General features: G+C 62.0%; 55 protein-coding genes, 1 tRNA gene and 2 pseudogenes (2 of these 58 cut by a window edge). 42 read left to right on the forward strand and 16 right to left on the reverse strand.

The window, feature by feature from the left end; all coding sequences use genetic code 11:
- A protein-coding gene (gene hisB / locus NKH29_RS06105) for an imidazoleglycerol-phosphate dehydratase HisB (RefSeq protein WP_352717183.1) crosses the window boundary here: on the reverse strand, positions 1-242 show its beginning. Its footprint begins 358 nt before the window's first position; only the first 242 of its 600 coding nucleotides appear in the window; its start codon is at positions 240-242; the stop codon falls past the left edge of the window.
- Between the two features lie 225 nt (positions 243-467).
- On the opposite strand from hisB, the gene hslV reads away from it, so the two are divergent.
- The 9 genes from hslV (at position 468) to NKH29_RS06150 (ending at position 8,000) form a co-directional block, all read left to right on the forward strand.
- Positions 468-1,019: an ATP-dependent protease subunit HslV gene (gene hslV, locus NKH29_RS06110; RefSeq protein WP_023718260.1), complete on the forward strand. Its 552-nt coding sequence runs from the start codon at positions 468-470 to the stop codon at positions 1,017-1,019.
- Positions 1,009-1,551, forward strand: a complete 543-nt coding sequence (locus NKH29_RS06115) for a GNAT family N-acetyltransferase (protein ID WP_352999207.1) — start codon at positions 1,009-1,011, stop codon at positions 1,549-1,551. Before hslV ends, NKH29_RS06115 begins: the two co-directional genes overlap by 11 nt.
- Before the next feature lie 4 nt (positions 1,552-1,555).
- Positions 1,556-2,152: a DUF2585 domain-containing protein gene (locus NKH29_RS06120; protein WP_023718258.1), complete on the forward strand. Its 597-nt coding sequence runs from the start codon at positions 1,556-1,558 to the stop codon at positions 2,150-2,152.
- A 4-nt stretch (positions 2,153-2,156) separates the two neighbouring features.
- The gene (gene hslU / locus NKH29_RS06125) at positions 2,157-3,470 is read left to right on the forward strand and encodes an ATP-dependent protease ATPase subunit HslU (protein WP_023718257.1); all 1,314 of its coding nucleotides are present in this window, start codon (positions 2,157-2,159) and stop codon (positions 3,468-3,470) included.
- Between the two features lie 184 nt (positions 3,471-3,654).
- Positions 3,655-4,614 carry a DUF1402 family protein gene (locus NKH29_RS06130; RefSeq protein WP_352999209.1) on the forward strand — a complete coding sequence of 320 codons (960 nt, stop codon included), beginning with the start codon at positions 3,655-3,657 and terminating at the stop codon, positions 4,612-4,614.
- A gap of 374 nt (positions 4,615-4,988) precedes the next feature.
- Complete coding sequence (locus NKH29_RS06135) at positions 4,989-5,948, forward strand: AraC family transcriptional regulator (RefSeq protein WP_352547999.1); 960 nt, start codon at positions 4,989-4,991, stop codon at positions 5,946-5,948.
- Positions 5,949-6,134: 186 nt separating this feature from the next.
- Entirely contained in the window at positions 6,135-6,500 is a 366-nt protein-coding gene (locus NKH29_RS06140) for a putative quinol monooxygenase (RefSeq protein ID WP_023718254.1), read from the forward strand.
- Entirely contained in the window at positions 6,497-7,240 is a 744-nt protein-coding gene (locus tag NKH29_RS06145; protein WP_352999211.1) for an SDR family oxidoreductase, read from the forward strand. The genes NKH29_RS06140 and NKH29_RS06145 overlap by 4 nt, the downstream gene beginning before the upstream one ends.
- A gap of 112 nt (positions 7,241-7,352) precedes the next feature.
- Positions 7,353-8,000, forward strand: a complete 648-nt coding sequence (locus NKH29_RS06150) for a DUF1579 family protein (protein WP_352495258.1) — start codon at positions 7,353-7,355, stop codon at positions 7,998-8,000.
- A gap of 313 nt (positions 8,001-8,313) precedes the next feature.
- On the opposite strand, the gene NKH29_RS06155 is transcribed toward NKH29_RS06150, so the two are convergent.
- The 4 genes from NKH29_RS06155 to NKH29_RS06170 form a co-directional block, all read right to left on the reverse strand.
- The gene (locus NKH29_RS06155) at positions 8,314-8,523 is read right to left on the reverse strand and encodes a YjiS-like domain-containing protein (RefSeq protein WP_352495259.1); all 210 of its coding nucleotides are present in this window, start codon (positions 8,521-8,523) and stop codon (positions 8,314-8,316) included.
- A gap of 388 nt (positions 8,524-8,911) precedes the next feature.
- On the reverse strand, positions 8,912-10,141 hold the full coding sequence (locus NKH29_RS06160; protein WP_023718251.1) for an NAD(P)/FAD-dependent oxidoreductase: 1,230 nt from the start codon (positions 10,139-10,141) through the stop codon (positions 8,912-8,914).
- 2 nt (positions 10,142-10,143) lie between these two features.
- Positions 10,144-10,458 carry a MocE family 2Fe-2S type ferredoxin gene (locus tag NKH29_RS06165; RefSeq protein ID WP_023718250.1) on the reverse strand — a complete coding sequence of 105 codons (315 nt, stop codon included), beginning with the start codon at positions 10,456-10,458 and terminating at the stop codon, positions 10,144-10,146.
- A 40-nt stretch (positions 10,459-10,498) separates the two neighbouring features.
- Complete coding sequence (locus NKH29_RS06170) at positions 10,499-11,629, reverse strand: fatty acid desaturase family protein (protein WP_051409640.1); 1,131 nt, start codon at positions 11,627-11,629, stop codon at positions 10,499-10,501.
- 135 nt (positions 11,630-11,764) lie between these two features.
- Between NKH29_RS06170 and NKH29_RS06175 the strand changes: the two genes are divergently transcribed.
- The 9 genes from NKH29_RS06175 (at position 11,765) to NKH29_RS06215 (ending at position 20,111) form a co-directional block, all read left to right on the forward strand.
- The gene (locus tag NKH29_RS06175; RefSeq protein ID WP_023718248.1) at positions 11,765-12,796 is read left to right on the forward strand and encodes a LacI family DNA-binding transcriptional regulator; all 1,032 of its coding nucleotides are present in this window, start codon (positions 11,765-11,767) and stop codon (positions 12,794-12,796) included.
- Between the two features lie 309 nt (positions 12,797-13,105).
- Positions 13,106-14,047 (forward strand): sugar ABC transporter substrate-binding protein, encoded by a 942-nt coding sequence (locus tag NKH29_RS06180; protein WP_023718247.1) that lies wholly within the window; start codon positions 13,106-13,108, stop codon positions 14,045-14,047.
- Between the two features lie 114 nt (positions 14,048-14,161).
- Complete coding sequence (locus NKH29_RS06185) at positions 14,162-15,238, forward strand: ABC transporter permease (RefSeq protein ID WP_352495260.1); 1,077 nt, start codon at positions 14,162-14,164, stop codon at positions 15,236-15,238.
- Positions 15,239-15,240: 2 nt separating this feature from the next.
- Positions 15,241-16,008 (forward strand): ATP-binding cassette domain-containing protein, encoded by a 768-nt coding sequence (locus tag NKH29_RS06190; RefSeq protein ID WP_254815918.1) that lies wholly within the window; start codon positions 15,241-15,243, stop codon positions 16,006-16,008.
- 66 nt (positions 16,009-16,074) lie between these two features.
- Positions 16,075-17,073: an inositol 2-dehydrogenase gene (iolG, locus tag NKH29_RS06195; protein ID WP_023718244.1), complete on the forward strand. Its 999-nt coding sequence runs from the start codon at positions 16,075-16,077 to the stop codon at positions 17,071-17,073.
- A 23-nt stretch (positions 17,074-17,096) separates the two neighbouring features.
- The gene (locus NKH29_RS06200; RefSeq protein WP_023718243.1) at positions 17,097-17,891 is read left to right on the forward strand and encodes an SDR family oxidoreductase; all 795 of its coding nucleotides are present in this window, start codon (positions 17,097-17,099) and stop codon (positions 17,889-17,891) included.
- Positions 17,892-18,086: 195 nt separating this feature from the next.
- Positions 18,087-18,353, forward strand: coding sequence for a type II toxin-antitoxin system Phd/YefM family antitoxin (locus tag NKH29_RS06205; RefSeq protein WP_023718242.1), 267 nt, complete (start codon positions 18,087-18,089; stop codon positions 18,351-18,353).
- Positions 18,350-18,772: a type II toxin-antitoxin system VapC family toxin gene (locus NKH29_RS06210; RefSeq protein ID WP_352591239.1), complete on the forward strand. Its 423-nt coding sequence runs from the start codon at positions 18,350-18,352 to the stop codon at positions 18,770-18,772. The genes NKH29_RS06205 and NKH29_RS06210 overlap by 4 nt, the downstream gene beginning before the upstream one ends.
- A gap of 247 nt (positions 18,773-19,019) precedes the next feature.
- Positions 19,020-20,111, forward strand: a complete 1,092-nt coding sequence (locus NKH29_RS06215; RefSeq protein ID WP_023718240.1) for a 3-deoxy-7-phosphoheptulonate synthase — start codon at positions 19,020-19,022, stop codon at positions 20,109-20,111.
- 212 nt (positions 20,112-20,323) lie between these two features.
- Here NKH29_RS06215 and NKH29_RS06220 read toward each other — a convergent pair whose 3' ends face one another.
- The gene (locus tag NKH29_RS06220) at positions 20,324-21,433 is read right to left on the reverse strand and encodes a Gfo/Idh/MocA family protein (protein ID WP_023718239.1); all 1,110 of its coding nucleotides are present in this window, start codon (positions 21,431-21,433) and stop codon (positions 20,324-20,326) included.
- Positions 21,434-21,585: 152 nt separating this feature from the next.
- On the opposite strand from NKH29_RS06220, the gene NKH29_RS06225 reads away from it, so the two are divergent.
- Positions 21,586-22,431: a MurR/RpiR family transcriptional regulator gene (locus NKH29_RS06225; protein WP_352999296.1), complete on the forward strand. Its 846-nt coding sequence runs from the start codon at positions 21,586-21,588 to the stop codon at positions 22,429-22,431.
- Here NKH29_RS06225 and NKH29_RS06230 read toward each other — a convergent pair.
- A complete protein-coding gene (locus NKH29_RS06230; RefSeq protein WP_352999212.1) occupies positions 22,428-23,321 on the reverse strand; it encodes an AraC family transcriptional regulator in 894 nt (297 codons plus the stop codon). The two genes, NKH29_RS06225 and NKH29_RS06230, sit on opposite strands and share 4 nt — an antisense overlap.
- Positions 23,322-23,458: 137 nt before the next feature.
- On the opposite strand from NKH29_RS06230, the gene NKH29_RS06235 reads away from it, so the two are divergent.
- The 9 genes from NKH29_RS06235 to phnN all read left to right on the forward strand — a co-directional run bounded on the left by NKH29_RS06235 (position 23,459) and on the right by phnN (position 32,946).
- The gene (locus NKH29_RS06235) at positions 23,459-24,187 is read left to right on the forward strand and encodes an SDR family NAD(P)-dependent oxidoreductase (RefSeq protein WP_352999213.1); all 729 of its coding nucleotides are present in this window, start codon (positions 23,459-23,461) and stop codon (positions 24,185-24,187) included.
- Between the two features lie 201 nt (positions 24,188-24,388).
- The gene (locus tag NKH29_RS06240; RefSeq protein ID WP_023718235.1) at positions 24,389-26,323 is read left to right on the forward strand and encodes a bifunctional 5-dehydro-2-deoxygluconokinase/5-dehydro-2-deoxyphosphogluconate aldolase; all 1,935 of its coding nucleotides are present in this window, start codon (positions 24,389-24,391) and stop codon (positions 26,321-26,323) included.
- Between the two features lie 35 nt (positions 26,324-26,358).
- A complete protein-coding gene (iolD, locus tag NKH29_RS06245) occupies positions 26,359-28,203 on the forward strand; it encodes a 3D-(3,5/4)-trihydroxycyclohexane-1,2-dione acylhydrolase (decyclizing) (RefSeq protein WP_023718234.1) in 1,845 nt (614 codons plus the stop codon).
- 46 nt (positions 28,204-28,249) lie between these two features.
- The gene (gene iolE, locus NKH29_RS06250; protein ID WP_023718233.1) at positions 28,250-29,167 is read left to right on the forward strand and encodes a myo-inosose-2 dehydratase; all 918 of its coding nucleotides are present in this window, start codon (positions 28,250-28,252) and stop codon (positions 29,165-29,167) included.
- Positions 29,168-29,209: 42 nt separating this feature from the next.
- Entirely contained in the window at positions 29,210-29,428 is a 219-nt protein-coding gene (locus tag NKH29_RS06255) for a DUF3329 domain-containing protein (protein ID WP_023718232.1), read from the forward strand.
- 2 nt (positions 29,429-29,430) lie between these two features.
- The gene (iolB, locus tag NKH29_RS06260; protein ID WP_352484309.1) at positions 29,431-30,240 is read left to right on the forward strand and encodes a 5-deoxy-glucuronate isomerase; all 810 of its coding nucleotides are present in this window, start codon (positions 29,431-29,433) and stop codon (positions 30,238-30,240) included.
- Positions 30,241-30,392: 152 nt separating this feature from the next.
- On the forward strand, positions 30,393-31,100 hold the full coding sequence (locus tag NKH29_RS06265) for a DUF1045 domain-containing protein (RefSeq protein WP_023718230.1): 708 nt from the start codon (positions 30,393-30,395) through the stop codon (positions 31,098-31,100).
- 80 nt (positions 31,101-31,180) lie between these two features.
- Complete coding sequence (locus tag NKH29_RS06270; RefSeq protein WP_352999215.1) at positions 31,181-32,320, forward strand: alpha-D-ribose 1-methylphosphonate 5-triphosphate diphosphatase; 1,140 nt, start codon at positions 31,181-31,183, stop codon at positions 32,318-32,320.
- Positions 32,317-32,946, forward strand: coding sequence for a phosphonate metabolism protein/1,5-bisphosphokinase (PRPP-forming) PhnN (gene phnN, locus NKH29_RS06275; RefSeq protein WP_023718228.1), 630 nt, complete (start codon positions 32,317-32,319; stop codon positions 32,944-32,946). The genes NKH29_RS06270 and phnN overlap by 4 nt, the downstream gene beginning before the upstream one ends.
- A 90-nt stretch (positions 32,947-33,036) precedes the next feature.
- Here the strand turns inward: phnN and NKH29_RS06280 are convergent, their stop codons facing one another.
- The 4 genes from NKH29_RS06280 to NKH29_RS06295 form a co-directional block, all read right to left on the reverse strand.
- Positions 33,037-33,567 (reverse strand): DUF2231 domain-containing protein, encoded by a 531-nt coding sequence (locus tag NKH29_RS06280; RefSeq protein ID WP_023718227.1) that lies wholly within the window; start codon positions 33,565-33,567, stop codon positions 33,037-33,039.
- Between the two features lie 151 nt (positions 33,568-33,718).
- Complete coding sequence (locus NKH29_RS06285) at positions 33,719-34,714, reverse strand: ABC transporter permease (RefSeq protein WP_023718226.1); 996 nt, start codon at positions 34,712-34,714, stop codon at positions 33,719-33,721.
- A gap of 23 nt (positions 34,715-34,737) precedes the next feature.
- Positions 34,738-36,282, reverse strand: coding sequence for a sugar ABC transporter ATP-binding protein (locus NKH29_RS06290; RefSeq protein WP_352846938.1), 1,545 nt, complete (start codon positions 36,280-36,282; stop codon positions 34,738-34,740).
- Positions 36,283-36,395: 113 nt separating this feature from the next.
- On the reverse strand, positions 36,396-37,358 hold the full coding sequence (locus NKH29_RS06295) for a sugar-binding protein (RefSeq protein WP_352484310.1): 963 nt from the start codon (positions 37,356-37,358) through the stop codon (positions 36,396-36,398).
- Between the two features lie 453 nt (positions 37,359-37,811).
- On the opposite strand from NKH29_RS06295, the gene NKH29_RS06300 reads away from it, so the two are divergent.
- Complete coding sequence (locus tag NKH29_RS06300) at positions 37,812-38,918, forward strand: LacI family DNA-binding transcriptional regulator (protein WP_031193752.1); 1,107 nt, start codon at positions 37,812-37,814, stop codon at positions 38,916-38,918.
- A gap of 78 nt (positions 38,919-38,996) precedes the next feature.
- Positions 38,997-40,138, forward strand: a pseudogene (locus NKH29_RS06305) (alpha-hydroxy acid oxidase).
- A gap of 46 nt (positions 40,139-40,184) precedes the next feature.
- Here the strand turns inward: NKH29_RS06305 and NKH29_RS06310 are convergent.
- Together NKH29_RS06310 and NKH29_RS06315 are read right to left on the reverse strand one after the other, a co-directional pair.
- Positions 40,185-40,499 (reverse strand): antibiotic biosynthesis monooxygenase family protein, encoded by a 315-nt coding sequence (locus tag NKH29_RS06310; protein ID WP_352484312.1) that lies wholly within the window; start codon positions 40,497-40,499, stop codon positions 40,185-40,187.
- A gap of 744 nt (positions 40,500-41,243) precedes the next feature.
- Positions 41,244-42,144: pseudogene (locus NKH29_RS06315) on the reverse strand (LysR family transcriptional regulator).
- 394 nt (positions 42,145-42,538) lie between these two features.
- On the opposite strand from NKH29_RS06315, the gene NKH29_RS06320 reads away from it, so the two are divergent.
- The 5 genes from NKH29_RS06320 (at position 42,539) to NKH29_RS06340 (ending at position 46,843) form a co-directional block, all read left to right on the forward strand.
- On the forward strand, positions 42,539-43,654 hold the full coding sequence (locus tag NKH29_RS06320; RefSeq protein WP_352640272.1) for an alpha/beta hydrolase: 1,116 nt from the start codon (positions 42,539-42,541) through the stop codon (positions 43,652-43,654).
- 74 nt (positions 43,655-43,728) lie between these two features.
- Positions 43,729-44,199 (forward strand): cyclophilin-like fold protein, encoded by a 471-nt coding sequence (locus tag NKH29_RS06325; RefSeq protein ID WP_352790302.1) that lies wholly within the window; start codon positions 43,729-43,731, stop codon positions 44,197-44,199.
- Between the two features lie 205 nt (positions 44,200-44,404).
- Positions 44,405-44,764, forward strand: coding sequence for a (R)-mandelonitrile lyase (locus NKH29_RS06330; RefSeq protein WP_352640273.1), 360 nt, complete (start codon positions 44,405-44,407; stop codon positions 44,762-44,764).
- 27 nt (positions 44,765-44,791) lie between these two features.
- Complete coding sequence (locus NKH29_RS06335; protein ID WP_502900404.1) at positions 44,792-45,568, forward strand: carboxymuconolactone decarboxylase family protein; 777 nt, start codon at positions 44,792-44,794, stop codon at positions 45,566-45,568.
- A 60-nt stretch (positions 45,569-45,628) separates the two neighbouring features.
- Positions 45,629-46,843 (forward strand): arabinose transporter, encoded by a 1,215-nt coding sequence (locus NKH29_RS06340; RefSeq protein ID WP_352999217.1) that lies wholly within the window; start codon positions 45,629-45,631, stop codon positions 46,841-46,843.
- A gap of 205 nt (positions 46,844-47,048) precedes the next feature.
- Here NKH29_RS06340 and NKH29_RS06345 read toward each other — a convergent pair.
- Positions 47,049-47,125, reverse strand: a tRNA-Arg gene (locus tag NKH29_RS06345).
- A 325-nt stretch (positions 47,126-47,450) separates the two neighbouring features.
- Positions 47,451-48,938, reverse strand: a complete 1,488-nt coding sequence (locus tag NKH29_RS06350; RefSeq protein ID WP_023718217.1) for a sensor histidine kinase — start codon at positions 48,936-48,938, stop codon at positions 47,451-47,453.
- A gap of 335 nt (positions 48,939-49,273) precedes the next feature.
- On the opposite strand from NKH29_RS06350, the gene rpmH reads away from it, so the two are divergent.
- The 5 genes from rpmH to yihA all read left to right on the forward strand — a co-directional run bounded on the left by rpmH (position 49,274) and on the right by yihA (position 53,049).
- Positions 49,274-49,408 (forward strand): 50S ribosomal protein L34, encoded by a 135-nt coding sequence (gene rpmH, locus NKH29_RS06355; protein ID WP_008833937.1) that lies wholly within the window; start codon positions 49,274-49,276, stop codon positions 49,406-49,408.
- A 23-nt stretch (positions 49,409-49,431) separates the two neighbouring features.
- Positions 49,432-49,785 carry a ribonuclease P protein component gene (gene rnpA, locus NKH29_RS06360; protein WP_352790298.1) on the forward strand — a complete coding sequence of 118 codons (354 nt, stop codon included), beginning with the start codon at positions 49,432-49,434 and terminating at the stop codon, positions 49,783-49,785.
- 13 nt (positions 49,786-49,798) lie between these two features.
- Positions 49,799-51,610, forward strand: coding sequence for a membrane protein insertase YidC (yidC, locus tag NKH29_RS06365; RefSeq protein WP_352790295.1), 1,812 nt, complete (start codon positions 49,799-49,801; stop codon positions 51,608-51,610).
- A 144-nt stretch (positions 51,611-51,754) separates the two neighbouring features.
- Entirely contained in the window at positions 51,755-52,393 is a 639-nt protein-coding gene (locus NKH29_RS06370) for a CatB-related O-acetyltransferase (RefSeq protein WP_352591267.1), read from the forward strand.
- Complete coding sequence (yihA, locus tag NKH29_RS06375) at positions 52,390-53,049, forward strand: ribosome biogenesis GTP-binding protein YihA/YsxC (RefSeq protein ID WP_352472343.1); 660 nt, start codon at positions 52,390-52,392, stop codon at positions 53,047-53,049. Before NKH29_RS06370 ends, yihA begins: the two co-directional genes overlap by 4 nt.
- A gap of 45 nt (positions 53,050-53,094) precedes the next feature.
- Here yihA and NKH29_RS06380 read toward each other — a convergent pair whose 3' ends face one another.
- Entirely contained in the window at positions 53,095-53,820 is a 726-nt protein-coding gene (locus NKH29_RS06380; RefSeq protein ID WP_352999219.1) for a TetR/AcrR family transcriptional regulator, read from the reverse strand.
- Positions 53,821-53,963: 143 nt separating this feature from the next.
- Between NKH29_RS06380 and NKH29_RS06385 the strand changes: the two genes are divergently transcribed.
- Both NKH29_RS06385 and NKH29_RS06390 read left to right on the forward strand, forming a co-directional pair.
- On the forward strand, positions 53,964-55,142 hold the full coding sequence (locus NKH29_RS06385) for an HlyD family secretion protein (protein WP_352999221.1): 1,179 nt from the start codon (positions 53,964-53,966) through the stop codon (positions 55,140-55,142).
- A gap of 67 nt (positions 55,143-55,209) precedes the next feature.
- Positions 55,210-56,631, forward strand: the 5' portion of a protein-coding gene (locus NKH29_RS06390) for a DHA2 family efflux MFS transporter permease subunit (RefSeq protein WP_352999298.1). It continues 132 nt past the right edge of the window; the window shows 1,422 of its 1,554 coding nt (coding positions 1-1,422); its start codon is at positions 55,210-55,212; its stop codon lies beyond the right edge, outside the window.

A 56,631-nucleotide genomic window follows, 5' to 3' on the forward strand; every position in this document is an offset into this window, starting at 1 on the left:
GCCAGCGCCTGCCCAAGCGCGATACCGGTATCCTCGACCGTGTGGTGGTCGTCTATGTGCAGGTCGCCCTTGGCCTTCACCGTCATGTCGATCAGCGAATGGCGCGATAACTGGTCCAGCATATGGTCGAAGAAGCCGACGCCCGTCGAAATGTCGGATTTGCCCGAGCCGTCGACCTGAACCGACACGGAGATGTCGGTTTCCTTGGTCTTGCGGCTTATCTCGGCGGAACGGGGCGCCATGACCTCATCCTTGTCTCAGATTTGCACGATTCAGGCGTTCACATGCCTGAAAACGAAAGCCTTCTAGCAGCATGATCCGGCGATTGCCAGTTACCGCTGCGGAGCACTATCCGGCCCGGTGGATGGCCGGTTTGCAATCGTCCGGCCTATGCATACATATGGCCGATCAAGTCACTCGTAATGCGCCAATCGCCTTGATGGGATCGGTGCTGACCGGAGCAGAAAATGTCTAATGAACTGACCATGCATGCCACGACCATCCTAACCGTGCGCAAGGGCGGCAAAGTGGTGATCGCCGGCGACGGCCAGGTCAGCCTCGGCCAGACCATCATGAAGGGCAACGCCAAGAAGGTGCGCCGCATCGGCAAGGGCGGCAACGTCATTGCCGGCTTCGCCGGCGCCACCGCCGATGCCTTCACGCTGCTGGAGCGGCTCGAAGCCAAGCTCGAACAATATCCCGACCAGCTGACACGCGCCTGCGTCGAGCTCGCCAAGGACTGGCGCACCGACCGCTATTTGCGCCGGCTGGAAGCAATGATGCTGGTGGCCGACAGGTCGGTGTCGCTGGCGCTGACCGGCACCGGCGACGTGCTGGAGCCCGAATTTGGCGTGATGGCCATCGGCTCCGGCGGCAACTACGCGCTGGCCGCGGCCCGCGCCCTGATGGATACCGATAAGGACGCCGAGGAGATCGCCCGCAAGGCGATGCAGATCGCGTCCGACATTTGCGTCTACACCAACAACAGCTTCGTCGTCGAAACCCTCGATGCCGCCTGAGCGGAGCCTCCGCTACGGTTTTCGGCCGGTGACCGAGAGGGACCTGCCGATGATCGCCGGCTGGCTTGCCGAGCCGCATGTCGCCGAATGGTGGAACGACCCAGAGACCGAGATCGCGGAGATCCGCGAGCATATCGACAGCATTTCGGTCGAGCCGCTGATTATCGAGCTCGACGGCAAACCCATCGGCTATTTGCAGAGCTACGATCCGCATCTGGAGGACGGTCATCCCTATAGCGACCAGCCGTTCGGCACGCTCGGCATCGATCTGTCGATCGGCGTGCCGGAGCTTGTCGGGACCGGCCACGGCTCGGCGATCGTCCGGCAGTTCGTCGAGCAGCTTTCCGAGGAAGGTGCGCCGCGCGTCATCATCGACCCGGACCCGGCCAATGCACGGGCTATCCGTGCCTATGAAAAAGCCGGTTTCAGGGCTATCGATCGCAGGAAGTCGGAATATGGCGATGCCGTGCTGATGGCGATTGATGCCCCAGAGGGTGATGCCGAACAGGGTGACGCAGAAGAGGGGCAATAGCAGCATGAGCGTATCCAGCGACAAAACCGTCTCGGCCTACGAAGACAGTTGGCGAATGGGGCTTCTGTTGGTTCTCGGTCTGGTCATATTCCAGGCAGGGGTCCTCTACGGCATGGGGCGGACGCCGATTTGCACCTGCGGCTACGTCAAGCTGTGGCACGGCATCGTGCAGAGCTCCGAGAATTCCCAGCATATCTCCGACTGGTACAGCTTCTCGCACATCATTCACGGCTTCCTGTTCTATGCGCTGGCGTGGTTTCTTTTCCCGCGCTCGCCGATCGGGCTCAGGCTGGCCTTTGCGGTGGTGATAGAGGGCGGCTGGGAGCTGCTCGAGAACAGCCCTTTCATCATCGATCGCTATCGCGCCGGCACGATCTCGCTCGACTATTATGGCGACAGCGTCATCAATTCGGTGTCGGACACGCTGGCCATGGTGCTGGGGTTTGTCATGGCGCGAAGGCTTCCTATATGGGTGATCGTAACCCTCGCCCTCATCTTCGAATTCGGTGTGGGCTATCTCATCCGGGACAATCTGACACTCAACGTGATCATGCTGCTGCATCCGTTCGAGTCCATTCGGCAGTGGCAAAGTGGAATTTAGTGACATGAGCACCTTCTCTCCCCGCGAAATCGTTTCGGAACTCGACCGCTTCATCATCGGCCAGAAAGACGCCAAGCGTGCCGTGGCGATTGCCTTGCGCAACCGCTGGCGCCGCCAGCAGCTCGAGGGCCAGATGCGCGAAGAGGTGATGCCGAAGAACATCCTGATGATCGGCCCGACCGGTGTCGGCAAGACCGAGATTTCTCGCCGCTTGGCGCGCCTTGCCGGTGCGCCTTTCGTCAAGGTCGAAGCCACCAAGTTTACGGAGGTCGGCTATGTCGGCCGCGATGTCGAGCAGATCATCCGCGATCTGGTCGAGATCGCCATCGGGCTGGTGCGCGAGAAGATGCGTGAGGACGTCGAGGCGCGTGCCCACATCAACGCCGAGGAAAGGGTGCTTGAAGCGCTCGTCGGCAAGACGGCGAGTCCGGCCACCCGTGACAGTTTCCGCAAGAAGCTGCGCGACGGCGAGCTTGACGACAAGGAGATCGAGATCGAAGTGGCCGATACCGGCAATGGCGGCATGCCCGGCTTCGAGATCCCCGGCATGCCGGGCGCCAATATCGGCGTGCTCAACATCAACGACATGCTGTCGAAAGCGATGGGCGGCAAGAAAACCAAGATGCGCAAGACGACCGTTAAAGAGTCCTACGGGCTGTTGATCAGCGACGAGTCCGACAAATTGCTCGACCAGGACGAGGTGGTGCGCAGGGCACTCGAATCGACCGAGAATGACGGCATTGTCTTCCTCGACGAGATCGACAAGATCGCCTCGCGCGAAGGCGGCATCGGTGCCGGTGTTTCGCGCGAGGGCGTGCAGCGCGACCTGCTGCCGCTGGTCGAAGGCACCACGGTTGCGACCAAATACGGACCGGTGAAGACCGACCACATCCTGTTCATCGCTTCAGGTGCGTTCCACGTCGCCAAGCCATCCGACTTGCTGCCGGAATTGCAGGGCCGCCTGCCGATCCGTGTCGAGCTGCGGGCGCTGGAGAAGGACGATTTCGTCCGCATCCTCACCGAGACCGAAGCCAGCCTGATCAAGCAGTATATCGCACTGATGAAGACCGAGGGAGTCGACCTGGTCTTCACCGATGACGCGATCGACTCGTTGGCCGGCATCGCTGTTGACCTCAACGCCAGCGTCGAGAACATCGGCGCCAGGCGGCTGCAGACGGTGATGGAACGGGTGCTGGACGAGATCTCCTATGACGCACCGGACCGCAACGGCACCTCCGTGACCGTCGATGCCGCCTATGTGGAGAAGCATGTCGGCGACCTCTCCAGAAACACGGATTTGTCGCGTTTCATCCTGTAGGAGACGCTTCATCCTCAAAGAGGCCGGGGAATTGCTCCCGGTCTCCGCCAAATTCAGCCCGGCATTTCCGATGTGTGGCCAAATGGAAGCATCCGGCGAGCTTTCGTCTCGTCGGGTGCAGGCGTCTCTCGACTCCCGTTGGAGCATTACCTAGTTTGCCCGGCGACTATTTGGGCGGCGGCGCATGAAAAAACTGATCCTCGTCATTCTCGGGCTGACGCTGGCGGCAGCCATGTTCGCCGCGCAAGCGGCAACCATGGTGCCGCCCGGCAACCGCAACACCGAGCAGCCCGACATACCGGGCGCATCCAGCCGGCGCAGCCAGGCGACCAACACCACCTTCCAGGCGAAATACCGCAAAGTGTTTGCGCTGCTCCAGAACGATGCCGAGCTGCGTGGCAAGATCATGCAGGCAGCCGCGGCCTATGGCATCGACCCGATGCATATCGTCGGCGCCATCGTCGGCGAGCACACCTACAATGTCGATGCCTACGACCGGCTGCAGACCTACTACGTCAAGGCGATCTCGTATCTGTCGAGCAAACTCTCCTTCGCCTATGAAGGCGAAGACATCACCGATTTCGTGCAACGGCCGCAATTTGCCAAGTGCGCGGGCAAATCGGACAGTTACGAACTCTGGGAATGCCGCGAGCAGGTGTGGAACCGGTCGTTCCGCGGCAAGACCGTCAACGGCGAGAGCTTTCCCAACGACCGCTTCGGCGCGACTTTCTTCCAGCCCTATTATGCCGGCCAGACTTTTGGTCTTGGCCAGCTCAATCCGCTGACGGCACTGCAGATGAGCGATCTCGTGCACAAGGTTTCCGGCCTGCCGGAGCTCGACGTCGGCGACCCGAACGCGGTCTACAAGACCATCATGGATCCTGACCTGACACTGCCTTATGTCGCGGCAACGATCCGGAAGTCGATCGACGCCTATAAAAGCATTGCCGGCTTCGACATCTCAGGCAATCCCGGCATCACGTCGACCCTCTACAATGTCGGCAATCCGGAACAGCGTGCCTATGCGCTGAAGGCGGAGAACGACAAGCGCCGCGCTGCGGGCGAGCCGGAAAAGCTGCCTGAGGAAAATTACTATGGCTGGCTGGTCAACGACAAATTGCCGGAGCTGAAGGCGCTGTTTTAGCAGTGAAGGTCTGCGGTGGAGCCTGCGCCAGGAAATCGCCTATCTGCTTGAACTCTGTGGCTTCGAACCCGTCGATCTTTTCAAGGGATCGCCCCGGCTGGGGAACAGCTTTTGGGTCGCGCGCGCGATCTGATGGGCAGCAAGGGGCGGATATTGTTGAAAAAAGTCCGGCGCATCCCTAAGCGAACGCCGCCAGCAGAATCCCATTTCCTTTGTCAGATCTCTTGCGGAATCTGGATCCGCAATAGGTCTCCCTTCGGTTGCCCACTAAGAGAGGTAACGGGATGCATAAGCGTATGCGAAGTTGGGGCAAAGGAGTGCAGATGAGTGATCCGCTTAGGTCCATTGATCGGCCCGGTCTAGGGCGTGCAACGATGAGCTACCAGCCGGCCGAGAATGATTTGTTGAGCGAGGTGCTGCGCGATCTACGCCTTGCCCATGCGAGATATGGCCGCAGCGAGTTGACGGCGCCCTGGGGCATCGCCGTGCCGTTCAGGGAGGGCGTACGTTTTCATGCGATGCTCGAGGGTCATTGCTGGATACAAGCCAAGGGCTTGCCGCCGCTGCTGCTCGAAAACGGCGATGTGCTTCTTCTTCCCCACGGAACAGAGCACACTATGTCCGATCGGCCAAAACGGCGAACCTTGCCGCTCGCCGATGTCAAACCCGCGTTGATCGGGAACGGAACTTACGAGTTGAAGTCTGGCGGCGGCGGCGCGCGATCGTTGATCGCATGCTGTACGATCGGCTTTGAGGGCCCGACAGCAAATCCGCTGCTGGAACTGCTACCTTCTGTGATGCACATCCGGCATGCCGAGCATGGCGATACTGACCTACCAAGCCTCATTGCGATGATGGCGCGCGAGGCTGAAGCGCAAAGAATCGGCTCTGCAACGATAATGGCGCGCCTCGCCGATATTGTCATGACGCAAGTAATCAGAACCTGGGTCGAGACATGTTCGGACGACCTGACTGGTTGGCTGGCGGCCGTGCAGGATCCACAAATCGGGTCGGCGCTTGCAAGAATCCATCGCTCCCCTGGGGAAGACTGGCCAGTCGATCGCCTGGCTGCATTGTCCGGGCTGTCGCGATCGAGGTTCTCGCAGCGGTTCAAGAGCCTGTTGTCGGTATCCCCCGCCCGCTATCTCCTGCAATGGAGGCTTCGGCTGGCGGCATCCTGGTTGCGTAACGGATATATGTCGCAGTCACAGATCGCATCGGAGTTGGGATATGACTCCGATGCGTCCTTCAGCAGGGCGTTCAAACGCTTCATGGGTGTCTCACCCGGCGCTATCCGAGATTCAGGGCTGCGTGTGAGCGGAACAGAGTCCTGATCGGGTTCATGCGAGGCTGTTTCGACCAGCCGCAGATACGCTCCTGTTGCGACCGCGTGTAATACGGAAATACGCGCGACAAACGGTCAAATATTCAGTCGTTTCTGCCATAGCAACGCCATACCAGCATCTGCCAATTTCAATGGCCGCAACCACTTCGGTCGGCCGTTCCGGCAGGAGTACCACATGGCGCTGACGTTGCCTGATCTTCCTCGACCAACCGCTGGCGAAGACACGCCCTATTGCGTTATCGCTAAGCATCGCGCCACTCCCGGCCAAGGCTCCGCGCTTGTCGCACGTATGCTTAAAGATCTCCAAGCGACGAGATCGGAAGCCAGCTGTCTTCAATTCCACATCCATCGAGATCGGACCGACCCCGATCTCATCGTTATCTACGAGGTCTGGCGCAGTATCGATGCACTCAAGAGCCACTTCGGCGAAGCCTATGTCCAGAGCTTCGTCGTAGATGCTGGTGAGCTCGAACCGGGCGACATGGAGACGCAGTGGCTGGAGATGCTGAGTCCGTATGCCAGCGGCAGAGATCCAGGATGAACGGTGACGAGCAGCCTCTTTCGAATCAGCGTGTCGTGATCGTCGGCGGGACAAGCGGCATGGGCATGGGCGCGGCCCGCGCAGCCTCTCAAGCAGGCGCCGAGGTCATTGCGCTCGGGCGGCGCCCTTCAGCGAGAATGGCTGTAGAGGAAAGCGTCCACGGTTCGATCACGTTCCAGTCGCTGGACATGACCGATGATACAGCGGTCGAGCAGATGTTCGAAACACTAGGGACGCTCGACCACCTTCTTATCACCGCGACCCCGCCGAGTCCGGGAGGTCCCTTCCTCTCCCAGACGATGGCCGACGCGCGGGCCGTTCTGCACGGCAAGCTCTTGGGCAGTTGGTCTTGCGCGCGGCACGCAGCGCCTAGGATGCCGAAAGGTGGTTCGATCACATTCACGACCGGTGGCTTGGTGACCAAGCCTCGCATGGGCGCATCGATGATGATGGTCCCCTTTGCTGGTCTGGAGGCGCTGACGCGAGCCCTTGCGCTCGAACTCGGTCCGATCCGCGTCAACACAATCCGACCGGGCGTCATAGACAGCGAAATGTGGGCCGGCATGCCGCAGGCGAAGCGCGCGGCGTTTTTCGCGCTGGTGCGTCAGCGCTTCCCGGCAGGACGCGTCGGAAAAATCGACGATATCGGCAAGGCCGCACTTTTCCTGATGGCCAATGACTTCGTGACCGGCGCCGTTATCGAAGTTTCCGGTGGTGAAACGCTGGTCAGCATCGAATGACGGAGAGGTATGAGATGAGTATCCACGAGTTCACCCGACAAAATTCGCAACGATTGCCCCAACTGAGCGCGTCATAGCAATTCCCGGGCGAGCGATGAGCTGGAGATAAAGTATGATCAAGACACTACACGTTGCCCTATTCGTCGTTGCGTTCGTCCTCCCCATTCCTTTCGGCGCATTGGCTCAAGGCAGCTCGGCTGCAGCCGAGCCCCCGACCCAGTCGGAGTTGCCGAATTGGCTTCGCCGTGGATTGCCGGGCCCGGGGCATGAGGTCCTGGCGCCAATGATCGGCACCTGGCGCGTCCAGATGAGCTTCTACGGCACACTCGGCCGTAGCCCCGATCAGCCGCCGCTCGTGACGGACGATCTCATTAGCCATCGTCAGTGGTTGGCGGGCGGCCGTTACATCGAAGACATAATGGAGGGAACGCTGGATGGAGCGCCGGTCTGGCGCAAAGGATGGCTCGGCTACAGCATCATGGACGGACGTTACGAGTGGGTCACGATCGATCCTGTCAACACAACCATGATGTATTTTAAAGGCGTCCCTAATTCGGGGGATCAAAGGCCGATCAGCATGTCCGGCACCTTTACCGACCAGGGCGTGGCGGGCGAAGAAACAGTCGGCAAGCAGGTCGGCATGCGCACTGTAATCAAAATCGAGAACAACGATCGCCACATCATTGAGCTCTATTTCACGCGTCCCGGACAGCAAGAAACACTGGCAACGCGCGCCGTCTATACGCGACTGAAGGCGTGAGCGATCGCTCAAGGGTGGCTCGGACGTTGTAAGTAGCTTGCGCGGGTTCCATCGCTCGGCCGGGATATGCCGGGAAGGTCGAGTTCAGTTCCGACGATCTCAAAGCGTCCAGTTCGGCGCCTGGAACTGCTTTGAAAGACGACCGGACGCTGAGCGCCCGGCAAGTCAGAGATCGGACTCTGAACGAAGCGCGTTCTCGGAGCTGAGATGAGGATCAGTCCAGCGAACATTGCCCCGAGCAGGCACACCTCTCCGACTTCTGCGCCGATCGCGGTGGAGAGACCGGCCATCGCTAGCTCCTCTATCAACTCGCTCAGCCGGACGACAGGGTCGGCAGTCGAAGCAGGCTGGTTCTATCGACGGCGGCCGCCTTGCCACGGCCTGCCAATGCGGGATCGATTCCGGCATCGCGTAGCTGGCGGTCGCTAAGTTGAGCCAGCTCACGCCGTTGCGCTGCGGCCCTAAGGGATCGGGCGATGACCAGGTGCATAACACGGAGAACACACTGGACTGGAGGCGTCATGATAGCCTCTTTTCACAGAGCCCCGGCCGTATACGGGCAGGGCGGCGGGCTGTGGTCAGCCCGTCTACTGAGGAGAGAGGGTCGCGCTGCGATTTCAGAAGGAGGAAATTCGGTTACATCTGAAACTCGGTTGGCTGGAAGGGGTCGTCTCGGCCGTGACGGCAAGCGCTTAGCTGACATCTGGGATCGAGATCGGATCATTCGCCTCATGGCAACCTTTCGGCGCAAAGTCGCGCGAACGACCCCGTTCCAACCCTCATGAGACGTTTCCATCGCGGGCAGGAACGACCGCTCAGGGTCGTCTCCCGCCATCAGGTGCAGGATTGTCACCACCAGAACGGCAAGCGCTCCGCAAGTTCTTTCAAATGGCTCTGGAACCCGCGCTGGCTCATGTCGCCAGCAGCGACTTCAGCTTGATCGTTTGCGAGCCTAGCGCTTCCGGCGCCGGCTTTGCCCTTTTCGCGATCAGCATCTCGGCCAGCCTTATGTCGCGGGCGACCGCGTTGCCGGGGCCGATGCCACTTGCCGCAACCAGCCTGCCGTCCTCGGCGAGATGGAACAGGATGAAGGCGCCGTCGCCGAGCTCGCGACGCACAATGCTGCGGCCTTCGTCCGACAGGCCGGCGATCTGCAAGGTCAGGCCGTACTGATCCGACCAGAACCATGGCACCGCCGCGTGGGCCTCGCCGGCGCCAAGCATGTTCCTGGCCGCAAGCGCGCCCTGCTCCTGCGCATTGCGCCAGGCTTCCAGCCGCACTCGCCGGCCGCCATAGATGGCGAGCGGAAACGAGCAGCAATCGCCGGCGGCAAAGATGTCGGGGTCGCTGGTGCGAAGCTCGGCGTCGACGGCGATACCATTGTCAATCGTCAGCCCTGCCTCCGCGGCAAGTCCGGTCACCGGCACGGCGCCGATGCCGATCACGGCAAGATCGGCGACAATGTCGTGTCCACCGGCAAGCACGATGCGCACTTCGGCGCCGTCATCGGCAATGGCGTCGATGCCCTCGCCGCACAGGATTTTTACGCCTTCGGCTTCATGCGCCTGATGGATAACCTGCGCGATCTCGGCCGGCACGCCGCGCATCAGAATGCGCGGCTGCGCCTCGATAACGGCAACAGTGGCGCCGAGCCTGCGTGCCGCCGTGGCGAGCTCGAGACCGATGAAGCCGCCGCCGATGATGGCGACGCGATTTCCGGCGCTGAGATGAGCGCGAATGGCCAGTGCGTCGTTGAAGGTCCGCAGATAGACGCAGCGCCCGCCAAGGCCCGGAATCGGCAGCTTGCGCGGCAGCGACCCTGTCGCCAGCAGGAGCTTGTCGTAGGCCAGGACCGAGCCGTCCGACAGGCGCACGACATGCGCCACGCGGTCGATCGCCATCGCCTGAACCGAATGGATATGCCTGATCGATCTTTCGGCCAGGACCGCCTCACTGGCGATCGCCTTGATCAGGGGCGCGTCGGCGACCATCGCGTCTTTCGACAGCGGTGGCCGCTCATAGGGCAGATGCGGCTCGTCGCCGACCAACGTCACCGGGCCATCATAGCCGAGCTCGCGCAGCGCAAGGGCGGCGCGCCCGCCGCATTCGCCGGCGCCAATGATGACCATTCCCTTCGTCATCATCAACCGATCCGGACAAGGACTTTGCCGGCGTCGACTTTGACCGGATAGGTCCTGAGATCGACGCAGACCGGCGCGCCCCTGGCAGCCCCAGTCTTGTAATTGAAGCGGCCATTATGCTTCGGGCATTCGATGATATCGTCCATCACCAGCCCGTCGGCCAGATGCACCTTCTCATGCGTGCAAAGCCCGTCGGTGGCGAAATACCCGTCCTCGGGGCTGCGGTAGATGGCGAAGGTGCGACCGCCATGGTCGAACCGCATCACATCCTCCTCGTCGATGTCCTCGGCGTCACAAGCCTCGACCCAGTCGCTCATTTGCGCCTTCCCCGATTCTTGGTGCCCCGGCGTAGGCTTGTCATTCAGCAGCCACCGCAACAGCAGCGTTATCGTTGTGGAAATCCTCGCGATAGGGCCTCGCCGTCGGCGGCAGTTCGCGCTTGATGAAATAATCCTCATTGCGCAGCTGGCGCAGGAAAGCCGGTATCATCTCGCGATAGCCGGCCAGGATGGACGGTGTCGGCGCCGGCAGATCGTGCTTGATCAGCTCATGCAGCCTGGGCAGCGCATGGTAGGGCACCATGGGGAACATGTGATGCTCGACGTGGTAGTTCATGTTCCAGTAGATGAAACGGCTTATCGGGTTCATGTAGACGGTGCGGCTGTTCAGCCGGTGATCGGTGACGTTTTCAGCCAGGCCGCCATGCTGCAGCAGGCCGACCATGACATGATGCCAGGCACCGTAAAGCCTGGGCAGCCCGACCAGCATCAGCGGCAGGAACGAGCCGGTAAGAAGCGCCAGCGCGACCGTCGCGGCATAGATCGCCGTCCAGATGCGAGCAATGCGGATTGCCTTCGGCTGCTCCTGGTCGGGAATGAAGGTTCTTTCGGCCGGACTGATGATGCCGGCCGCATTGCGCAGCATGTCGCTCATCGCATGCCAGGCATCGAGAATGCCGACGAAATTGAGCACGACGCGCAGCAGATCGGGCGGGCGCATGACCGAGATCTCCGGATCGCGGCCGACGATGATGGTATCGGTATGGTGGCGCGTGTGGCTCCAGCGCCAGGTCACCGGGTTGCGCATGATCATGAAGCAGGCGATCTGATAGACCACGTCGTTCATCCACTGCGTCCTGAAGGCGGTGCCGTGGCCGCATTCGTGCCAGCGTGAATCGGTGGAGGAACCGTAGAGGACGCCATAGACGAAGAAGAACGGCACGCACCACCAGCTGCCCCAGAACAAGGCGGCGCCCGCGCCGCTGAGGATCATGGCGCCGAGCCAGATGATGGTATCGCGGATCGCCGGGCCGTCGGAGCGCTGCATCAGCTCCTTCATCTGCTTGCGCGGCACGTCGGTGTGATACCACTCGGCCGCCGCCAGCCCGCTCTCGACGGCAAGCTTCGCGTCGCGGCCGACCAGGCTGTAGTCGCGTTGGGACGCTGCTGCTGAGGTTGTGTTCCCGGTTTGGAGTCCAATATCCACCATGGCGGAGGCCTCGATCATATTCGGTCAGTGTTCAAAATAACGCCGAGCGCTGATAGACTCAATATCACAAAGATAGTTTCTATCATTTTCCATCAGAATGGTTTAAAAGAGTCGGATAGTTGGAGCGAGGCAGCGATGGCGAAACGGCCGACGATCACCGACCTGGCACGCATTTCGGGGGTCAGCGTTGCCACCGTCGACCGGGTGCTGAACAACCGCTTGCCGGTGCGCGAGGAAACCGCGCGCCGCGTCTATGACGCCGCGACCAGCATCGGCTATCACGCGGCCGGATTGATCAAGCAGCGGATGCGCCATGAATTGCCGGAGTATCGCCTCGGATTTCTGCTGTTGCGGCGGGAAGACGTCTTCTACAGCGAATTTGCCCGCGAACTTGAACTGGCAGTATCGCAGTCGCCGCGCTTTCGAGGCGTGGCGACCATCGACTTCGCCGATTCGCTGGCGCCGGATGAGATCGTCGAGCGGATGCGCAAGCTGGCAGCCAAATCCAGGGCCGTCGCCTTGGTCGGGCCTGATCACCCGACGCTGACGGTGGCCGTCGAGGCGCTCAAAGCCAACGGCGTACCGGTGTTCTCCCTGCTTTCCGACTTTGCGTCCGGCATTCGCGAGGGCTATGTCGGCCTCGACAATCGCAAGGTTGGCCGCACCGCTGCCTGGATGATCTCGAAGGCCGCGAAGAGACCTGGCAAGGTCGCCCTCTTCGTCGGCAGCCATCGCTTCCACGGCCACGAGCTTCGCGAGATCGGTTTTCGCTCCTTTTTTCGCGAGCAAGCGCCGGAATTCACTCTCCTTGAGACGTTGGTCAATCTGGAAGCGAACCAGATCACGCATGATGCAATGATCGAGCTTCTGGCCCGCCACCCCGATCTTGCCGGCTGCTATGTCGCCGGTGGCGGCATGGAAGGCGCGATCTCGGCGCTGAGGGAGGCAAAGCCGGCAGAGATGCCAGCGGTCGTCTGCAACGAGATCACGCCTGACTCCCGCGCGGCGCTGGCGGATAATTTCCTGACGATGGTGATCTCGACGCCTCTGGCAGCGCTTTGCCGCGAGCTTGTCGGGCTGATGGCGCATGCCATCGAGACCGGCGCCGCGAATGCGCCGGGTCAGACCTTTCTGCCCTTCGACATTTATCTGCCGGAAAACATCTGACGTCGCGGTCATTGGCGGCAGACATGATGTAATCTATCAGAACGCTTTCAGGCCTGGCTTGCCTGAGCGTTCGTCTAAAAGAGCTCGAAATGCCGAAAATCCATTCCTCATGGCGAAATCTCGCTTGACGCCCACGCGAAATGGAATAAATATTTCACCAACTGAGCATTTTGGTTCTTTCGTTCCGGAAGATCTGTTTCAGGCAAATGCCTTCCGGAACTAAAATGGCAATCGGGAGAGAATTCCCTGCGAGATCGGGGATTCCGGGTAGATCGGTGCAGCCGGACACCAATGTGGAGGAGAAATAAAATGAAAAAACTGCTTTTGGGCGTCGCGTTCGCGGCGCTAATGAGTTCGTCCGCCTTTGCTGCCAAGATCGGCGTGTCGATGGCGTTGTTCGACGACAATTTTCTCACCGTGCTGCGCAACGGCATGATCGAGCAGGCCAAGGGCATGGACGGCGTCGAGCTGCAGGTGGAAGACGCGCAGAACGACGTCGCCAAGCAGCTCGACCAGATCAAGAACTTCGCCGCCTCGGGCGTCGACGCAATCATCGTCAACCCGGTCGACACCTCGGCCACCCAAGCGATGTCGGACGCAGCCGCCGCTGCCAAAATTCCGCTGGTCTATGTCAATCGCGAGCCGGTCAACGTCGACACGCTGCCGGAAAACCAGGCTTTCGTCGCCTCGAACGAAGCCGATTCTGGCACGCTCGAGACCAAGGAGGTCTGCCGCCTGTTCAAGGAAGCCGGCAAGAAAGAGGCCAATGTCTATGTGATCATGGGCGAGCTGTCGAACCAGGCCGCGGTGCAGCGCACCAAGGACATCGATGATGTGATTGCCACGCCGGATTGCAGCTTCATCAAGATCATCGACAAGCAGACGTCGAACTGGAAGCGCGAAGAAGCGCAGAACCTGATGACCAACTGGCTGTCGACCGGCAAGCCGTTCGACGGCGTCATCGCCAACAATGACGAGAGCGCCATCGGCGCTATCCAGGCGATGAAGGCCGCCAATATCGACATGAAGTCGGTTGTCGTCGGCGGCGTCGACGCTACCCAGGACGCGCTAGCGGCGATGCAGGCGGGCGACCTCGATGCGACGGTGTTCCAGGACGCAGCCGGCCAGGGCGCTGGCGCGCTTGATGCTGCGCTCAAGCTAGCGAAGGGCGAGAAGGTCGAGCACAAGGTCTACATCCCGTTCCAGCTGGTCACGCCGGCAAATATCGACAAGTTCCTGAAGAAGAACTGAGGCGGACCTGTCCGATACGGAGCGGCGCGCCAAAGTAAGACAGCGCCGCTCCGCTTTTTCCCCCTCGGCCTGAACAGCGCCGGGTGGAGACCGTGGCTGACGGAGGAAGCACGATTGGCACAGACATCTCACGGCGTCGGCGGGCTCAGCTATGATGCGAAGCGGCGCGCATGGCCGGCCGAATTCAACGTCTTCCTGGCGCTCGTCATCCTGGTCGGCGCTTTCGAGCTGATCGGCCGGGTTTTCCTGGGCGACAGCTTCCTGTTCAATACCCGCGACAATATCGATGCGATCTTCAACGAAGCGCGCCTGCAGATCATCATCCTGCAGGTGTCGATCGTCGGTATCATTGCCATCGGCGTGACGCAGGTGATCATTACCGGCGGCATCGACCTGTCCTCGGGTTCGATCGTCGGCGCCACGGCGATGATAGCCATGAGCTTCGCCCAAGTGGCGACGGTCAACGGCAACCCGAACCCCAAGGCGATGTTCATTGCCCAGGGCTGGACCGACCTGCCGGTGATCGTGCCGGTGCTCGTCGCAATCGGCTGCGGCCTGCTGGCCGGCCTGGTCAACGGTGCCTTGATCGCCTACACGCGCATCCCGCCGTTCATCGCCACGCTTGGCATGATGGTCACCGCGCGCGGCATCGCCAAATGGTGGTCGAAGGGGCAGCCGATCTCGTTTCCGACCGAGAGTTTCGCCGCCATCGGCAAGGGGCTGATGCCGGTCATCATTTTCATTTCGCTGGCGGTGCTGTTCCAGCTGATCCTGAGCTACACCAAATATGGCAAGCACTGTTATGCAATCGGCTCCAATGAGGATGCCGCGCGCATGTCCGGCATCAACATCGCCAACCACAAGATCCTCGTCTACGTCATTGCCGGCATCCTTGCCGCGCTCGCCGCCGTGGTGTTGAGCTCGAAGAATCTCACTGCCCAGGCCGGCATGGGTGTGATGTACGAGCTCGATGCGATCGCCATGGCGGTCATCGGTGGCGTGTCGCTGTCGGGCGGCCGCGGCTCGATTATCGGGACGGTGATCGGCTCGCTGATCTTCGGCGTCATCATCTCCGGCTTCACCTTTTTGCGCCTCGACGCCTATTATCAGGAGATGGTCAAGGGCGTGATCATCGTCGGCGCAGTCGTTCTCGACCAGTGGCGCCAACGCCTGCGGGCAATGAGGGCTTGATCATGTCGGACATCGTCCTGAAAACCGAAAACCTGACCAAGTATTATGGCGGCGTCCATGCGCTGGAGGGTGCCAACTTCGAGCTGCGCAAGGGCGAGCATGTCGCCATCATGGGCGACAACGGTGCCGGCAAATCGACCTTCGTGCGCCAGATCACCGGCGTCGAGCAGCGAACCAGCGGCAGGATGTGGTTCGACGGCAAGGAAGTGAATTTCGCCGGGCCGATCGAAGCCCGCGAGGCGGGCATCGAGACGGTGTTCCAGAACCTAGCGCTCGCCGACGACCTCGACGTGCCGTCGAACCTGTTCCTCGGCCGTGAAAGAGTGCTGTTCAATCTTGGGCCCTTCTCGATCCTCGACCGCAAGTTCATGCGCAAGGCGACCGAAGCAGCCCTGGTCCGCACAGCGGTCAAGATCCCCAACCTTTCCAACACCATCCGCCACATGTCGGGCGGCCAGCGCCAGTGCGTGGCGATTGCCAGAACCGCGACCTTTGCTTCCAAGCTCATCATCATGGATGAGCCGACGGCGGCGCTCGGCGTGCAGGAGACGATGCAGGTCGAAAACATCATCCGCACGCTGAAGGAAAATGGCGAGCCGCTGATCCTGATCTCTCACAACATGCGTCAGGTGTTCGATCTGGTCGACCGCATCGTCGTTTTCCGGCGCGGCCGCATCGTCGCCAATTTGCGCAAGCAAGATACCGATGGCAACGATATCGTCTCCTACATCACCGGCGCCAAGACCGGGCAGGCGGAACTTGCGGCGTAAGGCCAACGTCGTGTTACGGGGGCTGACACGCCTTCTCTTTCCAACCATTCTCAAAGGAAATTCTTCATGCTTCGCTTTGCTCTTCTCGGTGCCGGCCGTATCGGCAAGGTCCACGCCCGTGCGGTGGGCTCCAACCCGCAGGCCAGGCTGGTTGCGGTTGCCGACGCCTTCGAGAAGGCGGCGACCGATTTGGCCTCTGCCTATGGCGCCGAAGTGCGCAGCATCGATGCCATCGAAACTGCCAGCGATATCGATGCGGTCGTCATCTGCACGCCGACCGACACCCATGCCGATCTGATCGAACGCTTCGCCAGGGCGGGCAAGGCGATCTTCTGCGAGAAGCCGATCGATCTCGACGCCGGCAGGGTGGAACAATGCCTGGCCGTCGTCGACAAGGCCGGCGCCACCCTGATGGTCGGCTTCAACCGCCGCTTCGATCCGCATTTTGCCGCCGTGCGCAAGGCGATCGACGACGGTGCGATTGGCACAGTCGAAATGGTGACCATCACCTCGCGCGATCCCGGTCCACCGCCGCTCGACTATATCGGCCGCTCGGGCGGCATCTTCCGCGACATGACCATCCATGATTTCGACATGGCGCGCTTCCTGCTCGGCGAGGAGCCGGTGGCGGTCAGCGCGCACGCTTCGGTGCTGGTCGACAAAAAGATCGGCGAGGCCGGCGACTTCGACAGCGTCAGCGTCATCCTCGAAACTGCCTCCGGCAAGCAATGCGTCATCTCCAACTCGCGCCGAGCCACCTATGGCTACGACCAACGCATCGAGGTGCATGGCTCGAAAGGCATGATTGCGGCCGAGAACCAGCGGCCGGTGTCGATCGAACTCGCCAATGAGAAAGGCTATACGCGGCCGCCGCTGCACGATTTCTTCATGACTCGTTATCTCGACGCTTATGCCAACGAGATCGCTGCCTTCATCGCGGCAGCGACGTCAGGCAAGAAGGCGGCGCCGAGCGGCAAGGACGGGCTGGTGGCGCTCAGGCTGGCAGATGCGGCGCTGAAATCGGCCAAGGAAGGCAAGACCGTCCGCCTCGACAAAACAATCTGACTATCAAGCACAGGAGCAAGGCGATGAACGGTTCAGCCGGTCGCAATTCCGAAACACGCGCCATCGTCACCGGCGGCGCACAAGGCATCGGCTTTGCCGTCGCCGAAGCGCTGGCCGATGAGGGCTGCCGGGCGCTAGCGCTGATCGGCCGCTCGAAGGAGAAGGGCGACAAGGCTGTCGCCATCCTCAAGGGGGCAGGCGTCGATGCCATCTTCATCAGCGCCGATGTCGCCAAAGTCGCCGACTGCAAGCGTGCGGTCGAAACGGCGATTGGCCATTGCGGCACCGTCAACGCGCTGGTCAACGCCGCCGCCACCTCGGCTCGCGGCTCACTGGTCGAGACCTCAGAGGATCTATTCGACCAGATATTCCAGACCAATGTGCGCGGCCCGTTTTTTCTGATGCAGGGCGTGGTGGCGCATCTGCTGGCGCGCCAGGCACCGGGCTCGATCGTCAACGTACTGTCGATGTCGGCGCATTGCGGCCAGTCGTTCCTGGCGCCCTATTCATCGAGCAAGGGAGCGCTGGCGACGCTGACCAAGAATGTCGCCAATGCCCATCGCGGCAATCGCATCCGCTGCAACGCGGTGCTGCCCGGCTGGATGGACACCGAGGGCGAGGCAATCGTGCAGAAGAAATGGCATGACGCGCCGGACGACTGGCTTGAAAAAGCCGAGGCCGCGCAGCCGATGGGCCAATTGGTGAAGCCGGCGCAACTTGCCCGATTGATCAGCTATATGATCAGCCCGCAGTCCGGCGTCATGACCGGGTCGCTGGTCGACTACGACCAGAGCATCGCGGGGGCGTCACCGGAATAGGATCAGCCGTGTAGCCTTGCGTCAGATGCAGTTTGCCATGAGTGGCCGAGATGCCCCAAAATATCAAAGCCGGCATAATCGGTTCCGATCGACCTCACTCAGGCACACGGGCTCTGAAACCCTCTCCTTCCCTGTTGCCGCCGTATCGCCATTCCCATATAGTCAAGATAGTCAGAATGGTCATGGGAGGTCGAAATGCCGTCTGCGCCCAGAGAGGATACTAACTGGACGGTCGCTGGGGCAAAGGCCCGGCTCTCGGAGGTTATCGAGCGCGCGCAATCTTCGCCGCAGACGATCACCAGAAACGGTAAGCCAAGCGTGGTTGTCGTCTCGGCCGAGGAATGGCAGCGGAAGACCGCGCGCAAGGGTACGCTTGCGGAGTTCCTGCTGGAGTCGCCGCTGCGCGGCGCCGATCTCAACCTTGAGCGCCAGCGCGACGAACCGCGTGATCTGCCGCTGTGAGGCTTCTGCTCGATACGAATGTCCTGTCCGAGGTGACAAGGCCGGCGCCGGATGTGCGCGTTCTGGACTGGCTGGGCGGGCTTGATGAGGACCGCTCATTCATTAGCGTCGTGTCGATCGCGGAGATCCGGCGCGGCGTCGCCCTCATGGACGAGGGCCGGAAACGCGAGGCACTGGCCGAATGGCTCGCACGGGACCTGCCGCAGCGCTTCGAGCAGAGAGTTCTTCCGGTGGACGAACCGGTTGCCTTGGCGTGGGGCGACCTGATGGGCCTTGCGAAGCGCCGCGGTCGCGGTCTGTCGTCGATGGACGGCCTGATTGCAGCCACGGCGATTGCGCAGGAACTCACCTTGGCAACGCGTAACACGAAGGATTTCGAAGACTTCGGAATTGAACTCGTCGATCCCTGGACTGCATGAACCCGCTCGGCGCTGCATGCTGGGCCACTACGTCAGTAGCATCATCAGACACGTGACAATCGCCTCGGCTTCGACTATATGAGCCTCATGATCAACCTGACCGCCACCTATTGGTACTTTAGCAGCTCGCTGGCGGCGGGAGGATTGCGCTCGATCTGAAGATTGCAGCAGCAAGATCCGAACAGCCGCCAGACCTGGCGGCTTTTTTGTTTCAGCCGGCAGGTCTCCCAATCAGGAGCAGAAAGCCGTGTTGACCACCACAGACGATCTTCGGGTCAAGGAAATAAGGGAATTGAGTACGCCGGACGAGGTGATGCGGGAGATACCGCGCACACTGACGGCGACGCGGACCGTTGCCGCGTCACGCAATGCTATCCATGCCGTGCTGACCGGCACCGACGACCGGCTGGTGGTCGTCGTCGGCCCCTGTTCGATCCACGACCCGGCCGCTGCCGTAGACTATGCCAGCCGCTTGGCATCGCTGCGAGAGAGCCTGTCGGACCGGCTGGAGATCGTGATGCGGGTGTATTTCGAGAAGCCGCGCACGACGGTCGGCTGGAAGGGCCTGATCAACGATCCCGACCTGGACGGCAGCTTCAACATCGACAAGGGGCTGCGGATGGCCCGCAACGTGCTCGCCGCCGTCAACAATCTCGGCCTGCCGGCGGCGACCGAATTCCTCGACATGGCCACCCCGCAATATATCGCCGACCTCGTCGCCTGGGGCGCGATCGGCGCGCGCACGACCGAGAGCCAGATCCATCGCGAACTGGCATCGGGCCTGTCCTGCCCGGTCGGCTTCAAGAACGGCACTGACGGCAATCTGCGGATCGCCGCCGAGGCGGTGAAATCGGCCGCCCAACCGCATCATTTCATGGCGGTGACGAAGGGCGGACGCAGCGCCATCGCGACGACCACCGGCAACGAGGACTGCCACGTCATCCTGCGCGGCGGCATTCAGCCCAATTATGACGCAACAAGCGTCGCGGCTGCCTGCGCGGAACTCGGCCGGATCGGCGTGGCGCCGCGGCTGATGATCGATGTCAGCCACGCCAACAGCAGCAAGAAGCCGGAAAACCAGCCAGGGGTGGCGGCTGACGTGGCTGGCCAGGTCGCGGCAGGCGACGAGCGCATCATCGGCGTCATGATCGAGAGCAACCTCGTCGCCGGCCGGCAGGACGTCGTGCCGGGCAAGCCGCTCGTCTATGGCCAGAGCATCACCGATGGCTGCATCGACTGGGCAGCCACCGAGACGGTGCTTCACGGCCTTGCCGACGCCGTCGAGCGGCGCCGGTCGGTGCGCCGAAGCATGATATCAAGCCGTTCAGGCGCCGCCTGAGCACTTCTCCTTCTCCCCTTGTGGGAGAAGGTGGATCGGCACGCAGCGCCGAGCCGGATGAGGGTGCTGGAAGAAACTCGGCGTAAAATATTGAGGGATTTTAAGCGCTTATTTCTTCGCTGTAGCGATCCGTCCAACACCTCTCATCCGACCGAGCTTCGCTCGGCCACCTTCACCCTCAAGGGGAGAAGGGGAAGCCAGCGCCGGGCTTACTACCGCACAGCGATCCAGCGCTGTTCCGCGAACGAGCGCGCCATCGCGTGCACCGTGCGCTCGATCTCCAGGCCTTCGTCGAAGTCGATGATCCGCGCCGGCTTGCCGGCAAGCCGCGTCAACAGTTCCCGGCATTCGATGATCTTGAGGTCATTAAAGCCAAGGCCGTGGCCGGGCGCCGGCAGGAAGGCGTCGTAAGGCCTGTGGTGCGGGGCAACCAGGACTGTCCGATAGCCTTGCTCCGTCGGTCGGTCGGCTGTCAGATAGAGCTGGAACTCGTTCATCCGCTCCTGGTCGTACAGGATCGAGCCCTTCGAACCAAAAATCTGGATGGCGATCCGGCCCTTGCGGCCCCAGGCCGAACGGTTGACCAGCAACGTGCCGGCAATGCCGTTTTCGAGATGCATCAGGATGCTGGCGATGTCATAGGTCTCGACGGCGCGGCGCCCGCCCGAGGCGACGCGGCGTTCGGCATAGGGCCTGGCCATGTCGCACATGACTCGGGCGACGCGGCCGAACAGTACCGCTATGAGCGACAGCGGATGCACGGCGAAATCGTCGAGCGCGCCGTAACCGGACGCCGCCTCGTGCTTCCAGAAGAACAGCGCCTCCGGATCGGCCATGAAGTCCTCGTCCATCTCGATACGCAGATGGTTGACCTCGCCGATGATCTTCTCGTCGAGCAGCGCGCCGATATGGCGGATCGCCGGGTTCTGAATATAGTTATAGCCCAGCGCGGCAACCTTGCCGGATTTCCGCGCGGCCGCAGCCATCGCTTGCGCCTCCGCAAAACTTGGCGCCATCGGTTTTTCACACCACAGATGCTTGCCGGCTTCGAGGATGGCGATGGCCATTTCCGGGTGGAACTGGTTCGGCGTAGTCAACGAGATGACATCGACGTCGGGATCGTCGACGACTGCGCGCCAGTCGCCGGAGGCCTTGGCGAAGCCGAATTCGCTGGCACGGCGTTTGGCAAGGTCCTCGTTGACCTCGCCCAGATGGACCAGCCTTGGCTTGTCGACATCGGGAAAGACGGTGCCGACCGCGTTCCAGGCAATGGCGTGGCACTTGCCCATGAAGCCCGTGCCGATAAGACCTACCCCGACCATCCGCTTGCCTCCCTCTGTGCAAATTTTGTGTGGATGAATTAATCCATTTTGTTCGCAAATGGAACGCTTGTCTCATTTTTTATGGTGTTCTTGCACAGGCCCGCTATGATGGGGCACAGAGGGAACCGACGATGAGCCTGGGCGGAGCTACGATGGACGAACGGGTGCCGCGCGATTTCGAAACGCTGCGGGCGACGATCCTGGAGCGGCGTCAGAGCCTGCCGAAACGTATCGCCCAGATCGCCGCCTATGCGCTCGACAACCCAGACGATATCGCCTTCGGCACCGCTGCCAGCATCGCCGCTTCGGCCGGTGTCCAGCCTTCGACCCTGATCCGCTTTGCTCAGCAGCTTGGTTTTGACGGTTTCACCAGCCTGCAGCTGGTGTTTCGCGAGCGCCTGCGCGAGCGCAACTCGTCCTATGATGAAAGGCTGGCCGCATTGCGCGCCAAGGCCGAGGAAGGCGCCGGCCACCGGGCGATCTTCGACGGTTTTGTCGCCGCAGCCAGCACCTCGCTCAACGACATTTCGCGCACGCTGAATGAAGACCATTTCGAAGATGCGATCGCCGTGCTGGCCAAGGCGGAAACCATTTACCTGCTGGCCAAGCGACGCTCCTACCCGGTCGCCTCCTATATCGCCTATGCATTGGGCAAGCTCAAGATCCGCAACCAGCTGATCGAATCGGCCGCCGGCCTGAACGCGGAGATGATCGGCTTTGCCTCTCCAAGGGATGCCGTGATCGCCATCAGCTTTTCGCCCTATGCCCCGGCCACCATCGAGGAGGCGCGCGTCATTTCGGAGCAAGGCGTGCCGATCGTGGCGATCACCGACAGCTCCTTTTCGCCGCTCGCCCAATTCGCCAGGGTCTGGTTCGAGGTCGCCGAGGCCGATTTCGCCGGCTTCCGCTCGCTGTCGGCGACGATGGCTTTGGCCATGGCGCTGACCGTTGCCGTCGGCGAGAAGCGGCGCGATAGCGGCCGCAAGCGCACGGCCTAGATCACCTCTATTGCCGTTTCGCCTTCTGCCAAAAGCCGCGCTGCGTCGCGGGCAGGCGGCGACCCGAACTGGCGGGCATACTCCCGGCTGAACTGGGAAGCACTCTCATAGCCGACAGCGAAGGCGACACGCGCCACGTTGCCCGGCTGGGCAATCAGCAGATGGCGGGCTTCCAGCAAGCGGATTTGCTTTTGATACTGGATTGGGCTCATGGCCGTCGCCGCCTTGAAGTGACGATAAAACGCAGCACTGCTCATATGGGCGATCTCGGCCAGATCCCCAACCCGGACCGGCTGATGGGGGTGCGAACGGATCCAGGCGATCGCCCTGCCGATCCGGGACAGATGGCCATCGGCGCGCGCAAGTTCACGAAGCTTTCCGCCCTGGGGGCCTTTCAGGAGCCGAAACAGCATCTCCCGCTCGAGCATGGTCGCGAGCACGGGAATCTCCGCTGGCCGGTCAAGCAACCGCATCATTCGACGCAACGCGTCGAGCAGATCGTCATCAACGGGAGTGGTGGAGAAGAAACTGTCGCCACCGAGGGCTGGCGCGTGCTCGACGAGGAGCGCGGCGACGGCTTGCAGGTCAAGGGTCAAGCCAATGGCCAGATAAGGACGCGCCGCGCTCGCTTCGACTATCTGGCTGATAGTGGGCGTCTCGACAGTGTAGATGAAATAGCTGGCCGGCTTGTAACGAAGAGCCCGGGAGCCGATCAGGACCGTCTTTGCGCCCTGCAATACGAATAAGATCCCCGACCCCCACACACCCGGCAATGGTGCCGTGGCGACTTCGCTGCGGCCGATCGAAACGCGGGGAACCGCCGTTCTTGTTCGTCGCCCGCGCGCATGGCGGCCGGCGATCTCGATCAACTCCTGCAGCGCCTCGTTCATTGCGCCAGCATCGCGCATTCACGCTGGCCGCGCAACAGCGTGAGAGGATTAGGCAAGAGCCTGAGAATTTCCGGCGCGCGGCGCCCGCTGCCTCGCGCCATTTGTGGGTCTTCCACAAGAAAAATGGAGACACCGAAATGACGACTTCGAAGACCGCGCTGGTGACCGGCGCCAACAAGGGTATAGGCCGCGAAATCGCCCGGCGACTGGCGACCATGGGCTTCAAGGTCTGGCTCGGCGCCAGGAGCGCCGAACGCGGCATGGCGGCGGCGCAGGCATTGTGCGCGGAAGGCCTCGACGCAGAGTGGCTTGAGCTGGACGTCACGAGGAATGACAGTGTGAAGGCGGCAGCCAAGGCGCTCGGGCAGGCCAGCCCCTGCCTCGACGTGCTGGTGAACAACGCCGGCGTCGCCATCAATTACGACCTGCCGCCGAGCCAGCAGCGGATCGCCGACATCCAGGCCACCTACGACGTCAATGTCTTCGGCCCGATCCGCGTGACACAGGCATTCCTGCCGCTGCTGCTGGCAGCACCTGCTGCCCGTATCGTGATGGTGAGCAGCTCCACCGGGTCCATCGGCCGGGCGCTCGATCCCGCCACCGCGAATCACGCCGTCAATATGATGGGCTACGGCAGCTCCAAGACAGCCTTGAACGCCATCACCGTGGGCTTCGCCAGGGAGCTCGCGCTCCAGGGCATCAAGGTCAACGCCGCGGCGCCCGGCTATACCGCCACCGATCTCAACGGGTATAAAGGTCAGCGCACGGTGCAGCAGGCAGCCGAGATCGTCATTCACCTGGCGACCCTGGACGCCAATGGCCCGACCGCCGGGTACTTCAACGATGACGGCCCGCTTCCTTGGTAAATCAGCTGGTTTCAGCGGCAGACGCTTGACGTTCGTCTGACTTCAAAGTTTCTCAACGCGCCGGCCTTTGCAGAGCACTTTTCGGCCTTGGGAATGCTCGTTCCATATTGACTATGGATTGGAATTATTATTTCATATTACCGGCGCCACGCTGCCGCTCGCGCGTGTTACCCAAGACAACAAAGCCGATGGGAGGTTCGAATGGGCGAAGCCGTGGAAGCGAGACATGCGCCGCTCGACATCATCACGATCGGCCGTGCGTCCGTCGATCTCTACGGCCAGCAGATCGGCTCGCGCCTGGAAGATATCACCTCCTTTGCCAAGTCGGTCGGCGGCTGTCCAGCCAATATCGCGGTCGGCACTGCCAGGCTCGGCCTGCGCTCGGCGTTGCTCACCCGCGTCGGCAATGAGCAGATGGGCCGCTTCATCCGCGAGCAGCTGACCCGCGAGGGCGTTTCGGTCCAAGGCCTCAAGACCGATCCGGAGCGGCTGACCGCCCTGGTGCTGCTGTCGGTCGAGGATGAGGGCGTCTCGCCGATGATCTTCTATCGCAGCGATTGCGCCGACATGGCGCTTTCGGAAGACGATATCGATGAGGCCTTCATTGCTTCAGCACGCGCGGTCGTCGTCACCGGCACGCATTTTTCACGGCCCAACAGCGACGCCGCGCAACGCAAGGCGATCCGTGTCATGAAGGCCAAGGGCGGCAAGGTGGTGTTCGACATCGACTACCGCCCTAACCTGTGGGGCCTCGCCGGCCATGCCGAAGGCTTCGAGCGCTATGTGAAATCCGACCGCGTCTCGGCGCAGTTGAAGACGGTGCTGCCCGACTGCGATCTCATCGTCGGCACCGAAGAGGAGATCATGATCGCCTCCGGCGCAGACGATTGCCTGAGCGCGCTGAAAACCATCCGCTCGCTGTCGACGGCGACCATAGTGCTGAAGCGCGGTGCCATGGGCTGCATCGTCTATGACGGGCCGATCAGCGACGATCTCGAGGACGGTATCGTCGGCAAGGGGTTTCCGATCGAGGTCTACAATGTGCTCGGCGCCGGCGACGCTTTCATGTCGGGCTTCCTGCGCGGCTGGCTCGGCGAGGAAAGCCTGGCGACGGCCGCGACCTGGGCCAATGCCTGCGGCGCCTTTGCCGTATCGCGGCTGCTCTGCGCACCTGAATACCCGACTTTCGAGGAATTGCAGTTCTTCCTGAAAAACGGCAGCAAGCATCTGGCGCTGCGCAAGGACGAGGCGATCAACCACATCCATTGGGCGACCACGCGCCGGCGCGACATCCCCTCTCTGATGGCGTTCGCCTGCGACCACCGCGTCCAGCTGGAGGACGTCGCGGCAAAGGCCGGCGCCGATCCGTCGCGAATCCCGGCTTTCAAGGTGCTGACGGTCAAGGCTGCGGCAAAGGTCGCGGCTGGCCGCGGCGGCTATGGCATGCTGCTCGACGAAAAATACGGGCGCGAGGCGATGTTCGAATTCGCCCACCATTCCTTCGCCTGGCTCGGCCGGCCGGTCGAGTTGCCGGGTTCGCGGCCGCTTCGCTTCGAGTTCTCGCAAGACATAGGCTCGCAACTGACCGAATGGCCGGTCGACCACTGCATCAAATGCCTGTGCTTCTATCATCCCGACGATCCCGCGGCGCTGAAGAGCGAACAGCAGCAGAAACTGCGCGCTTTGTTCGAGGCCGCGCGGAAAGTGGGGAGAGAACTTCTGGTCGAGATCATCGCCGGCAAGCACGGCAAGCTCGACGACATGACCATCCCGCGGGCGCTTGAGGAACTCTACGCACTCGGCATCAAGCCCGACTGGTGGAAGCTCGAACCGCAGGCATCGACCGGCGCATGGGCAAAGATCGAGGCGGTGATCCTGAAGAACGATCCGTGGTGCCGCGGGATTGTACTGCTGGGTTTGGAAGCACCGCAGGACGAATTGGAAGCGGCCTTCGCCGCCACCGCCAAGGCGCCCATCGTCAAGGGTTTCGCTGTCGGCCGTACCATCTTCATCAACGCGGCCGAACAATGGCTTGCCGGCAAGATGTCGGACGATGAGGCGGTTGCCGACATGGCGTCGCGCTTCGAGAGGCTGACCGAGGCATGGCTTGCCGTGCGCGGCCGCAAAGCAGCATAAGAAGGCGCGGCATAAGGACTGCGGAGGAAAACGACATGACCAAGACAATCCGCCTGACGATGGCGCAGGCGCTGACCCGCTTTCTTGCCCAACAGATGGCCGAGATCGACGGCAAGAAAGTGCCGATCTTCGGCGGCGTCTGGGCAATCTTCGGCCACGGCAATGTCGCCGGCGTCGGCGAGGCGCTCTACCAGGTCCGCGACGAATTGCCGACGTTCCGTGCCCATAACGAGCAAGCGATGGCGCATGCGGCGATCGCCTATGCCAAGTCCAATTTCCGCCGCCGCTTCATGGCGGCGACCAGTTCGATCGGCCCTGGCGCGCTGAATATGGTGACGGCGGCAGCACTTGCGCATGTAAACAGGTTGCCTGTCCTGTTTCTGCCCGGCGACGTCTTCGCCAATCGCATTCCCGATCCCGTCCTGCAGCAAGCCGAGGATTTTTCCGACGGTACGGCGACGGTCAATGACTGCCTCAGGCCGGTGTCGCGCTATTTCGACCGAATCACCCGGCCGGAGCAGATCATGCCGGCGCTCAACCGCGCCATGCAGGTGCTGACCGATCCGGCTGAGTGTGGCCCGGTAACGCTGGCGCTGTGCCAGGACGTGCAGGCCGAGGCCTATGATTATCCCGAGAGTTTCTTTGCCGAGCGGCTCTGGACCCAGCGGCGAGCGCGCCCGGACCGCCAAGAGTTAGCAGCTGCAGTGGCGGCGCTGAAGAGCGCGAAGAAGCCATTGGTGATTGCCGGCGGTGGCGTGCTCTATTCGCAAGCGTCGGATGAATTGGCGAAGCTGGCGCAAGACGCTGGCATTCCGGTGTGCGAGACGCAAGGCGGCAAATCCTCGCTGCCCGACGATCATCCGCTGAACATGGCGGCGGTCGGCGTTACCGGCACTTCGGCTGCCAACAGGCTGGCCGAAGAGGCCGACGTCGTGCTTGCCGTCGGCACCAGGCTGCAGGATTTCACCACTGGCTCCTGGGCGTTGTTCAAGAATTCCGGCAAGACCATGATCGGGCTCAACGTCCAGCCTTTCGATGCCGGAAAGCACCAGGCGCTGCCGCTGGTCGCCGATGCGGCTGAAGGGCTCGCCGAACTCGGTGCGGCGCTGAAAGGCTGGAAAGCTCCTTCTGGCTGGACCGACAATGCGATCAGCGGCAAGAAGGACTGGCAGGCGGATGCCGGCAAGGTGACGGCGTCGACCAATGCCGCCTATCCGTCCGACGCGCAGGTGATCGGCGCCGTACAGCGCGCCATGGGCTCCGGCGTGGTACTGCTCCATGCCGCCGGCGGCTTGCCCGGCGAATTGCACAAGCTATGGCAGGCGGGCGCGCCCGGCTCCTATCATGCCGAATACGGCTTCTCGACCATGGGCTACGAAATCGCCGGCGGCCTTGGCGTCAAGATGGCCAAGCCCGACGAGGAGGTTGTGGTGATGATCGGCGACGGCTCCTACCTGATGCTCAATTCCGAGGTCGCTACGTCGGTGATGCTCGGCCTCAAGCTGACCATCGTGCTGCTCGACAACCGCGGCTATGGCTGCATCAACCGGCTGCAGATGGCGACCGGCGGCGCCAACTTCAACAATTTGCTGAAGGACGCTCGTCACGAGACCTTGCCCGAGATCGACTTCGCCGCGCATGCTGCAAGCATGGGTGCGATTGCCGAAAAAGTGGCGTCGATCGCCGGGCTGGAAACGGCCCTGGCGCAAGCGAAGAAGAATACGCGAACGACCGTGCTGGTCATCGACACCGACCCGCTGGCTTCGACCGAGGCCGGTGGAAGCTGGTGGGATGTCGCAGTGCCGGAAGTCTCGGCACGGCCGCAAGTGAACGCGGCGCGCAAGAAATATGAGGAAGCGCTGAGCGGGCGGCGGTTTTAACGCGCCCGCCAACGCCGCCTCGAATGTCAGAAATTGGAGTGACGACTTGAAAGCCAAACTGGGCATGTCCCCGATTGCATGGTGGAACGACGATCTTGCCGAACTCAGCGATGATGTGTCGCTGGAGGAGTGCCTGCGCCAGTCGCGCTCGGCTGGCTTTACCGGCATGGAAATGGGCCGCCGCTTTCCCAACGATCCGGAAATCATGCTGCCGATCCTGAAAGAGGCCGACGTGACGCTGTGCGGCGGCTGGTTCTCCGGGACGCTGGTCGACGAAGACATGGCGAAGAACAAGGTTCGTATCCAGCCGATGATCGACCTGTTCAAGGCGGTGAATGCGCCCTGCATCGTCTATGGTGAAGTCGGCCGTTCCATCCAGGGCGACCGCTCGAAACCGCTTGCCATCAAGCCGAGGCTGTCGGACGATGAGATGAAAGCCTACGCTAGGCGGCTAACCGAGTTCGGCGAATGGTGTGCCGGGCAAGGCATGCCGCTCTCCTACCATCATCATATGGCGGCGGTGATCGAGACCGAGCCGGAGCTCGACGCTTTCATGCGCTATTCGGGAGAGGGCATTCCGCTGCTGCTCGATGCCGGTCACCTGGCCTTTGCCGGCGGCGATGTGCTGCGCGCGATAGACAACCACCACCGGCGCATCAACCACGTGCATGTCAAGGACGTACGCATGCAGGTGATCCAAAAGCTGGATCGCAACAAGCAATCCTTCCTCGACGCGGTAGCACTTGGTGCCTTCACCGTGCCGGGAGATGGATCGCTGGATTTTGGCGCCATCGTCCAGAGGCTCGCCAACCACGGCTATGAAGGCTGGTTCGTGGTCGAGGCCGAGCAGGATCCGAAGAAGAACCCGCCACTCAAGATGGCACAGGTCGGCTACAAGGAATTGATGCGGGTGATGACGGCGGCCGGCTATACGGTTGAGACACTGGGCTTTCCCAATGCTTGAGAGTTCGCGAGGAAGGGCTGACCCGATGCCGGCGTTTATCCGATGAAAGACTCCGAGCACCCGTTTTTCCGGCCTTTGTGGCGGCGCGTCGCCATTGTCGCGGTCTGCCTGGTCTGGTCGGTGATCGAATTCGCTACCGGCACGCCGTTCTGGGGCGTGATCGCGCTCGGCTTCGCCGGCTATGCGGTCTGGCAGTTTTTCTACCTCTACAAACCGGCCGACGAAGACAAGCCATCGGCAAACGCCAAACCGAAGGAATGACCATGTCGAAGCTGCTCGTCAAAGCCAATAAGGGCCACGGCCGCATAGCCCATGTGACGCCGCAAAACGCCGGCTGGACCTATGTCGGCTTCGATCTGCATCGGCTGAGGCCCGGCGACACCGCTTCCGGGCAAACCGCGGATCGTGAGGTCTGTCTGGTATTCGTCACCGGCAAGGGCAAGGTCAAGGCCGGCGGCAAGGATCTCGGGCTCCTGGGCGAACGCATGTCGCCGTTCGAGGGCAAGCCGTGGTCGGTCTATGTGCCGCAGGGCTCGGAGTGGTCGGTGAGCGCCGATACCGATCTCGAACTCGCCGTGTGCTCGGCGCCGGGGCTTGGCGGCGGTCTGCCGGTCCGCATCATTGCGCCGAAGGATCTCGGCCAGGAGACCCGCGGCAAAGGCACCAACACGCGCTACGTCACCAACGTCCTGCCGGAGGGCGAGCCGGCCGATTCCCTGCTGGTGGTCGAGGTCATCACGCCCGGCGGCCACACATCGAGCTATCCGCCGCACAAGCACGACCAGGACAATCTGCCGGCCGAATCCTATCTCGAAGAGACCTATTACCACCGCCTCAACCCGCCGCAGGGCTTTGCTTTCCAGCGCGTCTACACCGATGCCGACCAGAACGGCTCTCGTTCGCTCGACGAGGCGATGGCGATCGAGGACGGCGACGTCGTGCTGGTACCCAAGGGTTATCACCCCTGCGCCGCCTGCCACGGCTATGATCTCTATTATCTCAACGTCATGGCCGGACCGAAGCGGACGTGGAAATTCCACAACGCGCCCGAGCACGAATGGCTGATGGCCTGACCGTTTCCCCTTCGCTTCTCAACCGCTGGTCCAAGCCGAAAAAATCGTCGGCTAATGACCAGGCTGTGTCGTTTTGTTACCGAAAACGCTGCAAAGCTTCGTCATTTCGTCATGCAAATCGCCTATGGCAGCGGGGCTGACGAGGAACCTCGATGCGCTACGCGATCTATTTCACCCCCCTGCAGGACGAACCGCTGGCGCGGATCGCCGCCAATTGGCTCGGCCGTGATCCCTTCGGTGCCGCCACGAGGCCGGTCGAGGCGGTGGGCGAGTTGTCGGCAGCGGAAGTTGCCTTCCATACCGCCTCGGCGCGCCGCTACGGCTTTCATGCGACGCTGAAGGCGCCCTTCCGGCTGGCTTCAAACGAGACGGAGGCCTCGCTTCGCGCCGCACTCGACGATTTTGCCGAGGCGACGCCGGTGGTGACGGTCCCGCGTCTCGTCGTCAGCCAGATCGACAGCTTTTTCGCGCTCGTGCCGGAAGCACCGCTGCCGGGGCTCAACCGTTTCGCCGATGATGTGGTGCGCGGCTTCGACCGCTTTCGCGCGCCGCTGACAGACGCGGAGATTGAACGCCGCAGCCCCGACTCGCTGAAGCCCGATGAGTTCCGCAATCTCTGCCAATGGGGCTACCCCTATGTCTTCGAGACGTTTCGTTTCCATATGACCCTGTCCGGCCGGGTGTCGTCACAGGAAAGCCCTCGTCTTCGCCTAGCAATCGACAGCCTGTTTGCGGACGTGCTGCAACGGCCGGTGCCGGTGGACGCGCTGACGCTGTTTGTCGAAACTGAGCCGGGTGCGCCGTTCATGGTGCTGTCCCATCACGCGCTCGGGCGCCGCCCGGCCAGAAGAACTGCCTGAGATGACTATTTCCTTTAACCGCATTGTGCGACGCCAATCCATTTTCAGTTGGCTGCAAAATGCTCCGAGGACTGCCTGAAATGACCGCCGAGACCGTTCTTGACAACGCCCGCATCGTGCTTGCCGACCAGATCGTCGAAGGGTCGATCGTGCTGCGCGACGGCGTGATCGCCGACATTGCTCCCCGCGCTGGCCGCAGCGGCGAGGACATGGGCGGCGACTTCATCATCCCTGGCCTGGTCGAGCTCCACACCGACCATCTCGAAGGCCACTACGCGCCACGGCCGAAAGTGCGTTGGAACCCGATCGCCGCGGTGCTCGCCCACGACGCGCAGGTGGCGACCGCCGGCATCACCACCGTGCTCGACGCCTTGCGCGTCGGTATGGACGAGGACGCCGACCTGACGGCCGCCGACATACGCAAGCTGGCCGAGGCGATTGAGGACAGCGTCCAGCAGGACCGGCTCAGGGCCGACCATTTCATCCATCTGCGCTGCGAGGTTTCGGCGCCGGACTGCCTCACAGCCTTCGCCAATTTCGACGGCGACGAGCGGGTCAGGCTGGCGTCGCTGATGGACCACGCGCCGGGACAGCGGCAATTCGTCGATCTCGAAACCTATGCGTATTACTACCAGCGCGAGCTGAAGCTGACCGATCGCGATTTCCAGAAATTCTGCGAAAAGCGGATGGCGGAATCGGCGAAGAACTCGAGCCCGAACCGCAGCTTCATCGCCGCTGCGTGCAAAGAGCGCGGTATCGTGCTCGCCAGCCATGACGACGCAACCGTCAGCCATGTCGATGAAGCGATCGAGCAAGGCGTCCGTGTCGCCGAGTTCCCGACCACCGAGGAGGCGGCTCGGGCTTCGAAAGAGGCAGGGCTCGGCGTTTTGATGGGCGCGCCGAACGTCATGCGCGGCGCTTCGCATTCGGGCAATGTCTCGGCCCGCACACTGGCCGGCGACGGCCTGCTCGATATCCTGTCATCGGACTACATTCCGTTCAGCCTGATCCAGTCGGCCTTTTTCCTCGGCGACGTGGTCGAGGGCATCTCGTTGCCTCAGGCAGTGGCGATGGTGTCGAAGAACCCGGCCGAGGCTGTCGGCCTCACCGATCGCGGTGTCATCGAGCCCGGCCGGCGCGCCGATCTGGTTCGCGTGCGCGTCGACGATCACGTCCCGGTTGTCCGCACGGTGTGGCGGCAGGGACGGCGGGTCGCATGATGGTGTCGGCATCGGTCGAGCGTGAATTGTCCGCCGCGGGATTTCCAATCCGCGACGGCGTCTTCGTCGCCGTCGTCGGACCGAGCGGTGCCGGCAAGGACACGGTGATCGGCTATGCGCGCGCCATGTTTGCCGACGAGAGCCGACTGGAGTTCGTTCGCCGGGTGATCACCCGGCCGAGCGATGCGGCCACCGAGGATCACGATACGCTAGCCGACGCTGCCTTCGTCGAGGCCGAAGCGGATGGCGCCTTCGCGATTTCCTGGGAGGCGCATGGCCTGCGCTATGGCATCCCGGCCGAAGTCGACTGGTCAGTCTCCAACGGCCGTGTCGCGATCGCCAACGTCTCGCGCGCGATCATCCCGACGCTGCGGGACCGCTACGCCAATCTGGCTATCGTCGAGATCACGGCTGCACCGGAGATCCTGGCCGAGCGGCTGGCCTTGCGCGGGCGCGAGTCGCGCGGCGAAGTGCTGGCACGGCTGGCGCGCAGCGCCAATGTGGCGCTGTCCGGACCGGGCGTCACCTCCATCGACAATAGCGGCCCTCGTGAAGCCGCCGGCGAGCGCTTCACCGAGGTGCTGCGCAAGGCCATGGCCTTCTCCGACATGTCGGGCCTCATCTAAGGCGCGCCCATCCGATGCATTCGGGATGGGCGCTACTTGTCTAACCCATATCTTTTTGGAAACCGGTATCCACTGTTCGGGATCATGGCCTCATGCGGCGTGCCGATCCCGACCAGCGTGATGAGTATCCGTGCTAGTGGTTGTCGAAGGCTTCGCTGGTGCATCCGCCGGTGTATCCAGAACTGCAACGTGATGCCGATAGACCATCTCCCAGCCCTTCCAGCCGGTGAACAGCAGTATGCAGACCACTATGAACGACAACAGCGCGCCCCACGGTCGGACCGCGGCCTCGGCGCCTTGAGCATAGCGAAGGTAGAAATTGATCAGAGCCACAACGACCGCGGTCAAGTTGCCCAGCATGTGGTACCAGGCGTCGGACAAGGCGCGAATGCGCGGCTCGTTGAGGAAGTCGATAAAACCAGCTGTCGCAGCGAGAAGCGCCATTACGATAGCTGCCCCGATCAGCCACATCGATGCCCGTGCCCAGAAGGCGTCGGCAGTCCCCCAGAAAACCAGGTCGGTGACAAAGGCACCGACAAGAAACGCGACAGGAAAAGGTATCAGCATCGGGTGGAGGGGGTGAGTTCCTATCTTTGCGGTACTTACTGGATTCATGGGCATGGGACGCCTCCGCGTAGCAAAGCTTAAATAAACGCTCAGATACGGGTTTCGTTCCAAATAGAGATTAACCTGAACTGCTGTCGCGAAGCTCAGGCTGACCTTTTCATGCCTGCCAATGGCAGTCGGCGTATTTCATCCAGCTATTTTTGCGTCATTCCGCGGCAGCACCCGCCACGCCCTTGCGGGTGGCTTCCAGCATCCGCCGCCGCGCCCTGAACACGCCCCATTGCTGGTCGACCAGAACGCCGATGAGGATCACCCCGCCCATCACGGCGAAGTTGAGCGAGGACGGGATACCGAGCAGGTTGACGAGGTTCTGCAACTCCTGCAGCAGCACCGTGCCGAGCAGGACGCCGATCAGCGAGCCTTCGCCGCCGCGCAGCGAGAAGCCGCCGAGCACCGCTGCCGCGATGGCGTAGAGCTCGTAGAACTGGCCGTGGCTCGCCGGCGAGATCGAGCGTGTGTACATGGCGAAATAGATAGCCGACAGCGCCGTCAGCACGCCGCAGATGACATAGGCGGCCATGACGATGCGGCCGGTGCGGATGCCGGAATATTTCGCCGCTTCCTCGTTCTTGCCGATGGCGTAGAGATATCGCCCGAACACCGAACGGTGCAGCACCACCCACATGACGACGGCGATGACGATCAGCGCGATGAAACTGTTCGGCACGCCCCAGGACCGCCCCGCCGTCAGGAACTCGAGTTCCGGGAAGTTCTGTCCGAAGGCAAAGCCGGCGGTGCCGTCGGCGGTATAGAAGCGCGCCACGCCGCGATAGATCAGCAGGCCGCACAAGGTCACCACGAAAGGCTGCAATTTGAGCCGGGTGATCAGCCAGCCATGCGCCAGCCCGATGATGCCGCCGAGCACCAGGATCAGCGGCAGGGCGACCGGCCAGGCCATGCCGCGCGTGGCGATGAAGTCGATGAACAGCACGCCGAGCAGCGCAACCACCGAGCCGACCGACAATTCGATGCCGCCGGTGATGATGACGAAAGCCTGGCCGATCGACAGGATGCCGAACAACCCGATCAGGTTCGAGGTGTTGGCGAGATTGATCGGCAGCAGGAAGCGCGGGTTGATGATCGCTACCACCGCGCCGACCGCCAGGATCAGGATCAGCAGGCCGAGATCTTTCTTGCTCATCGTCGTCTCCCAATGCCGGCGAACTATTTCGGCTGCTTGCCGACCGCCAGCAGCAGCACGTTTTCCTGGCTGAACCGTTCCTTGTCGAGAATGCCGGAGATCTGGCCTTCATGCATGACGGCGATGCGGTCGGAAACACCGATCACCTCCTCCATGTCGCTGGAGATCATCAGCACGGCGACGCCGGCATCGGCCAGCGCCCGCATCAGCCCGTAGATCTCGGCCTTGGCGCCAATGTCGATGCCGCGTGTCGGCTCGTCGAGGATCATCACCTTCGGCTTCATCGCCAGCCATTTGGCCAGCACGACCTTTTGCTGGTTGCCGCCCGACAGCGTGCCGGTACGCGTCTGCACGGAGGGCGCCCTGATGCCCAGATCGGTCTTCTGTTTCTCGGCGGTGGCGGCCTCGGCGCTGGCCGAGACCAGCGAGCGCCGCGAATGCGCCGGCAGATTGGGCAGCGAGATGTTCTGGGCAATCGACAGATCGAGCAGGATGCCGGTCAGCTTGCGGTCTTCCGGGACGAGGAAAATACCGTTGGCCACTGCGTCCGCGGCCGAACCAAGAACCCGATCTTTTCCGTCAAGTTGGAACGAGCCGCCAAAGCTCTTGTCGATGCCGAACAGCACGCGCGCCAGCTCCGTCCGACCGGAGCCGACGAGACCGGCAAGGCCGAGGATCTCGCCATGCCTGACGTCGAGGTCGACGGGCCGGTCGGGATAGGCGGCGGTGCGAATGGCCTTGACCGACAGCGCGACAGAGCCCGGCGGGCGCGCCGATTCTGCGGCCTTCTCCCTCTCCTTGAGCATGCGGCCGATCATCAGCTTGACCATCTGGTCGTGATTGATGGCGCTCTTCGGCAAAGTTCCGGCGAGCATGCCGTCCCTGAGCACGACGACGCGGTCGGCGACGCGCTCGACCTCGTGCAGGCGGTGTGAGATGAAAATGACGCTGATGCCGTCTGCCTTCAGCGCCTTGATGACACCAAGCAGCTTGTCGGTTTCGGCGATCGGCAGGCTCGAGGTCGGCTCGTCGAGGATAACCAGCCTTGCCTTGATCGACAGCGCCTTGGCGATCTCGACCATTTGCTGCTGGGCCAGCGACAGCGCCGATACCGGCGTATCGGCCGAGAAATTGGCGCCCACGCGTTTGAGCAGCGGCGCCGCCAGCGCTCGCAGCCTGGCGCGGTCGACCAGCTTGAGCGGGCCGGCGCGCAGCGGTTCGCGGCCGAAGAAGATATTGGCGGCAACGTCGAGGTTTTCGAACAGGTTGAGTTCCTGGTGGACGAAGGCGATGCCCGAACCGATGCTGGCCTCGACAGTCAGCCCGTCATGGGCGGCGCCATCGACAATGATGGTGCCGGTGTCCGGCCTGGTGACGCCGCCGAGGATCTTCATCAGCGTCGATTTGCCGGCGCCGTTTTCGCCGACCAGGCCGATGACCTCGCCGGGCCTGACCTCGATCGAGAACCCGTCCAGCGCGACAACGCCGGGATAGGTCTTGCGCACACCGTTGAGGCTCAGGAACGGAGCGTCCGTGGATGCAACGATGGATGGGTCGGAATAATTCATCACGCCTGACAGCAGCCGGTGAGCCGTTTTGGACTCAGACTGACGGGCCTCGCGAGGCCCGTCAATAGAACGCCGGCTCAAGGCGCACCTTGAGCCGGCGCAACCTAGTTTGCTCAGTTTCCAGACATCGCCTTGAGGCTGGCGGCGTAGGCGTCGACATCGTCCTTGCCGATGATCTTGGTCGGGATGATGATCAGTCCATCGGCGGGAACGCCCGACTTGTTGCCTTCGAGATAGGCGGCCATCAGCTTCATGCCCTGATAGGCCCATTCGAAGGGCTGCTGCACGACGGTGGCGGCGACGGTGCCTTCCTTGACGCCGCCCAGCGTGATCGGATCGTCGTCGAAGCCAACGACGGTGATCTGGCCGAGCTTGCCGGCATCGCGCAGCGCCTCATAGATACGCGGCGTGTTGTAGGAATAGAAGCCGACCATGCAGGTGACGTCGGGGCTGGCGACCAGCGCGTCCTCGACGTTCTTCTTAGCGCGGGCCTGGTCGATATCGTCGCCACGCACGTCGACCAGTTCGATCTTGGTGCCGGCGAGGCCGTCCTTCATGCCCTGGATGCGTTCCTTGGCATTGTCGGCGCCGAGCAGGCCGACGAAGCCGAGGCATTTGCCGCCATCTGGCATCGCCTTCTTGGCAATCTCTGCCGCCTGCTTGCCGGCATCGACATTGGACGAGCCGATATAGGCGACACGCTTGGTCTGCGGTGCATCGCTGTCGGTGGTGAACAACGCCGTTTCCGAGGCGATCTTGTTCAGCCCGTCGGTCGACGTCTTGGGATCGACGGCCGAGACCATGATCGCCTTAACACCGGCCGTCACCAGATCGTCCATCAGGCGCTGCTGGATGGCGACCGAGGACTGCTCCGGATATTTGAGTTCTAGATTGTAATTGGGCAATTCGCCTTGAGCCTTCTTGACCCCGGCTTCGGCAGCCTTCCAGAAATCGGAAGCGCCGTTGACGACGAAGGCCAGTGTCGGCTTGTCGTCGGCCCGCGCAATTGCGCTCACGGACAGGCCGAGCAGCAGGGCCGCAGCGGCGACGGACGCATTTCGTATCGCAGATTTCATATTCAACCTCCCATTTGACTCAGTAATTTTCGCTGATGATGAACGTGCCGGCGCGGCTTGGACGCCCTCCTCCTCAGGGTTCCGGCAGCGAAGAACGACGCCATTCCAGCCGCGATCGTCGACTTTAGAGACTCATTCGTCGTTCGTAAATAGTCCGATTTGTCTGACATTTCCTCGAAACGGCAGGCGAGCTTCGGTTGACGGGAACTGTCCGCCACTAGGCTGGCTTACGTTCCGAACATGCGCGGGTTCGATGTTCGTCCGAGCATGATGGATTGACGTTATAGGGCCGCCGGATATTAGTAAAGAGTATTAGTTTAATCGGGATTCTCACAAGAAAGGAGCCTCCCAATGCGCTGTCACGTCGGATTCGCGACTAAATCACTTAAGACGGCACTTATATCTATTAGCATCGCTTTACCTTACAAATGCGAGATTTGAGGGACGAATGACATGAACGAACCACTGCGCGATCCCGTCCTTGAGGGTACAAGGCGGCGCAAGCCGTCCGGGAAAAACCCCAGAGGCCGCGTTACCATGACCGACATCGCCAGGGCCGCCGGTTGTTCGCAGGCGACGGTTTCGTTCGTCCTCAACAACACGCCGGGCATCAGGCTATCGCAGCAAACTCGTGAGCGGGTGATAGAGGCGGCGCGGGCCCTCAGTTATGCGCCGCCGGTGTTTTCCGCCCTGCGAGCGCCGGTTGCCGCTTTTGACGGGCTGGATGGCGTGATCGGCTTCGCCGTCGACCAATTGGCGACCAGCCCGGAGGCGGTCGTCGCCATTGAAGGGGCGCGGCAAGCCTCGTGGAACGCTGGCAATGTACTTTTGGTGGCGCAGACCATGGGCGACGAGGTGATGGAGCCCCGGGCCATCGCGGCGCTGACCAAGCAGGGCATTTCGGCGCTGATCTACATGACCATCTTCACCCGCGAGATCGTCGCGCCGGAGTATCTCTACGGCCTCGACATTCCGGTCATCCTGCTCAACTGCTACACCGCCGACTATGCCTTCCCCGCCGTGGTGCCGAGCGAGATCGCCGGCGGCCAGAGCTCGACCCGGCACCTGATCAGCCATGGCCATCGCCGTATCGCCACCATCACCGGCGAGCCATGGATGCAGGCGGCGCAGGACCGGCTGAAGGGCTACCGCCGGGCGCTGGCGACAGCCGACATCCCGTTCGACCCGGCCTTGGTCGTCGAAGGCGATTGGTCGGCGAGCGCCGGCTATGCCGCGACCATCAAGCTACTGGCGCTGAAAGACCGGCCGACCGCCATCTTCTGCCAGAACGACCGCACTGCGATCGGCTGCTACGAGGCGCTGAAGGAGGCCAGCCTGCACATCCCCCAGGATATTTCGGTGGTCGGCTATGACGACGAGGAGATCGCGCGCCATCTGTTCCCGCCGCTGACGACGTCGATCCTGCCGCATATGGCGATGGGGCAATGGGCGATCGAGCAGCTGGAAGTCCCCGCCCCTCCCGGTCGTGGCCGCCATCCCATCACCAAGCTCGAATGCCCGCTGGTGGAGCGGGAGTCGGTTGGCGCGGTGGCGGGCTGACGCGAGGCGGCGGAATAGTCGGCGATCGACAATTGCATAGGCTTGACATCGCGCCCCGCATAGATCCGATTGAGCCCTATGAGGTTGCAAAGCTGCTATAATTTTCAGGACTTCGCAGGCTGGCCAGACAGCGCCTGCCAGGACCGATCTTCGACTATATCGATGGCGGCGCGGACGACGAGACGACGCTGCGGCGCAACACGGCTGCGTTCGAGGACTGCGACCTCGTCCCAAACGTGCTTGCCGGTGTCGGGCAGATCGACATGTCGGTCACCGTCATGGGCCAGAAACTGGCGATGCCGGTCTATTGTTCGCCGACGGCTCTCCAGCGGCTGTTTCACCATAGCGGCGAGCGCGCCGTCGCCGCGGCGGCGGAGAAGTTCGGGACGATGTTCGGCGTCTCGTCGCTCGGCACGGTCAGCCTGGAGGAAGTCCGCAAGCACAGGACGCCGCAGGTCTATCAGTTCTATTTCCACAGGGATCGCGGCCTGAACCGCGCCATGATGGAGCGCGCCAAGGCGTCCGGCGTCGAGGTGATGATGCTGACGGTCGACAGCGTCACCGGCGGAAACCGCGAGCGTGACCTGCGGACCGGCTTTTCCATCCCCTTTCGGCTTACGCTCGGCGGCATGATGCAGTTTGCGATCAAGCCGAGATGGGCCATCGACTATTTGACGCACGAAAAGTTCAGCCTGCCGCAGTTGGACGGCCATATCGATCTCGGTGGCGGAGCGCTTTCCATCAGCCGCTATTTCACGGAGATCCTCGACCCGTCGCTGGATTGGAAGGACGTCGAAGACATGGTCCGCTTCTGGAACGGCCAGTTTTGCCTGAAGGGAATCATGAGCGTTGCCGATGCCAGAAAGGCCGTCGACATCGGCTGCACCGGCATCGTTCTGTCAAATCATGGCGGCAGGCAGTTGGACGGCTCGCGCAGTCCCTTCGACCAGCTGTCAGAGATCGTCGACGCGGTGGGCGACAGGATCGACGTGATCATCGACAGAGGCGTCCAGCGCGGCACGCATGTCCTGAAAGCTCTGTCGCTGGGCGCCAAGGCCGTCGGCCTCGGGCGCTACTACCTCTTCCCGCTCGCAGCGGCCGGACAGGCCGGCGTCGAACGGGCGCTCGGCCTGATGCGAACCGAGATCGAACGCGACATGCGGCTGATGGGATGCAGGTCGGTGGCAGAGCTTTCCAGGGGGAATGTGCGGTTTAGGTGAGGCAGCCGGAAGTGGCGCACGGCATAAGCTTTTCGAAGTGCGAACACTATACCGACCGGCCGCCGCTCCTGCCGTCCGTGTCGAAGACGGCCTCGCCGGAAACAGCATCCGTATATCCGCCTTCAAGCTGCTGCAACGTATGCCGGAACCGATCAAGATTGCCGAGCATTGTGGGCCTGGCATCGACCATGTGCTGGAAAGTGTCCCACTCTCCAATCGAGAAGAAGGCGCCATCTCCCGATTTGATGAGAGCCATTTTTCGCAATCCCTCGAAGTTGCGCGGAGCGCTGCTGAACAGTTCGACGAATTCGTCTTCACTACCCGGCTTGACCTGGAAGCGGACGCTGTTGAACGCCGTCATGTACGTTCCCCCGTGAAAGACCTGAAGAAGCTCGAATATGCGAAAGGCCTAAGGCACTCAAACCCTTCGAACACGTGTACAGGAAAATCGGAAGGTTGGCTTCAGTCACCTCCTGCCGAATGCCCCGTTTCTGGCGCTATTTTGCCAGGTAGAGGACGACGCTCGATCTCAATCGGTACGCCCTTCCGACCGGCAATGAAACGCGCTGTTAACGCCGTTCGCGGGTGACAGGATGTTGGCCGCAGTTCGAAGGTATAATCTGCGTCTCGCTGTCAGTTGCGGAGGCGAAAATGAACGTGCTTCGGATTGCGCTCTTGTGCACGGCCATGATCGACCTTGGAATGCCGGCTGTTCGCGCTGAGGATCGGCCTGTGCCGCCGAACAACGAAGCCGCCACAGTGCAGCCGCCCGTTCATTGTGAAGGCCAAAACTGTCTCCCGCCGGCGAACGATCCTGTGCAGGAATGCACCGGCCAAGATTGCACGCCAGTTCCGCCAACTGAACCAGGTCCGGAGGTCAAGCAGGCCGACTGAGCAGCTTCAGCCGACACCGCTCTTTTGGCAGGGATGGCGCTCACTCCTCGCGATCTTCCGGCCGCAGGCGATAGATTCTGTTACCTATGTTCCCGGGGTGGGCATGAGTTTAATGGCGCCGCATCGGGGCGATGATGAGAACTCTGCCTATTGCCTCTAGAACACTCCCAAATGGACGTGAGCCAATCGCGCGGGTTTAGATCCTCTCTCTTCATTCCCGATGCCGCAATGCGTCGACAATAATCTTGAACGCAGGAAGGTTTTGGCGGCGGCTAGGATAATAGAGGAAATAGCCATCGAAGAAGGGCGACCAGTCGTCGAGGACCTGCACCAGCAACCCTGAGGCGACGTGCCGCTCCACGATGTTCTCGGGAACATAGGCGATACCATAGCCACTCACCGCGGCGTCGATCATGGCGTAGGTGTTGTTGAAGGTACGTTGACCGTCCACACGGACACGCAGCGCCTGTCCATCCTTCTCGAATTCCCAGGCATCAGGCATAAAGACCGCCGGCGGTCTCGTGGCGCATGTTGATGCAGACATGGCGGATCAGGTCCTGCGGATGGACAGGCACACCGTGCGCCGCGAAGTATCGCGGCGAAGCCACGGCGACCAGGCGCCAGTCCGGGCCGATGCGGACCGCGATCATGTCTTTCTCGACGCTCTCTCCAAGCCGGACACCGGCGTCAAAGCCTTCCTCGACGATGTTGCGGAAGGTGCTGTCCAGGATCAGTTCGACGCCGATGTCGGGATAGGCGCTGAGGACCGGCTTAAGCTTCGGCCAGACCACGCTTTCGAGCGCGTGGTCGGACAGGGTCAACCTGATCGAGCCTGACGGCTTTTCGCGGAACGCCATCAGCGCTGCGATCTCGTCTTCGATTTCACCAATGCGCGGGGTGATCGTCTGTAGCAGCCTTTCGCCCGCAAAGGTCGTCGCGACATTACGCGTCGTGCGGGTCAGAAGGCGTATGCCCATGCGTGTTTCGAGCTGCTTGATCGTGTGGCTGAGCGTCGATTGCGCGACGCCGAGCTTTGCCGCTGCCTTGGTGAAGCTGCGCTCTTCTGCGACGGCCTGAAACCACGTCAATTGGTTGAGATCGGTTCTGGCCATGAGCTTCCTTCGTTTGCCATCTCGCAACAGATTATTCGACGTAGTCGATTAGTTCATGCCAATTTCGACGGGTAATCGTTTTATGGCAAAACCACTAGGTTTGCATTGCAACAATTCAGCGGGACCGAACCATATGGCGATCGCCGCCACAGCAGATGCAGGTAGCAACCGGACAGGCGATTTCGATCAGCGGCCTCTTCGCGGTGGCTGCGAGCATGGTCATCACCACTGCTCGGTGCCGTGGTCGGCGGGCTGCTGCTGGCTGGCATGTCAATCTTCGCCGCGTTCGTCGGCAGCGTGATTCTGGCCGGCAATGGGCCGCGTCTGCTCAAGCCTGAATGACCAGCAGGATCGGCCAATCTCAAATCCACTCTAACCTTGCAGGAGATCATAGATGCCTACGAACATCCCTGACGCAACAAACCAGAAAGCCCCCGCCCGAAACATCCACCGGCGTGAGTTGATGAAGCTGACCGGAACAGGCATCGCCGCATTCGGCGCGATGTCACTTGGAAACCTAACCTTCGCAAAGGCTCAAGACATGTCCAACGGTGCAAACAATTTCTATACGAGCGATCAGGTGACGCTGCAGAAAGTCACCTTCAAGAGCCAATACCAGATGAATGTCGCGGGGAATCTGCTCGTTCCCAAGAACCTTGACCGCAATGCACGTCATCCGGCCATCGTCGTCGGCCATCCAATGGGCGCGGTGAAAGAGCAAAGCGCGACCCTCTATGCCACCAAGATGGCCGAGCAGGGTTTCATCGCCATGGCGATCGACCTGCCCTTCTGGGGCGAGAGCGAAGGCGAAGCCCGTCAGATCGTTTCGCCGGATGTCTATGCAGAAGCGTTCAGCGCAGCGGTGGATTTCCTTGGAACACGCGCGTTCGTCGACCGCAATCGCATCGGCGCGATTGGTGTCTGCGGCAGCGGCAGCTTCGTCATCAGCGCCGCCAAGATCGACCCGCGCATGCGCGCCATCGCCACGGTCAGCATGTATGACATGGGCGCGGCGAACCGAAACGCACTCAATCACTCGCTAAGCGTCGAGCAACGCAAGCAGATCATCGCGGCGGCCGCCGAGCAGCGCTACTCCGAATTCGAAGGCGGCCAGATCCAGCATACGGGCGGAACTGATCTCGAACTGACCGCGTCGACGCACCCCATCCAGCGTGAGTTCTACGATTTCTATCGGACATCCCGCGGAGAGTTTACCCCGGCGGGTGTCTCCGACCAGATAACGACCAAGCCGACGCTGACCAGCAACGTCAAGTTCATGAACTTCTACCCGTTCAACGATATCGAGACGATCTCGCCGCGCCCGATGCTGTTCATCAGCGGCGATCAGGCGCATTCGAAGGAATTCAGCGAGGAAGCCTACAGACTGGCAGCCGAGCCGAAGGAACTGGTTTGGGTCCAGGGCGCCGGTCACGTCGATCTCTACGACCGTGTGGACCTGATTCCGTTCGACAGGCTTACCAGCTTCTTCGGTCAGCATCTGGCTGCATAACAGGGCCGTAGCATCGAAGGGTGCGGCCGTGTGCCGGAGCAATGGACATGGCCGCACCGATTGGGAAACCTTAAATGACACGCGACGCCGCATGGCTTTCACGCCGCACCTTGCTGGCAGGTGCTGCCAGCTTCGCGCTTCCCTCTTCGGTGCGCTCTCAGACCTCTACAACCCCGGGTACGAAAGGAGCCCCAATGCGCCTGAGATTTGTTTTTGCAGATCAGGATTTCACGGCGACGCTGGAGAACAATCCTTCAGCGCACGATCTGGTCTCGATGCTGCCGCTGGACCTGACGATCGACGACTATTCGTCCAACGAGAAGATCGCCTATCTGCCGCGCAAGCTCACCGAGGAAGGCAGCGGTCGCTTCGGGAACGAGGCAGCTGGCGATCTTTGCTACTACGCCCCCTGGGGCAATCTCGCGATGTTTCATGGTCTCTATCGCTGGTCGCGCGGCCTGATCCGGCTCGGGCGACTAGACCAGGGACCGGCGCCGCTTCTGATGCGCGGAGAATATCCGCTGCGCGTCGAAATGCTTTCCTGAACCTGGAAGGCCGCTGCGCATCAGCACAAATGCCGCGGGTGTCGGACAAAACCCGCATCATTCACCGAGAACAGCAAGAAGCTGCAAACGCAGAAGGAGACCGACATGAAGAAGATTCTCGCTGCCGCTGCAATCAGCACGGCCGGCCTGATGCCGGCCGAGGCCGAGACCATCGAAATCCGTACGAACGGCGGCACGCCGGGCCGTGATCGGAACGGCGGACAACTTCACCGGGCAGGCGGTCATCGGCCAGCTCTATCCGCCTACCGACATTACGCGGGCGAGCACTGGACTGGTGAACTTCGCGCCGGGCGCGCGGACGGTCTGGCACACCCATCCGGCAGGCCAGATGCTTATCATCACGAGCGGTCAAGGCTGGGTGCAGGAAGACGGCAAGGAGCGGCGCGGCATCAATCCTGGCGATGTGGTCTGGATTCCGGCCGGCGTGAAGCACTGGCATGGAGCGACCGCGATCAGCCCCATGGCGCATATCGCCTTGAGCTACATGCAGGACGGCAAGAACGTCGACTGGCTCGAACCTGTTTCCGACGAGCAATACCGCTGACGGGATAACGGAACGAAAGGCTTCATCATGAAAACCTCGACCGTTCTGGCTCTCGCTCTTTCCATGGGAGCCGTCGATACCGCCGCGCAAACCGGATCGCAGACCGGCAGCCTGTCTCGCGAAGACGTGCGAACCGTTTCGCCCGCGCTTGAGCGCTACGCCGATGAGAAGCTTGCAAATGGCCTCTGGAAGAGGCCGGGCCTGTCGCTGCGGGATCGCAGCATCGTCACTGTCGCTGCCGTGATCACGCGCAACCAGGACATTCTCCTGCCGGAGCAGGTGCATCTCGCACTCGACAATGGGGTGAAGCCGGCCGAAATCTCAGAGATTATCACGCATCTCGCCTTCTATGCCGGCTGGGGCAATGCGGTTGCCGCGACGGGCATCACGAAGGAGGTGTTCGCGGCGCGCGGTGTCGGACCCGACCAGCTCCCCAAGGCCATGGTTGATTTCCTGCCGCTGGACGAAAAAGCCGAGGCCGATCGCGCCGCCCGCGTCGCGCAAGGCACAGGACCGGCATCGCCGGGATTGGTGAGGGATACGACCGACGTATTGTTTCGCGACCTGTGGCTGCGGCCCGATCTCGCCCCGCGCGATCGCAGTCTGGTGACGGTCAGCGCCCTGATCTCGGCCGGCCAGGTCGAGCAGATTCCCTACCACCTCAACCGGGCGATGGATAATGGACTGATGCGCATGGAAGCCTCCGAAGCCATCAGCCATCTCGCGTACTACGCCGGATGGCCGAACGCTTTCTCGGCAGCCGCTGTTGCGCGCTCCGTGTTCGAGAAGCGCTCCGCCAACTGAACGCTGCTGGTCGCGATGACTCCTTTGCCCTCATCGTCCAGACCGCCGCCCTCAGCCGCCGTGACGTTGCTGCCGATCATGGCGGCCGTGTTGGCCGGCTTCCTCGTCATCGGCGCGGCCCTGCCGGTGCTGCCGCTGCATGTGAATCAGGATCTCGGCTTCGGAACTTTCGTCGTCGGCCTGGTTGCGGGCTCGCAATTTGCCGCGTCTCTGGTCACGCGCATATGGTCCGGCACCTATTCGGATGCGAATGGCGGCAAACGCAGCGTCGTCCTCGGCCTGATCGCCGCCGCCGGTGCTGGATTGCTGTATCTCCTGTCCTTGACCTTCGTGAGTTCGCCAACCCTCTCTGTTGCGATTCTTCTGGTGGGACGTGCGGTGCTCGGTGGAGCCGAAAGCTTCATCATCACCGGGGGCGTGAGCTGGGGATTGGCAATGGTCGATTCCGGCCATGCGGGGAAGGTCATCGCCTGGGTCGGCACGGCCATGTTCGCGGCGCTCGCCTTCGGCGGTCCGCTCGGCACGATGCTCTTTGTACCGTACGGCTTTGCGGCGATCGGCCTTATCACGACCTTGGCGCCACTGCTCGTTCTGCTGTTCCTATTGCGAGCGCCGAGTCCGCCTGTCCTATCGGCACGGACGAGATCCACTTTTGGCGGCGTGATTGGAGCGGTCTGGCTACCCGGACTTGGCGCGGCGCTTAGCAGCATCGGCTATTGCGCCATTCTCGCATTCAGCTCGCTCCTTTATGCCAATCACGGCTGGCAGCCCGTCTGGCTTGCCTTCACTGCCTTTGGCGCGGCGTTGATCGTGGCGCGAATGATGTTTGGCCATCTACCGGATAAGTTCGGCGGCGCGAGAATCGCCTTGGTGTTCGTTCTGGTGCAAGCGGCCGGATTGATCCTCATGGGATTGGCCCGAAGCACGATGATGGCATCCGCCGGAGCCGCTCTCGCGGGACTCGGCTACTCGCTCGTCTATCCCGGTCTGGGTGTCGAGGCTGTCCGTGACACCTCGCCTGAAAGCCGCGGGCTGGCAATGGGCATCTACACGGTCTTTCTCGATGTCGCGATGGCTCTAGGAAGCCCGGCGTTGGGATGGGCTGCCGATCGAGCAGGTTTGAGCGTTTATCAGCGCCGGTGTCACCTTTTGTACGACGGCCATTGCCTTGTATTTAGCCTACAGCACGCACCGAGGCCGACGGGCGCCTGCAAAGAGGTCTTATTGGTAAACTTCGCGGCAATCAGCGGCCTTCTACGTTCGCAACCGAAGTAGATTTAGAGTGAAATGGCTCATGCCACCCAAGTGATATATGGCACGTGCCTGCTGATCAGAAATCAGCCATTCAACCCGAGAGATTCGACCTTTTCCACCGCCTAACGCCGCCGTTTCTACGCCTTTCGCTCGCGGACTATCTCCCGCTCTTTGCGCGGGCGTAGTCTGATGGGAATCGGGCTATATCGTGCGATCGGTGGATATTTGGCGCGCCCGAAGAGATTCGAACTCCTGACCCCCAGATTCGTAGTCTGGTGCTCTATCCAGCTGAGCTACGGGCGCGCAACAGGCCATGCTTTGCATAGCCCCGCGATCCGATCCTGGCGACCGGCCGCGAATGTGAGCTGTTCCCTAGCGACTGAATTTGCGAAAAGCAAGCCGATCCTGGCCAAAAGTTTTGCCGTCACGTTTTGCCGTCATGCGCCGGCCGGCGAAGGTAAGATCGCGTCACGCGGCGGCCGAGCCGATAGGTCGTCGTCTTGGATCGGTCATTTGCCAATCGGAACGGTCCGTAACGAAACAAGCCGTTGCACGGCGGCCGAGCCGATGACTCTTAGTCCCGGACCAACCATTTGCGAATTGAAACGGTCCGTAACGAAACGGTTCGTTACGCCGGGCGGCGCAGGCCGTTGCGGGCTTGGTCGAGCCGGACCGGCTGGTCGGGAATGGTGACGGCGAATGTGGTGCGGCCGCCGATGCTTTCGACCAGCTCCACCGTGCCGCCATGGGCGCGGATCAATTCATGGGCGATCGCCAGGCCAAGGCCGGTGCCGCCGCTGCGGGCCGAGCCGCGAAACGCCGCGAACAGGTTTTCGCGCGCCTTCGGCGGCAGGCCGGGGCCGGTGTCGGTGACGACGATGCGGCTGACGCTGCCGATGCGCTCGGCCGATATGGTCAGGCGGCGCACTACGGCGCTCTCGGTGTCCGCCGCCATCGCCTGCACGGCGTTGCGGCTAAGATTGGTGAGCACGCGGAACAGCTGATCGGAATCGGCGTCGACCTCGAGCACCGGATCGACGGCGTTGACGAATTCGATGCCGCATTCGATGTCGAGCAGGCCCTGGACGTCCTCGACCAACTGGCGCAGCCGCAGCCTGCGACGCGACGGCGGCGGCTCCTGGGTGCGGCCATAGGACAGCACGCCTTCCGAATAGGACACGGCGCGATCGAGCGCGCGCAGCAGTTTTGGCGCGAAGGCCTGAACAGTCGGGTCCTTTACCTGGCGCAGGCGGTCCGACATCAGCTGCGCCGAGGCAAGGATGTTGCGCATGTCGTGGTTGATCTTCGACACGGCCAGGCCGAGATCGGCCAGGTGCTTCTGCTCGGTCAGCATCTTTTGCAGCCGCTCCTGCATCTGCGACAGCTCGCGTTCGGCGACGCCGATCTCGTCGGCCCGGGCGGCGGGGTGAATGATGCGACCGGGATCGTCGGGCGCCTCGGAAAAGGACAGCATCGAGCGCGTCATCGTCCTGATCGGGCCGATCATGATCAGGTCTATCGCGGCGTAGACCAGCATGGCGGTGAACAGCGAAATCAGCAGCGAGACGAAGGCGACGTTGCGCGAATAGATCAGCATGGCATTGCGCAGGCGGTGGTCGGGCATGATCAGCTCGAACTCCTTGTCGCTGTCGCCGACCGGCCCGAAAACGCGCAGCATCCTCTTGCCGCCGAAAAACAGCGTGTCCAGCGCGCCGGTCATGCCCTTGATCATGCCGACATTGGCGATATCGATATGCTCGTCCACCTGCGGCGGCATTTCGGCCACGACCAGCAGCCGCGAGACGCCGCCGTCGCGCACCGCGATCGCCTTGGCGCCGATCGCCATCAGCACGTCGTTCTGGGCGGCACGCGACAGCGAGGCAGGTTCGCCCTGCACCAGGACGATGGAAACAGCAGCGGCAGTACTCAGCCTCTCCTTCAGCCAACTCAGCCGGTAACTGGCGATCCAGGGCACGAAGATGAGGATTTCAGCCAAGAGCACGAAGACGATGGTGAGCAGCAGCAACTTGGTCGACAGGCCGCGCGCCAAGGGCACCCTGCGGGTGGCGGCCTTCGCCTCGGCGATGCTTTCGTCGGTTGCTGGGACTTCACTCATGCTCGTCGTCACGGCTGCCTGTCATCACGGCTGCTTGTCTTAAGGACTGCTTGTCTTCACGATCGCTTGATCGGGTGAGATTAGGCGATTGCGGCTTTTTTGCCAAATTCATCCTTGATCGAAGCCGGACAAAGGGCCGCAAGGACTTCCCTGCCAGTCCGACAACGCCGGCCCGACAGGCTGGATTGACTTCCAAAACCCTTCTTTCTATAAGCCCGCTCACGCTCGGGCCATTCGTCCCGGCGCGGTTTCGATCGCGCCAAAACCGGCCCGGCAAAGCTCCTGTTACAAAGTGACAGAATCAAGAAGGGCCGCACCCCGCGGTATTTAAACAAATGAAGCGTACTTACCAGCCGTCCAAACTCGTCCGCAAACGCAGGCACGGTTTCCGCGCCCGCATGGCAACCAAAGGTGGCCGCGGCGTCGTCGCAGCCCGCCGCAACCGCGGCCGCAAGCGTCTCAGCGCCTGAGCACCAAGCGAGAGACAAGATCGTTGCCCGCAACCGGCAAGCCAACGGGTGCCCATCCCAAGCGGCTTCTGAAGCGCGCGGAATTCCTGGCCGTCCGCCGTGGCGAAAAGCGCCGCGGACGGCTTTTCCTCGTCGAGGTCCTGGGCCGCGGCGACAGCGAAGCGCCGCGCGTCGGCTATACGGTCACCAAGAAGGTCGGCAATGCCGTCGTTCGCAACCGCATCCGGCGGCGGCTGAGAGAGGCCGTGCGCACGCATGCCGCGGATGACATGGCGCCCGGCAATGATTATGTCATCGTCGGGCGCGAAGACGTGCTTACCACTCCGTTTGGCCAGTTGAAGGCCGAACTCTCCCGCAGATTGCGTGGAACACGATAGGCCAAGGGCTTCGATGGAAAACAACCGCAACTTCTTTATCACCATCGCACTGTCGGTGCTGATCCTGGCGCTTTGGCAATATTTCTATGTGATGCCGCGCAGCGAGATGCAGCGTGAGGCCGCCCGCATCGAAGAACAGCGCGTGGCGGAGCAGAAGAAGGCCGCCCAAGGCACCAGTCCGGGCGCCAGCGAAACACCGGTGCAGCCGGGCGCCATTCCGAACGCGCCTGGCGGCGACGCGGTGACGCCGGCCGGCCGCGAGCAGGTGATTGCCTCGACCAAGCGCGTCAAGATCGACACGCCGAGCCTCGAAGGCTCGATCAACCTCACCGGCGCGCGCCTCGATGATCTCCGGCTCAAGCATTACAGGGAGACGGTCGACAAGACCTCGCCCGAGATTGCGCTGCTCAATCCTGAGTCGCTGCCCAACGGTTATTTCGCCGAGATCGGCTTTGTTGGGGACGACAAGGCGGGAACACTGCCGGGACCGAAGACCGTTTGGAACGTCGACGGCAATCCGACGCTGACGCCGGACACACCAGTGACGCTCGCCTTCAGTAACGACAAGGGCCTGACCTTCAAGCGCACATTCTCGGTCGACAGGGACTATATGTTCACGGTTTCCGATACGGTGCAGAATTCGGGTGCCGCCGCCGTCTCATTGTTCAACTATGGCCGCGTCACCCGTTTCGACAAGCCGGCCGTTGCCAGCATCTATGTGCTGTTCGAAGGCCTGATCGGCTTCACCGGCGAGGAAGGCCTGCAGGAACACAAATACGCGTCCATCGAAAAGGACAGGGAATTCAAGCCAGGCAAGTCGACCGACGGCTGGCTGGGCATCACCGACAAATATTGGGCGGTGACGCTGGCGCCGACAGAGAAGCAGCCGTTCCAGCCGCGCTATGCCTATTTCGAGGATGGCCGGCACCGCTATCAGTCCGACTTCCTGACCGACCACATCAATGTCGACGCCGGCCAATCGGCGACGGTTGAGACCGAGGTCTTCGCCGGCGCCAAGGAGGTCGGCAAGATCAATGCCTATGCCGAGGATCGCCACATCAAGCGGTTCGACCTGTTGATCGACTGGGGCTGGTTCCATTTCATCACCAAGCCGATGTTCTGGCTGATCGACACGCTCTACAAATTCTTCGGCAATTTCGGCCTGGCGATCCTCGCCACCACCGTCATCGTCAAGGCCCTCTTCTTCCCGCTCGCCAACAAGTCCTACGCGTCGATGGCGAACATGAAGAAGGTGCAGCCCAAGATGCTCGAAATCCGCGAGAAATACGCGGACGACAAGATGAAGCAGCAGCAGGCGATGATGGAGCTCTACAAGACCGAGAAGATCAACCCGATCGCCGGCTGCTGGCCGGTGGCGCTGCAGATCCCGGTCTTCTTCGCGCTCTACAAGGTGCTCTACATCACCATCGAGATGCGACACGCACCGTTCTTCGGCTGGATCCAGGATCTGGCGGCGCCGGACCCGACATCGATTTTCAACCTGTTCGGGCTGATCCCGCTCACCTTGCCGCACATGCTGATGATCGGCGTCTGGCCGCTGATCATGGGCGTGACGATGTTCCTGCAGATGCGCATGAACCCGACGCCGCCGGACCCGACGCAGGCGGCGATCTTCACCTGGATGCCCGTGATCTTCACCTTCATGATGGCGGGTTTTCCGGCCGGTCTCGTTATCTACTGGGCCTGGAACAACACGCTCTCGATCCTGCAGCAGGGCGTGATCATGAAGCGGCAGGGCGCCAAGATCGAATTGTGGGACAATCTGGTCGCGCTGTTCCGCAAGAAACCGTCGCCGGCGGAATAGCCGGCGCTCCGATAATGCGAAACCAGAAAGCCCCGGTTCGTCCGGGGCTTTTTGCACAAGCTGCCGGCCTGGATTAAGCGATTGGTACTGCGGGACGGATCGCGCTATTTTGACCTGCCTGGCAGGTGCTCGACGGAGCTCGATATGACCGGACCCAATCCATCGATCAAGCATCCGATCCCGTTGCACACACGCGTCGGCTTTCTGAAACCGCTGGTGACGGCGCCTAATATCGAGATCGGCGACTTCACCTATTATGACGACCCTGACGGACCTGACAAATTCGCCGAAAAATGCGTGCTGCATCATTATCCGTTCATCGGCGACAGGCTGGTCATCGGCAAGTTCTGCGCCCTCGCCGAGGGCGCGCGTTTCATCATGAACGGCGCCAATCACGCCATGTCCGGCTTTTCGACCTATCCGTTCAATATCTTTGGCCACGGCTGGGAAGAAGGCTTCGACCCGGCGACATGGTCGAAGGAGGTGCGTGGCGACACAATCGTCGGCAACGACGTCTGGATCGGCATGGAAGCGGTGATGCTGCCGGGCGTCAAGATCGGCGACGGCGCCATTGTGGCGGCAAAGTCGGTGGTGACGCACGATGTGCCGGCCTATGCGATCGTCGCCGGCAATCCGGCCAAGGTGGTGAAGATGCGCTTCGACGACAGGACCATCCGGCGGCTGCTGGCGCTGGCGTGGTGGCACTGGCCGGTGGAAAAGATCAGCCGCAATCTCGATGCCATTCGTGGCAGCAACATTTTTCTTCTGGAGGCAGCGGTTTGAACGCGTTGAACAAGACCACGATCGGCATCGAATTGTTCACGCGAGCCTGGATCTTCATCCGCGGCGTGCCGGCGATGAAATTCCTGCCGCCGGAGGGTCCACCCGAGATCGCCTTTGCCGGCCGCTCCAATGTCGGCAAATCGTCGCTGATCAACGCGCTGGTCAACCAGAAGGGGCTGGCGCGCACCTCCAACACGCCGGGCCGGACGCAAGAGCTCAACTATTTCGTGCCTGGCGGATTTTCGGGAGAAGGCGCCGATCTGCCGCCGATGGCGCTGGTCGACATGCCAGGCTATGGCTACGCCACGGCACCGAAGGAAAAGGTCGACGAGTGGACGAAGCTCGTGTTCGACTATCTGAAGGGCCGGGTGACGCTGAAGCGCGTCTACGTGCTGATCGATGCCCGCCATGGCATCAAGGCCAAGGACGACGAGGTGCTGTCGCTGCTCGACAAGGCGGCGGTGTCGTATCAGATCGTGCTGACCAAGACCGACAAGATCAAGGCGGCGGGGGTACCGCGACTGGTCGAGGAAACGCTGCAGAAGATCAAGAAACGACCGGCGGCCTTCCCCTTCGTGCTCGCCACGTCGTCGGAAAAGAGCGAGGGTCTCGAGGAACTGCGTGCGGCGATCGTGCTCGCCGCCAATGGCGGATAGGCCACCGACCCTGGCAGCCTGTCAGGCGGGGCTGGAGGCCCGTTCCTACTCTGCAAGCTGTTCGGTGCCGTAGGCCTTCAGGAACACATCGACGCCCGACCTGACGATGTGTTCGATCTCGGCCACACTTGGCGCCTTGGTGCGATAGGCGAAAATGCACTGGCGGAAAAGACCGGCCAGACACAGCTCGGTGAACTGATAGGCGGCAAGCTCGACGTCGTCGATCTTCAGCAGGCCGCGTTCGATAGCCATGTTGAGGAAAACGACGACCCTGTCATGGCCACGCTTCGGGCCGCGTTCGTAGAACCGGGCACCAAGCTCCGGGATGCGTTCCGACGCGCCGATCACCGTCCGCTGCGCCAGGATGACCCTCGCCGAAGTGATCTTCATGGACAGCACGATGCCGAACTTCACCAACGTCTGGCGAAGGTCGCCGATCTGGTCCAGCACTTCGTACATGTTCTTGAAGATCGTGCCGCGTTCTTCCTCGATCAGCGCTTCGAACAGCTCTTCCTTGTTGGCGAAGTAGACATAGATGGTGCCCTTGGACACGCCGGCCTCGCGGGTGATGTCGTTCATCGACGCGGCTTCGAAGCCCTTGTCGATGAAGACACGGCGCGCACCGTCGATGATCTGGCTGCGCTTGACTGGGTCTTGCCCCGCGGCCGGGCGGCCGCGCGGCAGACTGTCCAGCAGATCGCACTGGTCCTTGCCAGCGCCGGGCAATGGGCCTGACTCAGGCAAAGGAGCGGCCTTGGGGGCTTCGGCCATAATGTCACACCTCGTAAAATAATTCGAACCATCCGGTTCGATTGCTCTTGATATGGGCTTCTTTAAGCGCTAAGTCAATGTCGGGATCGAACCGAACGGTTCAGTCTGACAAAATTCAGCGCCAGTTAATTTAGAGAGATATCATGTCCTCGAACGCGCCCACCAGTGCCGAAGTCCGCCCTTTCCCCAGTGCCAAGGTCCAGCCTGCGATCGAAGCGCCGGAAGCCCCTGTCAAACCCGCCGACGTCACCCCGCTGGCTCCCGCCAAAAAGAAGCGCTCGATGCGCTCGATGTTGTTGCCCATCATCGGCCTGGCCCTGCTGGGCGCCGGCGCCTGGTATGGCTATGATTACTGGACCGACGGGCGCTTTATGATCACGACCGACGACGCCTATGTCCAGGCCGACACGGCGTTCATCTCGCCAAAAATCTCGGGCTATGTCGATCAGGTCAAAGTGACCGAGAACCAGCAAGTGAAGGCCGGCGACCCGCTGCTGATCGTCGATGACGGCGACTACAAGATAGCCGTTGCCCAGGCCGAGGCGCAGATCGCCACGTTGAGCAAGACGCTCGACCGCATCGATGCCCAGACTGAGGCGGCGCGCGCCTCGCTCAAGCAGGCGCAGGCGCAGAAGACCGCCGACCAGGCCGCGGCCGATAATGCCAAGCGCGTCCAAGCGCGGGCCGCCCAGCTGCTCAAGACCCGCGTCGGCACCCAGGCCCAGTTGGACGATGCCCAGACGGCGGTCGAGCAAGCCAATGCCGCACTTGCCGGCGCCGACGCGCAGATCGCGGCGGCTCAGGCCAATATCGGCGTGCTCCAGGCGCAGCGCACGGAATCGGCCAGCACGCTGGCCTCGCTGCAGCTTGCCCACGACAAGGCGGTGCGGGACCTGTCCTTCACCGTGCTGCGCGCACCCTATGACGGCGTGGTCGGCAACCGCTCGGTCGAGCAGGGTGACCTGATCAGCCCTGGACAGAAGCTCGCCGTCATCGTGCCAATGGACAAGCTCTACATCGTCGCCAATTTCAAGGAGACGCAGCTTGCCCGGCTGGTGCCTGGTGAAAAGGTCAGAGTGTCGGTCGACGCGATCGACGGCCCGGACATCGAGGGTACCGTGTCGTCGCTGGCGCCGGCTTCAGGGGCAGTGTTCTCGCTGCTGCCGCCGGAGAACGCCACAGGCAATTTCACCAAGGTGGTGCAGCGCGTTCCGGTTCGCATCGACGTGCCAGCAGATGTGCTGAAGACGGGCAAGCTGCGAGCTGGCCTGAGCGTCGTCGTCGCCGTCGACAGCCGCACGGCGCCTTCGGCATCGAAGTAAAGCGGAACCGGGAGCAAAGGTCATGGCGACCGCAACCCTAACTGCAGGATCGGCGCCGAGGCCAGCCATGCCGGTGCCGGTCGACCACATCTCGACACGCCGCGTCATCGCCTTCCTGGCAATGGTGTTCGGCATGTTCATGGCGATCCTGGACATCCAGATCGTCTCGGCCTCGCTGGCTGAGATCCAGGCGGGCCTGAGCGCCAGTTCGGACGAGATTCCGTGGGTGCAGACGGCCTATCTGATTGCCGAGGTGGTGATGATCCCGCTGTCGGGCTTCCTCAGCCGGATGCTGTCGACGCGAGTGCTGTTCACGATCTCGGCGGCAGGGTTCACCGCGGCCAGCGCGCTGGCGGCGACCGCAACCAATATCGACCAGATGATCGTCTACCGCGCCGTGCAGGGCTTCATCGGCGGCGGCATGATCCCGAGCGTCTTTGCAGCCGCCTTCACCATCTTCCCACCGTCGCGTCGCGCCATCGTCTCGCCGATGATCGGCCTGGTGGCGACGCTGGCGCCAACCATCGGCCCGACAGTCGGCGGCTATATCAGCCATGCCATGTCCTGGCACTGGCTGTTCCTGGTCAACGTCGTGCCCGGCATTCTGGTGACGACGGCCGCCTGGTCGCTGATCGACTTCGACAAACCCAATCTCAAGCTGTTCAGCAAGTTCGACTGGTGGGGGCTTGCCGGTATGGCCGCCTTCCTGGGCTGCATGGAATATGTGCTGGAGGAAGGTCCCAATAACGACTGGCTGCAGGATCAGGCGGTGTTCGTCTGCGCCGTCATCATGACCTTCGGCGCGGTGCTGTTCTTCTGGCGCGTGTTCACCGCCGAGGAGCCGATTGTCGATCTGAGGGCTTTCAGCAATATCAATTTCGCCTTCGGCTCGCTGTTCTCCTTCGTCGTCGGCATCGGCCTCTACGGTCTGACCTATCTTTATCCGGTGTTCCTGGGGCGCATCCGCGGCTACGATTCGATGATGATCGGCGAGGCGCTGTTCGTCAGCGGCCTGGCCATGTTCTTCACCGCGCCGATCTCCGGCATCCTGTCGAACAAGATGGACCCGCGCATCATGATGATGATCGGCTTCTTCGGCTTCGCCACGGGGACCTGGTGGATGACGCATCTCACCGCCGACTGGGATTTCTATGAACTGCTGATCCCGCAGATCCTGCGCGGTTGCTCGATGATGCTGTGCATGGTGCCGATCAACAACATTGCGCTCGGAACCCTGCCGCCGGAGCGGCTGAAGAATGCGTCTGGCCTGTTCAACCTGACCCGCAATCTCGGCGGCGCCGTCGGCCTGGCCGTCATCAACACCGTGCTGATCGACCGCAATGCCTTCCACAACGCCAGGCTCTCCGAGCACGTGCAATGGGGAAGTGCCGCTGCGCAGCAGAAGCTGCAGAACATGACGCTCAACTTCGAGCAGACCGCCGGGCTCGACGCCTCCAAGGCGGCCATCTCCAAACTGTCAGGCATGGTC

It is taken from the genome of Mesorhizobium sp. M1295 (assembly GCF_040318135.1).
Lineage (GTDB): Bacteria > Pseudomonadota > Alphaproteobacteria > Rhizobiales > Rhizobiaceae > Mesorhizobium.

Coding starts and splice junctions, on each gene's coding strand:
- NKH29_RS06155 (WP_352495259.1), bottom strand. CDS start 8,523: ATGACGCCTCCAGTCCAGTGTGTTCTCCGTGTTATGCACCTGGTCATC.
- NKH29_RS06235 (WP_352999213.1), top strand. CDS start 23,459: ATGACGACTTCGAAGACCGCGCTGGTGACCGGCGCCAACAAGGGTATA.
- iolG (WP_023718244.1), top strand. CDS start 16,075: ATGCTTCGCTTTGCTCTTCTCGGTGCCGGCCGTATCGGCAAGGTCCAC.
- NKH29_RS06175 (WP_023718248.1), top strand. CDS start 11,765: ATGGCGAAACGGCCGACGATCACCGACCTGGCACGCATTTCGGGGGTC.
- NKH29_RS06295 (WP_352484310.1), bottom strand. CDS start 37,358: ATGAAATCTGCGATACGAAATGCGTCCGTCGCCGCTGCGGCCCTGCTG.
- iolB (WP_352484309.1), top strand. CDS start 29,431: ATGTCGAAGCTGCTCGTCAAAGCCAATAAGGGCCACGGCCGCATAGCC.
- hslU (WP_023718257.1), top strand. CDS start 2,157: ATGAGCACCTTCTCTCCCCGCGAAATCGTTTCGGAACTCGACCGCTTC.
- NKH29_RS06320 (WP_352640272.1), top strand. CDS start 42,539: ATGCCTACGAACATCCCTGACGCAACAAACCAGAAAGCCCCCGCCCGA.
- NKH29_RS06280 (WP_023718227.1), bottom strand. CDS start 33,567: ATGCCCATGAATCCAGTAAGTACCGCAAAGATAGGAACTCACCCCCTC.
- NKH29_RS06145 (WP_352999211.1), top strand. CDS start 6,497: ATGAACGGTGACGAGCAGCCTCTTTCGAATCAGCGTGTCGTGATCGTC.
- NKH29_RS06335 (WP_502900404.1), top strand. CDS start 44,792: ATGAAAACCTCGACCGTTCTGGCTCTCGCTCTTTCCATGGGAGCCGTC.
- phnN (WP_023718228.1), top strand. CDS start 32,317: ATGATGGTGTCGGCATCGGTCGAGCGTGAATTGTCCGCCGCGGGATTT.
- NKH29_RS06135 (WP_352547999.1), top strand. CDS start 4,989: ATGAGCTACCAGCCGGCCGAGAATGATTTGTTGAGCGAGGTGCTGCGC.
- NKH29_RS06115 (WP_352999207.1), top strand. CDS start 1,009: ATGCCGCCTGAGCGGAGCCTCCGCTACGGTTTTCGGCCGGTGACCGAG.
- NKH29_RS06255 (WP_023718232.1), top strand. CDS start 29,210: ATGAAAGACTCCGAGCACCCGTTTTTCCGGCCTTTGTGGCGGCGCGTC.
- NKH29_RS06370 (WP_352591267.1), top strand. CDS start 51,755: ATGACCGGACCCAATCCATCGATCAAGCATCCGATCCCGTTGCACACA.
- yidC (WP_352790295.1), top strand. CDS start 49,799: ATGGAAAACAACCGCAACTTCTTTATCACCATCGCACTGTCGGTGCTG.
- NKH29_RS06165 (WP_023718250.1), bottom strand. CDS start 10,458: ATGAGCGACTGGGTCGAGGCTTGTGACGCCGAGGACATCGACGAGGAG.
- NKH29_RS06120 (WP_023718258.1), top strand. CDS start 1,556: ATGAGCGTATCCAGCGACAAAACCGTCTCGGCCTACGAAGACAGTTGG.
- NKH29_RS06180 (WP_023718247.1), top strand. CDS start 13,106: ATGAAAAAACTGCTTTTGGGCGTCGCGTTCGCGGCGCTAATGAGTTCG.
- rpmH (WP_008833937.1), top strand. CDS start 49,274: ATGAAGCGTACTTACCAGCCGTCCAAACTCGTCCGCAAACGCAGGCAC.
- NKH29_RS06220 (WP_023718239.1), bottom strand. CDS start 21,433: ATGGTCGGGGTAGGTCTTATCGGCACGGGCTTCATGGGCAAGTGCCAC.
- NKH29_RS06300 (WP_031193752.1), top strand. CDS start 37,812: ATGAACGAACCACTGCGCGATCCCGTCCTTGAGGGTACAAGGCGGCGC.
- NKH29_RS06160 (WP_023718251.1), bottom strand. CDS start 10,141: ATGACGAAGGGAATGGTCATCATTGGCGCCGGCGAATGCGGCGGGCGC.
- iolD (WP_023718234.1), top strand. CDS start 26,359: ATGACCAAGACAATCCGCCTGACGATGGCGCAGGCGCTGACCCGCTTT.
- NKH29_RS06190 (WP_254815918.1), top strand. CDS start 15,241: ATGTCGGACATCGTCCTGAAAACCGAAAACCTGACCAAGTATTATGGC.
- NKH29_RS06385 (WP_352999221.1), top strand. CDS start 53,964: ATGTCCTCGAACGCGCCCACCAGTGCCGAAGTCCGCCCTTTCCCCAGT.
- NKH29_RS06230 (WP_352999212.1), bottom strand. CDS start 23,321: ATGAACGAGGCGCTGCAGGAGTTGATCGAGATCGCCGGCCGCCATGCG.
- NKH29_RS06265 (WP_023718230.1), top strand. CDS start 30,393: ATGCGCTACGCGATCTATTTCACCCCCCTGCAGGACGAACCGCTGGCG.
- NKH29_RS06350 (WP_023718217.1), bottom strand. CDS start 48,938: ATGAGTGAAGTCCCAGCAACCGACGAAAGCATCGCCGAGGCGAAGGCC.
- NKH29_RS06200 (WP_023718243.1), top strand. CDS start 17,097: ATGAACGGTTCAGCCGGTCGCAATTCCGAAACACGCGCCATCGTCACC.
- NKH29_RS06140 (WP_023718254.1), top strand. CDS start 6,135: ATGGCGCTGACGTTGCCTGATCTTCCTCGACCAACCGCTGGCGAAGAC.
- NKH29_RS06150 (WP_352495258.1), top strand. CDS start 7,353: ATGATCAAGACACTACACGTTGCCCTATTCGTCGTTGCGTTCGTCCTC.
- NKH29_RS06170 (WP_051409640.1), bottom strand. CDS start 11,629: ATGGTGGATATTGGACTCCAAACCGGGAACACAACCTCAGCAGCAGCG.
- NKH29_RS06270 (WP_352999215.1), top strand. CDS start 31,181: ATGACCGCCGAGACCGTTCTTGACAACGCCCGCATCGTGCTTGCCGAC.
- NKH29_RS06290 (WP_352846938.1), bottom strand. CDS start 36,282: ATGAATTATTCCGACCCATCCATCGTTGCATCCACGGACGCTCCGTTC.
- NKH29_RS06130 (WP_352999209.1), top strand. CDS start 3,655: ATGAAAAAACTGATCCTCGTCATTCTCGGGCTGACGCTGGCGGCAGCC.
- NKH29_RS06310 (WP_352484312.1), bottom strand. CDS start 40,499: ATGACGGCGTTCAACAGCGTCCGCTTCCAGGTCAAGCCGGGTAGTGAA.
- NKH29_RS06225 (WP_352999296.1), top strand. CDS start 21,586: ATGGACGAACGGGTGCCGCGCGATTTCGAAACGCTGCGGGCGACGATC.
- NKH29_RS06205 (WP_023718242.1), top strand. CDS start 18,087: ATGCCGTCTGCGCCCAGAGAGGATACTAACTGGACGGTCGCTGGGGCA.
- NKH29_RS06325 (WP_352790302.1), top strand. CDS start 43,729: ATGACACGCGACGCCGCATGGCTTTCACGCCGCACCTTGCTGGCAGGT.
- NKH29_RS06285 (WP_023718226.1), bottom strand. CDS start 34,714: ATGAGCAAGAAAGATCTCGGCCTGCTGATCCTGATCCTGGCGGTCGGC.
- NKH29_RS06380 (WP_352999219.1), bottom strand. CDS start 53,820: ATGGCCGAAGCCCCCAAGGCCGCTCCTTTGCCTGAGTCAGGCCCATTG.
- NKH29_RS06240 (WP_023718235.1), top strand. CDS start 24,389: ATGGGCGAAGCCGTGGAAGCGAGACATGCGCCGCTCGACATCATCACG.
- hslV (WP_023718260.1), top strand. CDS start 468: ATGTCTAATGAACTGACCATGCATGCCACGACCATCCTAACCGTGCGC.